Origin of the sequence: Nocardia sp. CC213A (assembly GCF_030766805.1) — a bacterium.
Classification (GTDB): Bacteria; Actinomycetota; Actinomycetes; order Mycobacteriales; family Mycobacteriaceae; genus Nocardia; species Nocardia otitidiscaviarum.
This window is the reverse complement of the sequence record NZ_JASFXA010000029.1, coordinates 1-57,540: the sequence shown is the minus strand read 5'-3', so window position 1 is coordinate 57,540 and position 57,540 is coordinate 1. Positions and strand designations below refer to the sequence as shown.

50 protein-coding genes and 2 pseudogenes (1 of these 52 only partly in view) are annotated in these 57,540 nt (G+C 70.2%); 20 read left to right on the top strand and 32 right to left on the bottom strand.

Features of this window, described 5'->3' with window-relative positions:
- On the bottom strand, window positions 1–178 hold the 5' portion of the coding sequence (locus QJS31_RS34790) for a putative quinol monooxygenase (RefSeq protein ID WP_282785200.1). 110 nt of this gene lie to the left of the window's left edge; only the first 178 of its 288 coding nucleotides appear in the window; its start codon is at window positions 176–178; its stop codon lies off the left edge, out of view.
- A 19-nt stretch (window positions 179–197) separates the two neighbouring features.
- Entirely contained in the window at window positions 198–1,232 is a 1,035-nt protein-coding gene (locus QJS31_RS34785; protein WP_282785201.1) for an aldo/keto reductase, read from the bottom strand.
- A 139-nt stretch (window positions 1,233–1,371) separates the two neighbouring features.
- Here QJS31_RS34785 and QJS31_RS34780 point away from each other — a divergent pair, with 139 nt between their 5' ends.
- Window positions 1,372–2,226 (top strand): helix-turn-helix transcriptional regulator, encoded by an 855-nt coding sequence (locus QJS31_RS34780; RefSeq protein ID WP_282785202.1) that lies wholly within the window; start codon window positions 1,372–1,374, stop codon window positions 2,224–2,226.
- Between the two features lie 282 nt (window positions 2,227–2,508).
- Here the strand turns inward: QJS31_RS34780 and QJS31_RS34775 are convergent, their stop codons facing one another.
- Window positions 2,509–4,074 (bottom strand): serine/threonine-protein kinase, encoded by a 1,566-nt coding sequence (locus QJS31_RS34775; protein WP_306358797.1) that lies wholly within the window; start codon window positions 4,072–4,074, stop codon window positions 2,509–2,511.
- Window positions 4,075–4,293: 219 nt separating this feature from the next.
- A complete protein-coding gene (locus QJS31_RS34770) occupies window positions 4,294–5,157 on the bottom strand; it encodes an arylamine N-acetyltransferase (RefSeq protein ID WP_282785117.1) in 864 nt (287 codons plus the stop codon).
- Window positions 5,158–5,400: 243 nt separating this feature from the next.
- Here QJS31_RS34770 and QJS31_RS34765 point away from each other — a divergent pair, with 243 nt between their 5' ends.
- From QJS31_RS34765 to QJS31_RS34755, 3 genes are all read left to right on the top strand, one after another.
- Window positions 5,401–7,890 carry an ABC transporter permease gene (locus QJS31_RS34765; RefSeq protein WP_282785118.1) on the top strand — a complete coding sequence of 830 codons (2,490 nt, stop codon included), beginning with the start codon at window positions 5,401–5,403 and terminating at the stop codon, window positions 7,888–7,890.
- Between the two features lie 59 nt (window positions 7,891–7,949).
- Window positions 7,950–9,179 carry a winged helix DNA-binding domain-containing protein gene (locus tag QJS31_RS34760; protein ID WP_282785119.1) on the top strand — a complete coding sequence of 410 codons (1,230 nt, stop codon included), beginning with the start codon at window positions 7,950–7,952 and terminating at the stop codon, window positions 9,177–9,179.
- Between the two features lie 210 nt (window positions 9,180–9,389).
- Window positions 9,390–9,881: a tellurite resistance TerB family protein gene (locus tag QJS31_RS34755; protein WP_282785120.1), complete on the top strand. Its 492-nt coding sequence runs from the start codon at window positions 9,390–9,392 to the stop codon at window positions 9,879–9,881.
- 10 nt (window positions 9,882–9,891) lie between these two features.
- Here QJS31_RS34755 and nadC read toward each other — a convergent pair whose 3' ends face one another.
- From nadC to nadA, 4 genes and pseudogenes are all read right to left on the bottom strand, one after another.
- Window positions 9,892–10,752 (bottom strand): carboxylating nicotinate-nucleotide diphosphorylase, encoded by an 861-nt coding sequence (nadC, locus tag QJS31_RS34750; RefSeq protein WP_282785121.1) that lies wholly within the window; start codon window positions 10,750–10,752, stop codon window positions 9,892–9,894.
- A 244-nt stretch (window positions 10,753–10,996) separates the two neighbouring features.
- The gene (locus QJS31_RS37475) at window positions 10,997–11,314 is read right to left on the bottom strand and encodes a hypothetical protein (protein ID WP_372341648.1); all 318 of its coding nucleotides are present in this window, start codon (window positions 11,312–11,314) and stop codon (window positions 10,997–10,999) included.
- A 411-nt stretch (window positions 11,315–11,725) separates the two neighbouring features.
- Window positions 11,726–13,024 (bottom strand): annotated as a pseudogene (locus QJS31_RS37470) (L-aspartate oxidase); the annotation flags it as partial.
- A 448-nt stretch (window positions 13,025–13,472) separates the two neighbouring features.
- Window positions 13,473–14,543, bottom strand: a complete 1,071-nt coding sequence (gene nadA / locus QJS31_RS34740; RefSeq protein ID WP_282785734.1) for a quinolinate synthase NadA — start codon at window positions 14,541–14,543, stop codon at window positions 13,473–13,475.
- Window positions 14,544–14,621: 78 nt separating this feature from the next.
- Here nadA and QJS31_RS34735 point away from each other — a divergent pair, with 78 nt between their 5' ends.
- Window positions 14,622–15,398, top strand: a complete 777-nt coding sequence (locus tag QJS31_RS34735) for an NUDIX domain-containing protein (protein WP_282785735.1) — start codon at window positions 14,622–14,624, stop codon at window positions 15,396–15,398.
- Here the strand turns inward: QJS31_RS34735 and QJS31_RS34730 are convergent.
- A complete protein-coding gene (locus QJS31_RS34730) occupies window positions 15,361–16,068 on the bottom strand; it encodes a response regulator transcription factor (RefSeq protein ID WP_143983953.1) in 708 nt (235 codons plus the stop codon). The genes QJS31_RS34735 and QJS31_RS34730 overlap by 38 nt on opposite strands.
- 148 nt (window positions 16,069–16,216) lie before the next feature.
- Here QJS31_RS34730 and QJS31_RS34725 point away from each other — a divergent pair, with 148 nt between their 5' ends.
- The gene (locus QJS31_RS34725) at window positions 16,217–17,191 is read left to right on the top strand and encodes a GlxA family transcriptional regulator (protein WP_282785736.1); all 975 of its coding nucleotides are present in this window, start codon (window positions 16,217–16,219) and stop codon (window positions 17,189–17,191) included.
- A 227-nt stretch (window positions 17,192–17,418) separates the two neighbouring features.
- Window positions 17,419–18,177 (top strand): hypothetical protein, encoded by a 759-nt coding sequence (locus tag QJS31_RS34720; RefSeq protein WP_282785737.1) that lies wholly within the window; start codon window positions 17,419–17,421, stop codon window positions 18,175–18,177.
- A gap of 6 nt (window positions 18,178–18,183) precedes the next feature.
- Here QJS31_RS34720 and QJS31_RS34715 read toward each other — a convergent pair whose 3' ends face one another.
- Window positions 18,184–18,807, bottom strand: coding sequence for a suppressor of fused domain protein (locus tag QJS31_RS34715; protein ID WP_282785738.1), 624 nt, complete (start codon window positions 18,805–18,807; stop codon window positions 18,184–18,186).
- Between the two features lie 92 nt (window positions 18,808–18,899).
- On the bottom strand, window positions 18,900–19,094 hold the full coding sequence (locus tag QJS31_RS34710) for a hypothetical protein (RefSeq protein WP_306358795.1): 195 nt from the start codon (window positions 19,092–19,094) through the stop codon (window positions 18,900–18,902).
- A 111-nt stretch (window positions 19,095–19,205) separates the two neighbouring features.
- Here QJS31_RS34710 and QJS31_RS34705 point away from each other — a divergent pair, with 111 nt between their 5' ends.
- Complete coding sequence (locus QJS31_RS34705) at window positions 19,206–19,556, top strand: hypothetical protein (protein ID WP_282785654.1); 351 nt, start codon at window positions 19,206–19,208, stop codon at window positions 19,554–19,556.
- Between the two features lie 129 nt (window positions 19,557–19,685).
- Here QJS31_RS34705 and QJS31_RS34700 read toward each other — a convergent pair whose 3' ends face one another.
- The 3 genes from QJS31_RS34700 to bioB form a co-directional block, all read right to left on the bottom strand.
- The gene (locus QJS31_RS34700; RefSeq protein WP_282785655.1) at window positions 19,686–20,399 is read right to left on the bottom strand and encodes a DUF2567 domain-containing protein; all 714 of its coding nucleotides are present in this window, start codon (window positions 20,397–20,399) and stop codon (window positions 19,686–19,688) included.
- The gene (locus tag QJS31_RS34695; RefSeq protein WP_051037126.1) at window positions 20,399–20,632 is read right to left on the bottom strand and encodes a hypothetical protein; all 234 of its coding nucleotides are present in this window, start codon (window positions 20,630–20,632) and stop codon (window positions 20,399–20,401) included. Before QJS31_RS34695 ends, QJS31_RS34700 begins: the two co-directional genes overlap by 1 nt.
- A gap of 68 nt (window positions 20,633–20,700) precedes the next feature.
- Entirely contained in the window at window positions 20,701–21,714 is a 1,014-nt protein-coding gene (gene bioB / locus QJS31_RS34690) for a biotin synthase BioB (RefSeq protein WP_029929181.1), read from the bottom strand.
- A gap of 108 nt (window positions 21,715–21,822) precedes the next feature.
- On the opposite strand from bioB, the gene QJS31_RS34685 reads away from it, so the two are divergent.
- Entirely contained in the window at window positions 21,823–22,407 is a 585-nt protein-coding gene (locus QJS31_RS34685; RefSeq protein WP_029929182.1) for a TetR/AcrR family transcriptional regulator C-terminal domain-containing protein, read from the top strand.
- 71 nt (window positions 22,408–22,478) lie between these two features.
- On the opposite strand, the gene QJS31_RS34680 is transcribed toward QJS31_RS34685, so the two are convergent.
- The 3 genes from QJS31_RS34680 to QJS31_RS34670 all read right to left on the bottom strand — a co-directional run bounded on the left by QJS31_RS34680 (window position 22,479) and on the right by QJS31_RS34670 (window position 25,901).
- Entirely contained in the window at window positions 22,479–23,606 is a 1,128-nt protein-coding gene (locus QJS31_RS34680) for an alpha/beta hydrolase (RefSeq protein WP_282785656.1), read from the bottom strand.
- Window positions 23,607–24,066: 460 nt separating this feature from the next.
- Window positions 24,067–24,750, bottom strand: a complete 684-nt coding sequence (gene bioD / locus QJS31_RS34675) for a dethiobiotin synthase (protein ID WP_282785657.1) — start codon at window positions 24,748–24,750, stop codon at window positions 24,067–24,069.
- Window positions 24,747–25,901, bottom strand: a complete 1,155-nt coding sequence (locus tag QJS31_RS34670) for an 8-amino-7-oxononanoate synthase (RefSeq protein WP_306358794.1) — start codon at window positions 25,899–25,901, stop codon at window positions 24,747–24,749. Before QJS31_RS34670 ends, bioD begins: the two co-directional genes overlap by 4 nt.
- Before the next feature lie 108 nt (window positions 25,902–26,009).
- Between QJS31_RS34670 and QJS31_RS34665 the strand changes: the two genes are divergently transcribed.
- On the top strand, window positions 26,010–26,321 hold the full coding sequence (locus QJS31_RS34665) for a hypothetical protein (protein ID WP_143980333.1): 312 nt from the start codon (window positions 26,010–26,012) through the stop codon (window positions 26,319–26,321).
- A 51-nt stretch (window positions 26,322–26,372) separates the two neighbouring features.
- On the opposite strand, the gene QJS31_RS34660 is transcribed toward QJS31_RS34665, so the two are convergent.
- Window positions 26,373–27,641, bottom strand: coding sequence for an adenosylmethionine--8-amino-7-oxononanoate transaminase (locus tag QJS31_RS34660; protein ID WP_282786389.1), 1,269 nt, complete (start codon window positions 27,639–27,641; stop codon window positions 26,373–26,375).
- 157 nt (window positions 27,642–27,798) lie between these two features.
- On the opposite strand from QJS31_RS34660, the gene QJS31_RS34655 reads away from it, so the two are divergent.
- The gene (locus QJS31_RS34655) at window positions 27,799–28,743 is read left to right on the top strand and encodes a bifunctional helix-turn-helix transcriptional regulator/GNAT family N-acetyltransferase (protein WP_306358793.1); all 945 of its coding nucleotides are present in this window, start codon (window positions 27,799–27,801) and stop codon (window positions 28,741–28,743) included.
- A 334-nt stretch (window positions 28,744–29,077) separates the two neighbouring features.
- On the opposite strand, the gene QJS31_RS34650 is transcribed toward QJS31_RS34655, so the two are convergent.
- On the bottom strand, window positions 29,078–29,524 hold the full coding sequence (locus tag QJS31_RS34650) for a MarR family winged helix-turn-helix transcriptional regulator (RefSeq protein ID WP_306358792.1): 447 nt from the start codon (window positions 29,522–29,524) through the stop codon (window positions 29,078–29,080).
- A 29-nt stretch (window positions 29,525–29,553) separates the two neighbouring features.
- Here QJS31_RS34650 and QJS31_RS34645 point away from each other — a divergent pair, with 29 nt between their 5' ends.
- The 3 genes from QJS31_RS34645 to treY all read left to right on the top strand — a co-directional run bounded on the left by QJS31_RS34645 (window position 29,554) and on the right by treY (window position 34,793).
- Window positions 29,554–30,105 carry a cupin domain-containing protein gene (locus tag QJS31_RS34645; protein WP_306358791.1) on the top strand — a complete coding sequence of 184 codons (552 nt, stop codon included), beginning with the start codon at window positions 29,554–29,556 and terminating at the stop codon, window positions 30,103–30,105.
- 147 nt (window positions 30,106–30,252) lie between these two features.
- Window positions 30,253–32,379, top strand: coding sequence for a glycogen debranching protein GlgX (glgX, locus tag QJS31_RS34640; protein ID WP_372341637.1), 2,127 nt, complete (start codon window positions 30,253–30,255; stop codon window positions 32,377–32,379).
- Between the two features lie 11 nt (window positions 32,380–32,390).
- Window positions 32,391–34,793, top strand: coding sequence for a malto-oligosyltrehalose synthase (gene treY / locus QJS31_RS34635; RefSeq protein ID WP_282782878.1), 2,403 nt, complete (start codon window positions 32,391–32,393; stop codon window positions 34,791–34,793).
- 97 nt (window positions 34,794–34,890) lie between these two features.
- Here the strand turns inward: treY and QJS31_RS34630 are convergent, their stop codons facing one another.
- The 3 genes from QJS31_RS34630 to QJS31_RS34620 all read right to left on the bottom strand — a co-directional run bounded on the left by QJS31_RS34630 (window position 34,891) and on the right by QJS31_RS34620 (window position 38,288).
- On the bottom strand, window positions 34,891–36,099 hold the full coding sequence (locus QJS31_RS34630) for a DUF2235 domain-containing protein (RefSeq protein WP_306358789.1): 1,209 nt from the start codon (window positions 36,097–36,099) through the stop codon (window positions 34,891–34,893).
- Window positions 36,100–36,330: 231 nt separating this feature from the next.
- Complete coding sequence (ilvA, locus tag QJS31_RS34625; protein ID WP_143980326.1) at window positions 36,331–37,695, bottom strand: threonine ammonia-lyase IlvA; 1,365 nt, start codon at window positions 37,693–37,695, stop codon at window positions 36,331–36,333.
- Window positions 37,696–37,853: 158 nt separating this feature from the next.
- Window positions 37,854–38,288 carry a nitroreductase family deazaflavin-dependent oxidoreductase gene (locus tag QJS31_RS34620; protein ID WP_282782873.1) on the bottom strand — a complete coding sequence of 145 codons (435 nt, stop codon included), beginning with the start codon at window positions 38,286–38,288 and terminating at the stop codon, window positions 37,854–37,856.
- Between the two features lie 85 nt (window positions 38,289–38,373).
- Between QJS31_RS34620 and QJS31_RS34615 the strand changes: the two genes are divergently transcribed.
- Window positions 38,374–38,589: a hypothetical protein gene (locus QJS31_RS34615; protein WP_039812548.1), complete on the top strand. Its 216-nt coding sequence runs from the start codon at window positions 38,374–38,376 to the stop codon at window positions 38,587–38,589.
- A 67-nt stretch (window positions 38,590–38,656) separates the two neighbouring features.
- The gene (locus QJS31_RS34610) at window positions 38,657–39,301 is read left to right on the top strand and encodes an MspA family porin (RefSeq protein ID WP_282782870.1); all 645 of its coding nucleotides are present in this window, start codon (window positions 38,657–38,659) and stop codon (window positions 39,299–39,301) included.
- 21 nt (window positions 39,302–39,322) lie between these two features.
- Here QJS31_RS34610 and dnaE read toward each other — a convergent pair whose 3' ends face one another.
- Both dnaE and QJS31_RS34600 read right to left on the bottom strand, forming a co-directional pair.
- Window positions 39,323–42,874: a DNA polymerase III subunit alpha gene (dnaE, locus tag QJS31_RS34605; RefSeq protein ID WP_306358788.1), complete on the bottom strand. Its 3,552-nt coding sequence runs from the start codon at window positions 42,872–42,874 to the stop codon at window positions 39,323–39,325.
- 255 nt (window positions 42,875–43,129) lie between these two features.
- Window positions 43,130–44,383, bottom strand: coding sequence for a serine hydrolase domain-containing protein (locus QJS31_RS34600; protein WP_306358787.1), 1,254 nt, complete (start codon window positions 44,381–44,383; stop codon window positions 43,130–43,132).
- Between the two features lie 148 nt (window positions 44,384–44,531).
- Here QJS31_RS34600 and QJS31_RS34595 point away from each other — a divergent pair, with 148 nt between their 5' ends.
- Both QJS31_RS34595 and QJS31_RS34590 read left to right on the top strand, forming a co-directional pair.
- Window positions 44,532–45,920 (top strand): S9 family peptidase, encoded by a 1,389-nt coding sequence (locus QJS31_RS34595; protein WP_282785549.1) that lies wholly within the window; start codon window positions 44,532–44,534, stop codon window positions 45,918–45,920.
- Between the two features lie 59 nt (window positions 45,921–45,979).
- Window positions 45,980–46,597 (top strand): class I SAM-dependent methyltransferase, encoded by a 618-nt coding sequence (locus tag QJS31_RS34590; RefSeq protein WP_282785550.1) that lies wholly within the window; start codon window positions 45,980–45,982, stop codon window positions 46,595–46,597.
- A gap of 90 nt (window positions 46,598–46,687) precedes the next feature.
- Here QJS31_RS34590 and QJS31_RS34585 read toward each other — a convergent pair whose 3' ends face one another.
- The 5 genes from QJS31_RS34585 to rarD form a co-directional block, all read right to left on the bottom strand.
- Entirely contained in the window at window positions 46,688–46,924 is a 237-nt protein-coding gene (locus QJS31_RS34585) for a hypothetical protein (RefSeq protein WP_282785551.1), read from the bottom strand.
- Window positions 46,925–47,097: 173 nt separating this feature from the next.
- The gene (locus tag QJS31_RS34580; RefSeq protein ID WP_143980320.1) at window positions 47,098–47,775 is read right to left on the bottom strand and encodes a response regulator; all 678 of its coding nucleotides are present in this window, start codon (window positions 47,773–47,775) and stop codon (window positions 47,098–47,100) included.
- Window positions 47,757–50,147 carry an ATP-binding protein gene (locus tag QJS31_RS34575; protein ID WP_306358802.1) on the bottom strand — a complete coding sequence of 797 codons (2,391 nt, stop codon included), beginning with the start codon at window positions 50,145–50,147 and terminating at the stop codon, window positions 47,757–47,759. Before QJS31_RS34575 ends, QJS31_RS34580 begins: the two co-directional genes overlap by 19 nt.
- Window positions 50,148–50,387: 240 nt before the next feature.
- On the bottom strand, window positions 50,388–50,792 hold the full coding sequence (locus tag QJS31_RS34570; protein ID WP_306358786.1) for a VOC family protein: 405 nt from the start codon (window positions 50,790–50,792) through the stop codon (window positions 50,388–50,390).
- Window positions 50,793–50,904: 112 nt separating this feature from the next.
- Window positions 50,905–51,789 carry an EamA family transporter RarD gene (gene rarD / locus QJS31_RS34565; protein WP_282785386.1) on the bottom strand — a complete coding sequence of 295 codons (885 nt, stop codon included), beginning with the start codon at window positions 51,787–51,789 and terminating at the stop codon, window positions 50,905–50,907.
- Window positions 51,790–52,270: 481 nt separating this feature from the next.
- Between rarD and QJS31_RS34560 the strand changes: the two genes are divergently transcribed.
- Window positions 52,271–54,751, top strand: coding sequence for an HAD-IC family P-type ATPase (locus QJS31_RS34560; RefSeq protein ID WP_282785382.1), 2,481 nt, complete (start codon window positions 52,271–52,273; stop codon window positions 54,749–54,751).
- A 110-nt stretch (window positions 54,752–54,861) separates the two neighbouring features.
- Window positions 54,862–55,692 (top strand): PhzF family phenazine biosynthesis protein, encoded by an 831-nt coding sequence (locus QJS31_RS34555; protein WP_282785383.1) that lies wholly within the window; start codon window positions 54,862–54,864, stop codon window positions 55,690–55,692.
- A 7-nt stretch (window positions 55,693–55,699) separates the two neighbouring features.
- On the opposite strand, the gene QJS31_RS34550 is transcribed toward QJS31_RS34555, so the two are convergent.
- The 3 genes and pseudogenes from QJS31_RS34550 to QJS31_RS34540 form a co-directional block, all read right to left on the bottom strand.
- Window positions 55,700–56,611 (bottom strand): ADP-ribosylglycohydrolase family protein, encoded by a 912-nt coding sequence (locus QJS31_RS34550; RefSeq protein ID WP_306358785.1) that lies wholly within the window; start codon window positions 56,609–56,611, stop codon window positions 55,700–55,702.
- A gap of 83 nt (window positions 56,612–56,694) precedes the next feature.
- The gene (locus QJS31_RS34545) at window positions 56,695–57,105 is read right to left on the bottom strand and encodes a hypothetical protein (RefSeq protein ID WP_306358784.1); all 411 of its coding nucleotides are present in this window, start codon (window positions 57,103–57,105) and stop codon (window positions 56,695–56,697) included.
- A gap of 209 nt (window positions 57,106–57,314) precedes the next feature.
- Window positions 57,315–57,540 (bottom strand): annotated as a pseudogene (locus tag QJS31_RS34540) (hypothetical protein); the annotation flags it as partial.

The window sequence follows — 57,540 nt, the reverse complement described above, 5'->3', positions numbered from 1 at the left end:
CCCCGGTCCACTCTTCCACCAGCACCATGTGGGCGGCGTCGTTGGGGTCCACGAACGGCCGGTAGGCCAGGCAGCCGGACTCCGCCAACGACGGCTCGATCATGCCCTCGAGCGCGGTGCGCAGCCGGTCCTCCCGACCGGTGTGGGCGCGAAATTCGGCGATGACGTGCAGGGTCATGATGTCGTCTCCTTGCGGGTCAGGGGCGGGCGGGGCCGGTGCCCGCGCCGGTGGTGGTGATGGCGGTGGCGATCTCGTCGAGGTCGGCCGCGGTCAGCGCCAGCTCGCGAGCGCCGATCCAGCCGTCGATCTGCGTCGGGGTGCGCGCACCGACGATGGCCCCGGTGACGCCCGGCCAGGCGGTGGCCCAGGCGAGGGCTACTTCGGCCACGCTCAGGTCGTAGCGGGCCGCGATGGGGCGCAGCGCGTCCACCAGGGCGAGGTTGGCGGGCAGGTCGGTGGTGAAATCCGGGCTGCCGCTGCGCCAGTCGTCGGGCGCGAGCACCCGGTCGGCGTGGAACGCACCGGTCAGCAGGCCGGACTGGAGCGGCGAGTAGACGATCACGCCGGTGTTGTGTGCTCGCGCCCAGGCGATCTCGGGTGCGGCCGTGCGATTGAGCGCCGAGAACGGCGGCTGGATCGCGTCCACGTGCGCGATGGATTCGGCGACGTCCAGCTGTGCCGCATCGTGATTCGACAGTCCGATGGCGCGGACCTTGCCCTCCTTCTTCAGATCGGCCATGACCTGCCAGTACTCCGCCAGCGGGGTGGCGGCGGCGGAAACCTCGGCCTCGCCCTGGTAGACGAACAACTCGCCGGTGTCGGGCCAGTGCACCTGGTAGAGGTCGATGTGGTCGACGCGCAGGCGGCGCAGTGACGCCTCGAGTTCGGCGCGCACGGTGTCGGGGCGCATGATGCGGCGCGGTGGTCCGGTGCGGTCGTCGCCGGATTCCCAGATGAGGCCGGTCTTGGTGAAGAGGTAGGGGCGGTCGGCCTCCGGCAGCTCGGTCAGGGCGCGACCGACCAGTTCCTCCGCATGGCCGAGCCCGTAGGCGGGCGCGGTATCGAGCCAGTTGATGCCGCTGCGCACCGCGTGGGTGATGGCGGCGATGGAGTCGGCGTCATCGGTGGCTCCCCACGAGTACTGCCAACCGGCTCCCGAGATGACCCAGGTGCCGAGGCCGAGCGGGGTGATGTCCATGCCGGTGTCGCCGAGCGGGCGGGTGGCGTGCATTCGACTCTCCTGTTCGAGGCCGGATCGGTTCCGGCCACGATGGCCACACTCGTCCGCCACGCCGCGCCGAAACAGCGCCGCACCAGCCTGGGCACCGCAGGACCAGGACGGTCCGGCGCGCGGCTCGGATACTGGACGCATGGTCTTGGATCGACGGGCGGAACTCGGTGAATTCCTGCGCTCCCGGCGCGCGCGGTTGCGACCGGACCAGGTGGGGTTGATCGACCACGGGGTGCGGCGGCGGGTGCCGGGTCTGCGGCGCGAGGAGTTGGCGCTGCTGGCCGGGGTCAGCGTGGATCACTATGTGCGGCTGGAACAGGGCCGCACCCTGCACTTCTCGGAATCGGTGCTGGACGCGGTCGCCCGCGCGCTGCGGCTGGATCCGGTGGAACACGAGCACCTGTATCGCCTGGCACGGCCCTGGGCGGGTGCGGAGACGCCGGGTGCGCAGCGGGTGCGGCCCGGGCTGCTGCGGCTGTTGGAGGCGGCTCCGGAGGTGCCCGCCTACATCGTCGGCCGCGGTACGGCGGTGCTGGCGTGGAATCGCGCGGCCGCCGTACTGCTCACCGACTTCGGCGCGCTGCCGCCGCACGAGCGCAATCTCACCCGGCTGGTGTTCCTGGACGAGGGCATGCGCGACCTCTACGAGGACTGGCCCGCCAAGGCCGCCGACGTGGTCGCCTATCTACGCCTGGACGCCGCCCGCAATCCCGGCGATCCGGCCGTCACCGCCCTGATCGACGACATGTGCCGGGACAGTGCGGAATTCGCCGAACTGTGGCGGCGTCACGACATCAAGGACAAGACCCACGGGCGCTACGTGTACCGCCACCCGATGGTGGGCCGCATCGATCTCGGCTACGAAACCCTGCGCCTGCCCGACGATCCCGATCAGGGGCTGGTCGCCCACACGGTGGAGCGGGGCTCCACCAGCGAGGTGGCGCTGCGGCTGCTCACCAGCATCGACGCACCCGCCGCCACCACGAGACGTTGATCGGCCACAGAACGCTGATCCCTCACAAAACCCTCACGGAAGCCGACCCGTCACGAAAAGCCGAGCGGGACAACGAGAATGTAGGAGTTCACGGTGGGGTTCGTGAATGCCAGCAGTGAGTGTGCGGTGCAGCACGTCGCCGATCTAGTGGCATGCCAGATCCGAGAATCGAGCGGTCGTGCGGGACCTGACACGACGCGGGACCGAACACGACACGGGGCCAACGAGAGCGGCGGGTGATCGCGTCGCCCGCCGCCGGTCTGTCGCCACCCGGTGTCGCCGCTATTTGGTGTTGCTGTCGATCTGTAGCGAACCGCTGCCGGGATCGACCACGCGCAGGTCGAACGGCTTGGACTTGCCGCCGTAGGTCAGGTTCGCCAGCCGCATATCGGCCGCGCCGGCACTGTCGTTCTGGCCGGAGATATCGCGATAACCGTTGATCGGGTTGGCTTCCCAGTACTCGCGGAAATCGCTCTGCCCGCCGTACACCGCCTGCGCGGCAGGGGTCAGCATGGCCCACGCCGAGCCGTAGTTCTTGGCGAGCAGCGCGTTGTAGAAGTCCTCGATGGCGCTGCCGGCCTGGCCGATGCCGACGGTGCCGACATTGCGCGCCGAGCCGAGCGCCACCGAATCCTCGGTGGCCTGCGGGGTGCCGGTCACCTTCGAGGTGGTGGGGCCGCCCGCGTCGGTGCCCGAACCGCCTTCGCCGCCACCGGAATTGAGCATGGCGGCGACCACGCCGCCGACCACGATGAGCACACCCACCACGGCGATCCAGACGAACTTGCGGCTACCCGGCTCGCCGGGGTGCGGTTCCATGGCGGTGTGCGTGGCGGGGCCGTGGGAGGCCGGGGGCCGGGGCGGCGGAGTGGACTCCAGCAGGGTCGCGGCGCTCACCGCGCCGGTGGGGATGTCGGCGCTGGCGGACGGGCGGCGGTCGATGGGCCGGGTGGGCTGGCGCGGCGGCGCGGGGCGGCGCGGCGCTTCGGGTCCCCGCTGCTGGGGGCGGCGGGCGGCCAGCACGCGGGTGGCGTCCGCATCCGGGCCGACCTCGGCGAAGTCCGCCATGCGGTCGCGCACCTCGTGCATGCTCGGCCGGTCCTCCGGCTCGAAGCTCAGCAGGCGACGCAACAGATCCTCCAGCGGACCGGCGTTGCGCGGCTCGCTCAGCTGACCGTTGGCGGCCGCGTACAGCAGCGCGAGCGGATTCGGGTTGGTGCCGTAGGGCGGTTCCCCCTCCAGCGCGTGGAACAGCGTCGCGCCCAGGGCGAAGACGTCGGCGGCGGGGGTCGGCTCGGCTCCGCGCGCCACCTCCGGGGCGAGGTAGGCGGCGGTACCGGAGATGAGTCCGGTGGCGGTCAGGGTCACATCGCCCTTGGCCTTGGAGATGCCGAAGTCGGTGATCTTCACCGCCCCGTTGTCACCGAGCAGGATGTTGCCGGGCTTGACGTCCCGGTGCACGATGCCCGCGCGATGGGCGGCGATCAGCGCCGAGGCCACCTGCTCGCCGATGCGCGCCACCTGCGGCAGCGGCAGCGTGCCCTGTGAGGACAGCACGACGGCGAGGCTCTGCGAGGGCAGATACTCTATGACCAGGCACGGGTCACCCTCATGCTCGGTGATGTCGAAGACGACGATGGCATTGGGGTGCTGGAAGCGGGCGGCGTTGCGGGCCTCTCGGGCCGCGCGCTGACGCACTACTTCCTTATCCGCTTCGGACAGGGTCGGCTGGGTGAGGATCTGCTTGATCGCCACCGACCGTTCCAGCCTCTCGTCGACGGCTCGCCAGACGACGCCTGTGCCGCCGCTACCAATCCGTTCGACCAGGCGGTAATGCCCTGCGATCACTTGGCCGGTTTCGATGACACTACTCCGAAGTTCTCCGCGATGAATGACTGTGCCGGGGCGGTTGCCCGCGTGTTCCCCGCACGAGTGTAGCGGGCCGCGCGCGCCGCGCCGACGTCAGCGCGAGATATGACTGAGATCTCGCTGAGATCCTCATCGCATTCGGGTGATTATCGCGTTACCAGCTGCGGAAACGCGCGTGTCGGTGTGCGGTGAGGATCACTATTCCCGACGCGCCGCCCACTGCCCGCGCGCCAGTTCCGCCGCGTCGGCGTCGGTCAGCTCGATATCGAAGACCTCGGCGAGGATCTTCGGCAGCTCGGTGAGCTCCAGTTCGCGCGTATCGCCGCTGCCGTCCGGATACTCCGTGGTCCAGACGGTGCCGTCGAGGACGTGGTGCACCTCCGGCAGGAAGCGCTGCACGAACGGGCGGGTGGTGAACGGGGAACGCGGCGAGGTCGAGACGAAGTGGTTTCCGACCGCGTAGTCGATGCGGTACTGCGGGCTCACGGCGACGGTGTGGCGGTCGACCCAGCCGTCGCGGCCGTACTGGTGCAGCGTCCACTGCTCCACGTCGAGGGGTCCGCTCGCGCGGTCGAGCCGGTAACGCCAGGCGCCGAGGGCGAATTCGCCCCGGTCGGCGGTGAGCTCGACGGGGGCCAGGGGGCCGAAGCCGAAGCCGACGTCGGTCAGCCAGGCGCGGTCGTCGACGACCACCCGCAGCAGGGCGTGGGTGGCGGGCCGCAGCGCGGTCGCCCCCATGGTGACCCGGCCGGACAGTCCGGTGAACTCGAATCCGAGCCGCTCCAGCGCGGCGGCGAACAGTCCGACATGCTCGTAGCAGTAGCCGCCGCGACGGCGGCGAATCAGCTTGTCCTGCACCGATTCGACGTCAAGGGGGATATCGCGGCCGAGGATGACCTCGAGGTTCTCGAACGGAATGCCGGTGGTGTGCGCGTAGGTCAGCCCGCGCAGGGTGTCCAGGGTCGGCGTGCGCTCCCCCGTGTACCCGATCCGCGCCAGATACGCGTCCAGATCCAGGTCGTCGCCGTTCCACCCGTATGACGGGTCCACCGGGCTGCTCATATCTCCTCCGTCCACTGCCGCAATCGATTCGATCAACACCGTGCGGACCGAAGATGTTCCGCGCCAGCCTGCCAGCCCACCGGCAGCACGGTCACGACGGTGATTTCGTGGGCACGGCGGGTACCGCACCGCCTCGGCACGATCGCGTGGACAGTGGTGACCGGGCGACTTAGCCTGGGACCGCGACGGCGCGCGGTGGGGAGGCGGCATCATGACGGATTCGATGCGGAACCGGGCGCGGTCGTGAGTGCGCCATGGGATCGACTACGGCTGTTCACGGTGCGGGAGTTCACCGTGCACTGGGGGCGGACGCTGGCGACGGTCGCGGTGGTGGCGGTGTCGGCGGCCTTCCTGGTGGCCGTGTTCGCCATCTCCGGTTCGGTGACCGGTTCGATGCAGCGGCTGACCGCCGGGCTGGCGGGCACCGCGGACCTGGAGGTCTCCGGAGTCACCGACGCCGGATTCGCGCAGTCGCTGCGCGATGAGGTGGCGGCTGCGCCCGGGGTGGCGGCGGCGGTGCCGCTGCTGCGGGCGAATCTGCCGGTCGACGGCGAGCGGGTGCTGCTGCTCGGCATGGACGGGTCGGGCGCGGCACTGGGCGGCGAACTGAGCGGAGCCGTGGCCGACGACGTGGTCGGGTCGCTGCTCGGCGTATCGAACGGCGTGCTGGTCGGTCCGGACCTCGGCTATGCGAAAAATGATGTGTTCGAGTTGGGTTCGGTGCGGGTCACGGTCGCCGCCGTGCTCGCGGACGCGGAGTCGGGGCGGTTCAACGGCGGCCACTATGTGGTCGCGCCGCTGCCGCTGGCGCAGCGGATCGCCGGACGCACCGGACAACTCGACTCCATCATGATCGTGGCGGCACCGGATGCCGACGCGGGAGCGCTGCGTGCGGCCGTGGCTGCGGTGGTGGCCGGGCGGGCGATCGTCGCCGAACCCATGGCGCGCGCCGCGGATACCGGCAACGGCGTGCTCATGCTGCGCTTCATGGCCGCCATGGGGGCCGGTATCGCCTTCGTGGTGTCGGCGTTCCTGGTCTACAACACGATGAGTATGGCGCTGGCGCAACGCCGTCCGGCGATCTCCATGCTGCGGGCCATCGGCGGCGGCAAGCGCACCATCGTGCGCGACACCCTCGCCGAGGCGGCCGTGGTGGGACTGGCCGGCGGGGCCGTGGGCGGGCTGCTGGGAATACTCGCTGGGCGCTGGGCCATCGGCCTGCTGCCGCCCGCCGTCACCCAACTGGTGGAGGTGCGGCTGGAGTACATCCTGCCGGGTTACGCGGTGCCGGTGGCGATCACGGCGGCGGTGCTGACCAGCGTCGGCGCCTCGGCGGTGGCGGCACGGCAGGTGTACCGGGTGGCCCCGGTGGAGGCGCTGGCACCCGTCGGGGTGTCGCGAGCCGATGCCGGATCCGGGTGGACGCGATTCGCCGCCGCGGTGGCGGTGGTGGCGCTGACGGCGGCGACACTGCTGGTGGTGCGTGCGCAGCTGGGCGTGTTCTCCGCTGTCGCACTGGGTTTCGCGTTCGGCGCGCAGATCGCGCTGGCCTTCCTGCTCACCGGGCCGATCGTGGCGGCGACCGCGGCGGTGGCGCGGCGCGGCGGCGGAGCCGGGGTGCTCGCGGCGGTGAATATCGAACGCGCGCCCCGGCGGGTGTGGGCCACCCTCATGACCGTCACCATCGCCGTGGGTATGACCGTGACCATCACCGGGGCCAATGACGACGCCGTGCGCGGGGCGCGCGACAGCCTGGCCAGTCTCGGCGACAGCGAGCTGTGGGTGAGTCCCACGCCGGAGGATCAGACGCCCACCGACCTGCTGCCGCCGGAGGTGGCCGAGCGGGTGGCGGCGGTGCCGGGGGTGGCGCGTATGACGGAGGGGCAGTTGGCATTCGCCGCCTTCGGTGGCACCAAGGCGCTGCTGTACGGCGTGGCCCCGGGCAGCAACTACCCCATGTTCCGGGCGCTGCGCGCCGAGGTGGGGCAGCGGCTGCTGGCCGGTGAGGGCCTGGTGCTGTCCCGCTCCCTGGCGGGCCGACTCGGGGTGACCGCCGGGGATGCGGTGACCCTGCGAACGCCCAGCGGAGAGAAACGCGCCGAGGTGCTCGACACCGTGTCCTATTTCTCGGCGCTGGCGGGCACCGTGGCCATGAGCCTGGACCTGATGCGGGACTGGTTCGACCGCCCCGGATCGACCACCCTGCAGATCGACGCGGCCCCGGGCGCCGATCTCGAACAGCTGCGCTCCGACCTGCGTACGGCCGCCGGACCCCGGGTCTTCGTCTACTCCGGGCGCGAGGCCCTCGACGGCATCAGCGCCTCGATGACCCAGGCCATGGCCCTGGCCCGCGCCATACTGGTGATCACCGCCCTCATCGCCGCCACCGCCCTGCTCAACACGCTCATGCTGGCGCTGCTGGAACGCCGCCGCGAACTCGGCATCCTGCGCGCCGTCGGCTCCACCCGCCGCTTCGCCCTGCGCATGATCCTCACCGAGGCCGCCGCCATCGGTGTGGTGGGCGCGGCCCTCGGCCTCGTCTTCGGGCTGATCGAACAGTTCCTCTACGCCGCCATCGCCACCGACCTGCTCGGCATCGAGATCACCGCCCGACCCGGCCCGCTGCTCCCGGTCTTCGTGGCGGCGGCATTGGCCCTGAGCCTGCTCGGCTCGATTCCGCCCGCCCTGCGCGCGGCCCGGCTGAATATCGTGGACGCGGTCGCCGCGGACTGACCGGTGACATCCCGGGCCGGAGGCGCGCGGATGTCGGAGCCAGCCGCTACCATTCGCCCATGCGTTCGATCGATACCGCGCAGCGGCGCGCTCGACTGGCGGTTCGGCATCTGCTCGCTCCCGAAGCGCGGGTGGACGATGCCGCCGAGATCGCGCGGGCGATGGTGGTGCTGCACGCCACCGATCCGGCGACGGTGTTCCTCTCGGTGGCCGCGCGCAGTCGGACGGTCGAACCCGGGCATGTGGAGAAGGCGCTGTACGAGGATCGGACGCTGCTGCGCATGCTGGCCATGCGGCGCACCATGTTCGTGGCGCCGATCGAAACGGTGCCGGTACTGCAGGCGTCGTGCGCCGACGCATTGGCCGAGAAGCAGCGAAAAACCTACGGGCGCTTCATCGAACAGGCCGGGGTCGTCGACGGGGATGTGTCGGCGTGGTGGGCCGATGTCGAGGCGGAGACGCATCGGGCGCTGCTGACGCGGGGGGCGGCGACCGGAGCGCAGTTGAGCAAGGATGTGCCGCGGCTGCGGACACAGGTCGACACCGCGCCGGGCAAGCCGTATTCGAAGCCGACGAATATCACCACCTGGGTGCTGGTGACCCTGGGCGCGGAGGGACGCATCGTGCGGGGGCGGCCCAATGGGTCGTGGTCCAGCAGCCAGTACACCTGGGCGCCGGTCGAATCCTGGCTTCCGGACGGGATTCCAGCCATGCTCGCGGACGAGGCGCGCGCGGAGTTGGTGCGGCAGTGGCTGCACCGGTTCGGCCCGGCCCCGGTGAGCGATATCAAGTGGTGGACCGGGTGGACGGTCGCCGAGGTGAAGAAGGCCCTCGCACGACTGGACACCGTCGCGGTCGACCTGGACGGCGGCACCGGACTGGTGCTCGCCGACGATCTGGAACCGGTTGCCGCGCCGGAGCCGTGGGCGGCGCTGCTGCCCGCCCTCGATCCGACGCCCATGGGGTGGCAGGCGCGCGATTGGTATCTGGGCGCGCACGGTCCGGCACTGTTCGACCGCAATGGCAATGTGGGGCCGACCGTGTGGTGGGACGGGCGCATCGTCGGCGGCTGGGCGCAGCGCGCGGACGGTGAGATCGTGTGGCGGCTGCTGGAAGACGTCGGCTCCGAGGCGCAGCGGCACATCGAAGTCGAGGCCGCCCGGCTCACCGACTGGTACGGCGAGGTCCGCCCTATTCCCCGCTTCCGCACCCCGCTGGAGCGGGAACTCACCGCTGAGCGGCCGCACACCGCGTTACCGGCCCACCGCCGCAGGTCGCGCCCGTCGTGAGGACGTAAGACCTGCGGCGAGCTATCCGAGGCGGCGCGGAGGTCACACCTGCTGGCGCACACGGGTTCCGTTCGGCCGCTACATCTTCCGTTTAATCCTTCAAAATCCGTCGGGTGTCGGGTGGGCGGTCCCGCTGTTAGGGTCTGCACGTACATCTGCATGTCCGGGGCGCGGGGGGCGCTGGCCCGGTCTTCCCATTCGGAGAGTGTCATGGCCTTCCTGAACCGCTTCCTCTACAACGCGCGCACGATCAGCCAGCTGGTCGATCAGGCGCCGAAGTGGCGGGAGCAGTTGCTGGCCAAGCGCACCGAGTTGCGCGGCGGCTCCTTTCGGGACGCCACCATGGGGATCTGCGCCCTGGTGGCGGCCGCGGACGGCAGTATCGATCCGGCCGAGCGGATGCGGGTGGCGCAGCTCATCGGCGCGGATCCGGTGCTGCGCCAGTTTCCGGTGGACGAGCTGCGAAATCTCTTCGAGGACAACTGCAATCGGATCGCCATGGATCCGGCGTTCGGCCGCGCCTACGTCATGCAGCAGGTCGCCAAGTGCACCGGCAAACCGGCCGAGGCGCGCGCCGTCGTGCAGTTGGGCATCATGATCGGCAATGCGGACGGCGGTTTCGACCAGCACGAGGCCGCCACCATCCGGGAGGCCTGCCAGGTGCTGCTGCTGGACCCCGAGGAGTTCGGGCTTTCCGACTGACGCGCCGCCCCTACATGTCCAGGCCGAGGTCCAGCACACGTACGGAGTGGGTGAGCGCGCCGACGGCCAGATAGTCCACGCCGGTGCGGGCGTAGTCGGCGGCGGCATCCAGGGTGAGACCGCCGGAGGATTCCAGCTCGGTGTGCGGTGAGCGGGCGTCGCGACGCTGCACGGCGGCTTGGGTGGCCCACAGCGGGAAGTTGTCCAGCAGCACGAGTTCCACGTCCTCGGCGAGCACGGCGTCGAGCTGCTCCAGGCTGTCCACCTCCACCTCACAGGCGATGGTGGGGTTCAGGGCGCGCACCGCCCGCAGCGCCGCCACCACCGAACCGGCGGCGACCACGTGATTGTCCTTGATGAGCGCGGCGTCGCCGAGCCCCATGCGGTGGTTCACCCCGCCGCCGACGCGGACCGCGTACTTCTGTAGCGACCGCAGACCCGGCAGTGTCTTGCGGCTGTCGCGGATGCGGCAGTGGGTGCCCGCCACGGCATCCACCCAGGCGGCGGTGGCGGTGGCGATTCCGGAGAGGTGGCAGACGATATTGAGCAGGGTGCGCTCGGCGGTCAGCAGACCCCGGGTGGGAGCGACGACGCCGAGCACGGCGTCACCCGGCCGCACCCGGGTACCGTCCGGCACCCGCTCGGTGACCTCGTAACCGCCCGCCCCGATCACCTCGTCCAGCACCATCAGGCCGATATCGAGCCCCGCCACGGTGCCCTCCTGCCGCGAGACCACCGCCGCCTTCACCACGGCATCCTCGGGCACCGTCGCGACGGTGGTGATATCGGGCCCGTAGCGCAGATCCTCGTCGAGGGCGGTGCGAATGAGCGCGACCACCTCGTCGCGGTCGAGTCCGGTATCGAGGGTCATCGCTGCACTCCTGGATCGATGGATCGAGCACCGCGCCGCGGACGAGCGGTGCCGGGAAGCGGAAACGGTGCCGACATCCGCGCGTGTCCGCCCGCGCGGGTACGAAGGTGCTCGGCCGCATCGGCACAACCGTGTGCGGCGGCGCGAGTGTGCTCGGCGCGGGTAGGCCCCTTCCCGGCCGAGCGATGCGATTCCGAATGCCGCTCGGCGGCAGCGGATTCGGCCGTCGCGGCCACGGGCGGTCTCATGACGCGGCGGTGGGTACGGCGGTGCGCGACCATATGGGCTCCTCCCAGCCGTCGGTGAGCAACTGCGGCCGACCGTCCTCGCCGAGCCGCACCCCGATACTGCGGCGCTGCTCCGCGCGGGGCTCCGGATGGTCCGAACGGGTGTGGCAGCCACGGCTTTCCGTGCGCGCCGCCGCCGCGACCAGCAGGACACGGGCGGTGAGGGTGAGTGCGGCATCCTCGATATCGGCGGCGGTCACCGTGGCGGAGGTATCGGTGCCGCACCGCGATTCGCCGACCGTGGCATCCGGACCACCGTGATACCCGCGCGTCATGGGGTGCGCCCCGGCCGGGTGCTCGTCGGCCGCACCGCCGTACGGACGGTGGTGCGCGGCTTCCGCGTCGACACGGTAGCCGCGAGCCGCGCTCCCCCGGCCGCCCCCGGGCAGTCCGCCCGGCGCGCTGCCGCCCTTGTCGCCGCCCGGCCCGCGCGATGCGAGGCCGCCCGCAGCACCACCCGGCCCGCGTGACGCAATACCGCTCTCGTGATCGCTCGGTCCGCGCGAGGTGATGCCGCCCACGTCGTCGCGTGGTGTGGCATGCGACTCGTGCCCCGATCCGTGCGGCGAGGCGAGTGGCGCACCGAATCCGCCGTCCGGCCCGGGGGCGGCGATATCGATTGCGCCGGAATCGGTTCCGGTGCCGCTGGCGGCGAGCAGTTCGAGCAGGCGCAGCACGCCCTCGCGCAGGCCGTCGCCGTCGCGGACGACGGCGGCGCGGTCGGTCATCAGCCGTTGCAGGGCGGTGCGGTCGACGCGGGGCAGGCGCAGGGGGCCGATTTCGGTGACGGGGTCGGCTGCGCCGAGGCGTTCGGTGGCCGCCGCGCCCGCGCGTTCGCCGACCACCAGGCCCTCGAGCAGGCTGTTGGAGGCGAGCCGGTTCGCGCCGTGCAGGCCCGTGCGCGCGACCTCGCCCGCGGCGTACAGGCCGGGGACGGTGGTGCGGCCGTGGGTGTCGGTGACCACGCCGCCGCACTGGTAGTGGGCGGCGGGGGCGACCGGGATCAGTCCGGTGCGCGGGTCGATGGCCGCGGCCAGGCAGGAGGCGGTGATGGTCGGGAACCGCTGGGCGAAACCGTCGATGGCGCGGGCATCGAGATAGACGTGCTCGGTGCCCAGTTCGCGCATGCGGGCCGCGATGGCCCGCGACACCACGTCGCGCGGTGCGAGGTCACCGCGCGGGTGCACGCCGGCGGTGACCGAATTGCCCTCGGTGTCCACCAGAATCGCGCCCTCACCGCGCACGGCCTCGCTGATGAGCGGTCGCCGCCCCAGCCCACCGCGCGCGTACAGCACGGTCGGATGGAACTGCACGAACTCCAGATCCGCCACCACCGCGCCCGCGCGCAAGGCCAGCGCCACGCCGTCGGCGGTCGCCCCGGCGGGATTGGTGCTGCACGCGTACAGCTGCCCGAGCCCGCCGGTGGCCAGCAGCACGGCGGGCGCGTGCACCACACCGAAACCCCGGTCGGATAGGGCGAGTACACCGCGCACGCCGCTCGGCCCGGTCAGGATCTCGACCACTGCCGCACCGAAGATCACCGGCAGGCCCGCCGCGTTCAGCGCCCGCTGCACCTCGGCCCCGGTGGCGTCGCCCCCGGCGTGGATGATGCGCCGCGTACTGTGTCCGCCCTCGCGGGTCCGCGAGACCTGCCCGTCACGTCCGAGATCGAAGACCGCGCCCAGATCGGTGAGCGCGGCGACGGCATCCCGCCCGCCCTCGACGATCGAGCGGACCGCCGCCTCATCACACAGTCCGGCCCCGGCCACCACGGTGTCCTCGACATGCGACTCCACCGAATCGCCGTGCGGGGCCACCACGGCGATCCCACCCTGTGCGTACTGCGTGGCGGTATCGGTCGGCCCGCCCTTGCTCAGCGTGAGCACCCGCAGCCCGCGCAGCGACGCGGTACGCGCGGCGGTCAGCCCGGCCACCCCGCCGCCCACGACGACGAGATCGGCCTCGGCCTCCCAGTTGATCGTGATACTCACCGGATCTCTCCCTTCCCGGTGGTCGTGCACAAGCCCGCCGTCATGCTATGGCGGACCGACCCGGTGTACGGCAGCATCCGTGGCACGGCGACACCGCATGTCCTCGCCCCGGTGACCGGCCTTTCCGGCCGGCCGACCGCGCACCGACCGGGCCGCGCTACCCGCGCACCCGGCACATCGACCGTCCAAGCTCCCGGCACCGCCACCCGCGCTCCCGGCCCGTCCGCCAGCCGCACTCCGCGCCCGGCAACCATTCGCCGCCCAGGCCCAGCACCCGCACTGCCCAACACAGCTACCCGCACTCCTGGCTCGACCGCCAGCCGCGCGGACTGCTCGGCGACCGCGCACATCCCCAGCCCGACGACGGGCCTACCCGGCCCGGCGACCGTGCGCGCCCCCGGCCCGGCGGCCGCGTGGGCCGTCGGGAGCTGGGGGCCGCCTGTCACTCGCCGCCGCCCGGATTGCCGATCTCGATCATGCGCTGCACCGAGTTGCGGGCCAGGGCGGCGGTTTCGGGGTCGACGTGGACCTCGTCGCGGTTCTCCACCAGGGAGCGGAGCAGGGCGGCGGGGGTGATCATCTTCATGTACTTGCAGGAGGCGCGGTCGTTGACGGCCTGGAAGTCCACGCCGGGGGCGGCCTTGCGCAGCTGGTGCAGCATGCCGACCTCGGTGGCGACCAGCACCTGGCTCGCTGTGCCCGACTCGCCGCTGCGCGAGCTCCGCGCCGCCGCTGCCTTGGCGGCGTCGATCATGCCGCCGGTGGACAGGATGTGCACCCGGTCGGCCGGGAACTCGCCCGCGCCCGCGAGGTAGAGCGCCGAGGTGGCGCAACCGCATTCGGGGTGCACGAACAGTTCCGCGTCCGGATGGGTACGGGCCTGCTCGTTCAGCTCGTCGCCGTTGATTCCGGCGTGCACGTGGCATTCGCCCATCCAGATGTGCATGTTCTCGCGTCCGGTCACCCGCTTGACGTGCGCGCCCAGGAACTGGTCCGGCAGGAACAGCACCTCGCGGTCGGGGTCGATGGAGGCGACCACGTCCACGGCGTTGGAGGACGTGCAGCAGATATCGGTGAGGGCCTTCACCGCGGCGGTGGTGTTGACGTAGGAGACCACCAGCGCCCCCGGATGTTCGGCCTTCCACGCGCGCAGTTCGTCGGCGGTGATGGAGTCGGCCAGTGAGCAGCCCGCGCGCTGATCGGGGATGAGCACCGTCTTCTCCGGGCTCAGGATCTTGGCGGTCTCGGCCATGAAGTGCACACCGCAGAACACGATGGTGTCCTCGGGTGCCTCGGCCGCGATCCGGGACAGTGCGAGGGAGTCACCCACGTGGTCGGCGACGTCCTGAATCTCGGGCAGCTGGTAGTTGTGCGCGAGGATGGTGGCATTGCGCTCGCGCGCCAGTCGCTTGATCTCCCGCGCCCACTCCGGAGTGGCCTCGACTCCCCCGAAACCCGACGGTCCATCGGTGATGCGCTCGGTCAGCGGCATCATCGCACCCAGTGCAGCCATGGTCCGGCTCCTAACTCTCATGCGCCCGGCAGCTTCGCCGATTCGCATACACCCGGTTTTCGACTTAGAATCGAAAACGTGGCCCATCGTAGCACCATCCACGAATCGCTCACCGCGGTGTTCCAGGTTCGCCGCTTCCCCGATGGCATCACCGCAGGTAGTGACGTTTCCGAGGGTTCGGGGGCCGAGGCACCGCGTCGATCGCTGGATCGCCGCTGCCCGCCCGGCCAACGCACCGAACTGGCCGTACTGCTGTGGGAGCGGGCCCTCGATCCGGCCAAGGGCACCTGGTCGCTGCCGGGCGGGCGGCTGCGCGACGACGAGGACCTCGACTTCTCCGCCGCCCGCCAGCTCGCCGAGAAGGTGGATGTGCGTGAGCTGACCCACCTGGAGCAGCTGTCGGTGTTCAGCGATCCACACCGGGTGCCCGGTGACCGTCGCATCGCCTCGGCCTATCTGGGTCTGGTGCCGCTGACCGCCGACCCGAAGCTGCCGCCGGACACCCGCTGGCATCCGGTGTCGGCACTGCCGGACATGTCCTTCGACCACGGCGTGGTGGTGGGGCACGCCCGCACCCGGCTGGCGGCGAAGCTCTCCTACACCAATATCGCCTTCGGTCTGGCCCCGGAGCACTTCACCATGTCCACCCTGCGCGAGATCTACTGCGCGGCACTCGGATACGAGGTGGACACCACGAATCTGCAACGGGTGCTGTCGCGCCGCGGGGTCATCACCCCCACCGGCGCGACCGCCTCACCCGGCCGGACGGGTGGCCGCCCGGCCGCGCTCTACCGCTTCACCGACACCGAGATCCGCGTCACCGACGAATTCGCCGCGCTGCGCCCGCCGAGCTGACCACCTCGGGCTGGGTAGCCCAGCGGTAGCCGAAGCCGCGCACCGTGGTGATCAGTCCGGGCCGGTCGAGTTTGGCCCGCAGGGTCGAGATGTGCACGTCCAGGCTGCGGGAGACGGCGAGAAAGGCGTCACCCCAGATACGATCCATCAGGATCTCCCGGCTCACCGCCTGCCCCGGCCGCTCCACCAATGCCTCCACCAGCTCGAATTCCTTGTGAGTGAGCAGGATCGGCGCGCCGGCCACGGTGACCTCCCGGGCCACCGGATCGACGCGCACGTCACCGGTGTCCACCACCGCGGACCGGGCCGCCGCCTCCGCCGCGGTGCGGCGCATGGCGTGTTCGATGCGTGCCACCAGTTCGCCGATCCGCGGCGGTTTGACCAGACAGTCGTCGGCCCCACCGCGCAGCCCCCGCACGATGGTCCGTTCGTCGTCGTCCTCGCTGAGCAGCACCACCGGTATCGAACTCACCTCGCGCAGCCGCCGCAGGGTGGTCAGGCCACAGCCGTCGGGCAGCTCCAGGTCCAGCAGCGCGGCATCGTAGTCACGGTGGCCGAGCAGCAGATCGGCTCCCCGGCGTTTGCGTTCGGCGTCGAAACCCCTTTCGGTCAACATATCCACCAGCGCATCGCCGGATATGTCGTCGTCCTCGATCAGCAGCAACCGCACCCGTCCCCCCGGACTTCGGTCGGTCACCACACTCTCCGTCATTGTCCTCATCCGATCTCCTCCCGAATCGGTCACGAGTCCAAGAGATTAGGACAGGCTTACCGGTAGGGGCAGTAGCGAATGCGACGGGTTCAGTAGCATGCGCGACATGAACGTCGCGGTATTCGTGGTCGACGGCGTCGCCGACTTCGGTTACGCGGCGCTGATCGAGACCTTCAGCATGGCGAACGGATTGCGGGAGCGACTCCCGCAGCCACCGCCCCCGTGGCGGGTGCACACCGTCTCCTTCGGCCACCGGGTCCGTTCCGGCAACGGACACTCCGTGACCACCACGCCCCTGGCCGAGCTGCGCGAGGAGGTCGATCTCGTCATCGTGCCGGCGGTGAACGTGCTCGACGCGCAGACGCTGATCGGTCTGGTCTCGGCACCGCACAGCAGGCCGGTGCTCGACCACATCCGGCGGACCCACCACGCCGGCGGGCGGCTGGCGGCCGCCTGCACCGGCACCTTCTTCCTCGCCGAGGCCGGGGTGCTCGACGGTGCGCCCGCGACGACGAGCTGGTGGCTCGGGCCGAGCTTCCGCCGCCGCTACCCCCGGGTGGCACTGGACGAGAGCCGCCTGCTGTGCCGGGGCGGCCGGATCACTACCGCCGGGGCGTCACTGTCCCATATGGACCTCGCCCTGTCGCTGGTGCACGGCCGGTCCCCGGCGCTGGCCGAGCTGACCGCCCGCTACCTGGCGCTCGGCAATCGGGACACCCAGGCCGCCTTCGCCATTCCCGAGGTGGTCGCCCGCGGCGACGCGCTGGTCGCCGCCTTCGAACGCTGGGTGCGCGCACATCTGTCCGAACCGCTGCACATCGCCACCGCCGCCCGCGAACTGGGCACCACCACGCGCACCCTGCAACGCGCCACCCGCGCCGAAATCGGCCTGACACCCCGCGAGTTCGCCAACGACATCCGTCTGGAGCGGGCCGCGCACCTGCTGCGCACCACCACGCTGACCGTCGACTCCATCGCGGCACACGTCGGCTACTCCAGCCCCGCCACCCTGCGCACCCTGGTGCGCCGCCGCCACGGCATGACCCTGGCGGAACTGCGCGCCGCGCGCGGGCCGTGGTAACGGCCGACCCGAAGAACTCACGGTGCCGAATTCTCGCAGCCCGGCAGCGAAATGGCGGGCTCGCGAATCTCAAACGGATGTAAAAACACCCGCGGGCATTACCGGCGCGGTGGACGGCGGTGATTGAATCGCGGCGGCGTCCGTTTCGACGCGTCGTGCGATCATCGGCCGCGCATCGGTGCGGCGGTCCGCGATTCTTTTCCGCTGAGGTGTACAGGATTTGACAGATGAGTGACCCACGCCAGCCGAACCCCTACCAGCAGCCGGGCGGATGGCCGCCGCATCCGGCGGGCGGGCAACCACCGCAGCGGTTCGGACCGGGACCCCAGCAGCCGATGTCCGGCGCGCCCCAGCAGTACGGCGCCCCGCAACAGTACGGCGCTCCGCAGCAGTACGGTGCACCCCAGCAGCACGGCGCTCCTCAGCAATACGGCGCTCCCCCACAGCAATTCGGCGCGCCCCGGCACCAGCAGCCCGGCATGCCGCAGCAGCCCCATCCGGGTGCACCGCAGCCGCAGTTCGGGCCCGGGCCCGGCGGCTACCCGCAGCAGCCTCCGAGCGGCGGCAAGAATCAGATGCCGCTGATCATCGGCGGGGTCGCGCTGGTGGCCGTGCTCGGCATCGGTGCGGTGTTCCTGCTCTCGGGTTCGGGCGGCGGCATTGTCGGCGGCTCGGACGACCCGCGCGATGTGGCCGAAGACTTCGTCAACGGCGGCGCGAAGAACAAGGACCTCATCTGCCAGTCGGACCTGTCGATGATCGAGAGCGTCGACACCGGCGGCATCACCGTCACCAATGTGCCCAAGGTCGACTCCAAGACGACCCTGAAGAGCGTCGACGTGCCCTCGGGCGCGGACGAGGGCACCTTCACCGTCGACGTCGAGGTGAACTTCGGCGGCCGCACCAACACCCAGTCACTCACCTACGACCTGGTCAAGGAGAACGGTGAGTGGAAGGTGTGCGGGATCGGCGACGCGCTGAAGTAGCCGCGCTCAGCCGCGCGCGAGCAGCGAGGGCCGATCGGCGTCGGTGACGTAGAGCGGCAGGTCGGCGGCGAGCCGGGCCAGCAGCGCGGGCGCGTTACCGCCCAGCGCAGTCTGGTACTCGTCCAGGGTCAGGCCCACCACCTGGAGGAAGCGCAGACTGCCGTGCGGGGTGCCGATCTCGCCGAGTTCCGGGTCGACCGTGAAGGCCATGGCGCGGATGGCGCTGTCGGGGCGGTCGCCGGCCAGCGGGCCGCCCGCCTTCATGGTGTGACCCGGCTCGAAACGGTTCTCGCTCTGGAATACGTAACGGCCCAGCGTCTGCAGCAGCTGCGCGGGCCACAGCGGCGGCTGCGACTCGGCCGTCGACCGGACCACGCGCATGGTGAACTCGAATCCCCAGCCCGAGGTATGCGGATCGGCGGACTCCTTCTCGTACAGTTCCGACATGCCGTAACCGACGTAATGCCAATGCGCGATCGGGTCCGTCCGACCGAAAACGCTGATGCCGTCGAGCGGATCCGGGCCGCCGAGCGCCCACGGCTGCTTCGTACCCAGGTGGAACGGCGTCGCCTCGCCGTACAGCCGACGCAGTGCACCGTCGATGGCATCCCAGCCCGTTGCGCTTTCCATGCCGAGTGACCCTACGGCCGGACGACCACCACCACGGTCGGACGACTCAAATCAATGTAAAACAAGTGCCGGAACGCCTTCAGTGGCAGCGATCACCACTGCTGTTCGCGCCCACGGTGTTTGGTCACGCGGCGGTAGCGCCGACCGCTGGGGATCGGCCGGGCCGCATTGGAGCGGCGCAGGGCGTGGCGCTGCCGCCACGCGGTCAGGTCGGGCCGCTCCGGCGCGGTGACCTCGGCCCGCTCCGGCGCGGCCGGGTCGTGGCCGCGCTGTGCTGCGGTTCCCATGGCGGTCTCCCGATCGGATGCGGTGTGTGTTCAACGGCCCACGGTAGGCGTGGGAGCGGGTCGGGGCCAGTGAATTTCGCGCCGGGTGTGCGGGCTGGATAGACTGGCCCGATGCCTTTGGTAGACGTCACCTACTCGCCGGATATTCCCGACAGCGTGCTGCGGGAGCTGGCGGAGGTGTTGCCGCACGCGGTGTCGGTGGCGGTGGAGTGCCCGGAGGAGCCGTACGACGGCGATCTACAGCCCGGTGACGTGGAGATCCGGTTCCGGCCGCTCGGCCCGTTCGACCGCAGCGGACTCGATGCGGTGATCGAAATCCGGTCCAAGTACTTCGCGAGCCGCGCGGAGAATCGGCAGGAGCGGGTGGACGGGCTGCACGCGGCCATCGCGAAGGCGGTCGACCTCGACGATTTCGGCGTCTACCTGTCGCTACCGGTCGCCGCGTGGGCGCAGACTGAATAGACCGCATGGGCGTGAACAGACCATGTGGACGTGAGCAGACCACGTGGGCGTGAACGGACCACGTGGGCGCGGAGTGAACAGACGGCGACGCTATCAGCGGCGTGAACGACCGGCGCCGCGAACGGGGGATCAGCGGTCGGGATTGCCCCGGCCCGCGCCCTCGTACGGCATCGGCCCGAAGCCCGGTGCCGAACCGCCGTTCGCTCCCGGACCGCCGTAGGGTCCGTAGCTGATGGCCGAGCCGTACGGTCCGGATGCGAGCAGGCCGCGGCGCGGCGCTTCGCCGCCGAAGGGCTGGAACTGTCCGCTGCCCAGATCGTCGGCCACGCTCAGGGCCGACCAGATGAGCACCAGCAGCGTCGCCACCAGCGGTTGCGCGATGAGGGCCTGCCAGGCGGGCACGGTGGGCGCGAGTTCGACGATCGACCCGACCGGTGGATTCTCCGGGCGCGGGTACAGCACCTCGGCGGCGGCCTCGCCGACCAGGCGCATGACGAACGCGCCCAGCAGCGAGCCGATCACCAATCCGGCCAGCAGTATCGGCCCGCGCACGCGCCGCCACCGCCACGTGCCGGTGGCGGTGAGCACCCCGGTCACCATGCCGACGAGAACGAAGACGGCCAGCGCGTCGAACTGGTGCGCGCTCTCCCCGGTCAGCACCGCACCACGGTCCGGCTCCACCACCACCAACCGTTCGGCGGGGGCGAGGAAGGCCCACACCATCGCCGCCATCGCACTGACCGCGGTGACGCCCGCGACGACCAGCGCGGCCGCCCGGCGTTCCCGCCGCAGCACCTCGGTCCGCGTCCCGGCGGCTCCGGGTGGAGCGAATCCCGGTGCCACTACCGGTGTTCCAGACTCTTCGAGTCCAGCACCCCGTGGCGCGAGCATTTCGCCCACCAACCGTCCGGACTCACCTGCACGATCATGCGGCGGCCGCACTGCTCGCAGTAGCGCGGCGGTTCCAGCCCGAGCGCGGCGGCGGCCGGGACCGGATCGTCCGCGCCGGGTTCGATCAGCTTGCCGGTGAACGGGTTGTACAGCGCCACGCGCGCGGTGACCTCGTCCGTTTCCATGTCCACGACATTACCCATGTGCGCGCCCACTTCCCGGTATGCGGTTCCCAATCGATATGCGATGCGCACTACAGGGTTTCGTTGAGCGCCTTGATCGGCATCTTCAGCTCGCCCAGCAGATCGAGGTCGGCCTCGGCGGGGCGGCCCAGGGTGGTCAGGTAGTTGCCGACGATGACGGCGTTGATGCCGCCCAGGATGCCCTGCTTGGCGCCCAGGTCGCCGAGGGTGATCTCGCGACCGCCCGCGAAGCGCAGGATGGTGCGCGGCAGGGCGAGCCGGAAGGCGGCCACGGCGCGCAGCGCGTCGGCGGCGGGCAGCACCTCGAGGTCACCGAACGGGGTGCCCGGGCGCGGGTTGAGGAAGTTCAGCGGCACCTCGTCGGGTTCCAGTTCGGCCAGCTGCGCGGCGAATTCGGCCCGCTGCTCCAGCGATTCGCCCATGCCGAGGATGCCGCCGCAGCACACCTCCATCCCGGCCTCGCGCACCATGCGCAGGGTGTCCCAGCGCTCCTCCCAGGTGTGCGTGGTGACCACCTGCGGGAAGTGCGACTTGGCGGTCTCGAGGTTGTGGTTGTAGCGGTGCACGCCCATGGCGGCGAGCTGGTCGACCTGCTCTTGGCTCAGCATGCCCAGCGAGCACGCGACCTGGATGTCGACCTCGTTGCGAATGGCCTCCACGCCCGCGGCGACCTGCGCCATGAGGCGCTCGTCGGGGCCGCGCACGGCGGCCACGATGCAGAATTCGGTGGCTCCGGTCTTGGCGGTCTGCTTGGCGGCCTCGACCAGGCTGGGGATGTCGAGCCAGGCGGCGCGCACCGGCGACTGGAACAGGCCGGACTGTGAGCAGAAGTGGCAGTCCTCCGGGCAGCCGCCGGTCTTGAGCGAGATGATGCCCTCGACCTCGACCTCGGGACCGCACCACTTCATGCGCACGTCGTGGGCGAGGGCGAGCAGTTCCTCGAGCCGGTCGTCGCCGAGGCGCAGCACCGCGAGGGTCTGCTCCTGGGTCAGGCCGATGCCCTGTTCGAGCACCTGCTCGCGGGCGATCGCCAGAATATCGGTGTTGACGGCTACCTGGGTCACAGCGCGAAATCCCTTCGTCCGGCCGATGTGGCCGAGCAACTTGAACGGTGTTCAGGGTAGGCTAGCAGTCACGAACGTGAGCCGAAACACGAAGGGTCGGGATTATCCGTGCAGCTGCACCGCACCGATGTGGTCGACGGGGCCATCGCCATTCTGGACCAGTACGGTCTGGCCGATCTGACCATGCGGCGCCTGGCCGGATCGCTGCATGTGCAGCCCGGGGCGCTGTACTGGCACTTCCCCAACAAGCAGGCGCTGCTGGGCGCGGTGGCCGACCGCATCCTCGCCCCCATGGACGAACCCGTGACCGCCGACGAATGGTCCGGGCAGCTCGGCGAACTGGCCCATCGGCTGCGCTCATGCCTGCTGGCCTACCGGGACGGGGCCGAATTGGTCTCCGCCACCTACGCTTCCCGCCTCACCACCTCGAAAGGCCGCGAGCGCATGGCGAGTGCGGCCATTCGGGCCGGAATGACCAGGGAGGAGGCCGATCTCGCGGCCTTCACCCTGCTCTACTACGTGCTCGGACAGACCGTGGACGAGCAGGCGCGCATGCAGATGGACTCGGTGGGCGCGCTGGCCGACGAGCATTCGCCGCTGTACGACACGCCCGACGCGACGGCCCGTTTCGACTTCGGGCTGCAACTGTTCGTGAGCGGGGTGCGGCATCTGCTGGGCACCCGCATCCGCTGATCCGGGAGATCGGGAGATGGTCCGCGGGCGCTCCCGCGCACCGCGATGATCAGGGGCGCTGGATCCGGACCTCAACCGGATGCCATCGGGGTGCGTTCGATCAATCGGACGAACGGCACGACCTGTTGGAGGATCACCGCGTTGTACTCGGCCGGGCGTTGCTTCGGATTGGCGTGACCGGTGGTGCGCGTGGTCACCACCAGCAGGGTGCCGTCCGGGCCACCCACCCGGTCGATGAGCGCCCGGTGGGTGTAGGCGACGTCGACTATGTAGTCGGCGTAGGGGTTTCGAGGGCGGATGAACACGATGGCCGGGCGGGGTTTGCCGTCGGCGGGTTCGGCCAGCGCGCGCAGATGGTTCACCGCGCCCCCGGCCACGATCGCCCTGAACTGGGATTCGATCAGACCGGTGCTGGCCACATCGGTGGTGAGGATCTTCTCGCGCAACGAATCCCGCACCGCCTCGCGGAAGTCGTCGGGTTCGATGCCGTAGCGGCCGCCCTGATATCGGTCACGGCGGGAGTAGGTTTCGGCGGTCAGCCGCAACAGCCTGCTCTCGCGCGCACCGGGGAACCAGCCCACCCAGCGCATGAGCTCCTCCCCCTGGTCGCGGCTCTCCCGGCGCACGGCGTGCAGGTCGATCGGGGTGCAGTCCAGCAGTACCGCCAGCACCTGCCGGGAACTGGCGGTGTGCAGGTGGTGGGCGATCTCCAGGGCGATGACGCCGCCCATACTGTGGCCGGCCAGCACGACCTTCGGTATGTGCGCGGCCTCGGTGACCCGCACGATGAGGTCGGCGATGACCTTGGTGTCGATACCGGTGTTGTCGTAGCGCACCGCCCACACCGAACCGAGCTGGCTCAACGTCGGTAGCGCGCGGGCGGTGTCGGTGGCGTCGAGCGAGCCCAGACCGACCAGATCGAAGACCGCCGTATCGGCCGCCGCCGCGCCGGAGGGGCCGGCGATGGGCAGGACGGCGGGTGCGGTGCGGGCCAGCCGCGCCCGCTCGGGGGCGACATCGAGTCGCCAATATTGTGCGAACAGCGCGAGGAACAGCAGCGGTATCAGCGCGAACCGGGCCGCGATCCGCAGCCCGCGCCGCTCTCGCCACCGGGTTCCGAATCGGGTTTCGCGCAGCCGCGCCCGCCGCCGCTCGTCGTCGTACTCGGCGGCGCCGGACGGATGTGGATAGTCCCACATACCGATCCACTGTAGGCAGGGATCGCCCGGTGATCACACCGCCGGAGCGCCGCCGCGGCTCCGAAGCGCGAACTACGCGACGGATTCACGCGCGGGCGACGGCGATCCCACGTGCGACGACACCACAGTCGACCGCGCACCAGCGATCCCCCACCACGGGCACGAGCCACAGTCAGCCCCGTGACGGCGGCCCCACGGCGCGCGCACGCCCGCGTCCCCGTGTCAGCGATACCGCCCACTGCGCGTGGGCTACCGCGATCCCCGTGGCGGCGGCCCCCACGGCGCACACTCGCGTCCGCGCCGCAGCGGCGATACCGCCCACTGCGCTCCGCGATCCGCGTGGCGACGACTCGATCGCCGGTGCGGTACCACTGCCCTCCGGGTCCCGCGTCGCGACCGAACACGGCAGCCGGACGCGGACCGGTCGGGAGCGAGGCCCTGGACCGCGCATGCCGACGGTTCAGCCGGGCAGGTAGCGGGCGCGCCAGTCGGCGTCGAACCAGCCGGGGGCGGCGGCGGCGAAGCGGGCGGCGGGCCAGGAGCCGACGCCGAAGGGGAGGGTGCCGACCAGGTCGACGCCGGTGACGGCGGGCAGGTCGGCGCGATTGCAGGTGGCGGCGAGGTCGGGGTCGTCCGGCCAAGCGCCGATGACCAGGCCCGCGCACGGGACACCCGCCGAAGCCAGTGTGCGCGTGGTCAATTCGCTGTGGTTCAGGGTGCCCAGTCCGGCGGCGGCCACCACCAGCACCGGTGCTCCGAGCTGCTGCGCCAGGTCGAGCAGGGTGAATTCGCCCATCCGCACCAGCAGTCCACCCGCCCCCTCCACCAGGGTGAGATCGGCGTCGGCCAGCGATTCCACCGCCGCCGCCGTATCGGCGAGGGTCAGCAGCGGCCGACCGCAGCGGCGCGCGGCGGTATCGGGGGCCAGTGGATCGGGATAGCGCGCCAGTTCCAGGGTGCGGGTGACCCCGCTGAGTCGTTCGACGACGGCCAGGTCACCGGGTTCGCCTGGCGCGACCCCGGTTTGGGCGGGCTTGCACACCGCCACCCGCGCCCCGGCCGCCCGTGCGGTCGCCGCCAGCGCGGCGGTGACCATGGTCTTTCCGACATCGGTGGACGTGCCGGTTACGAAGAGAACGCTCATGCCGGAACCGTCTGCTGCCCGCGCGCCCGCGCCAACACCTCGCCGAGAACCGTTGCGATGGTGTCGAGTTCGGCGGGGGTGAGGTCGGCGCGGGCGGTGAGGCGCAACCGTGAGGTGCCCTCGGGGACCGAGGGCGGGCGGAAGCAGCCGACGCTGAGGCCCCGTTCTCGGCAGGCGACGGCGGCGTCGTAGGCAACCCGCGCCTCGCCGAGCACCACCGACACCACGGCCGAATCGGGTTGTGTCACATCGGCGATCCGGGCCAGGTCGGCCGCCCGGTCGAGCACCCGACCGGCCAGGCCGGGGTCGCGGCGCAGGATGCCCAGGGCGGCGCGGGCGGCTCCGACGGCGGCGGGGGCGAGTCCGGTGTCGAAGATGAAGGTGCGGGCGGAGTCGATGAGGTGGGCGCGCACCCGCTCGCTGGCGAGGACCGCGCCGCCCTGGGCGCCCAGGGCCTTGGACAGGGTCGCCGTGATCACCAGATCCGGTTCGCCCGCCAGCCCGCATTCGTGCACCAGTCCGCGACCGCCCGTGCCGCGCACGCCGAGTCCGTGCGCCTCGTCCACCACCAGGACCGCGCCCCGGGCGCGGGTGACGCGGTGCAGCTCCCGCAGCGGCGCGAGATCGCCGTCGGCGCTGAAGACGGAATCGGTGAGCACCAGGGCGCGTTCCTCGCCGCGCCGGGCCAGCAGCCGGTCCACGGCGTCCACATCGCGGTGCGGGGCGATCTCGACCCGCGCCCGCGACAGGCGGCAGGCGTCCACCAGCGAGGCGTGGCTGCCCGCATCCGACACCACCAGCGCATCGCGCCCGGCCAGCGCGGTGACCACGCCCAGATTGGCGGCGTAGCCGGAGGCGAACACCAATCCCGCCTGCGCGCCGACGAATTCGGCGAGTTCGGTTTCCAGCAGTTCGTGTTCGGCGGTGGTGCCGGTGACCAGCCGCGAACCCGTGGCACCCGCACCCCAGCGCCGCACCGCCGCGACCGCGCCCTCGATCACCTCCGGATGCCGGGTGAGCCCGAGGTAGTCGTTGGAGGCCAGGTCGATGGCCTCGCCCTCGGACGCGCGCGGCCGCAGTTCGCGGCGCAGCCCGGCGCGCACCCGATCTGCGGCGCGTTCGTCCAACCATCGCAAGGGATCGACACTCACAGCTCCGCAGCATACTTGAACAGCGTTCAGGGTGGGGTGGAGCGGGTCGGATCGGCCCTCCCGGCGGCCCGACGTCGCTATCCTGGGAGACCGAGGTAGGAGAGATGTATGCCACGTTGGGCAATAGTGGTCGAACAGACAACCGGCTTCGGAGAGAACAGGATCTGGTCCCCCAAGGTGCTCGCCGAGGTGGTGGGAACCCGGGAACAGGCCGTGGCCAAGTTGTCGGAACTGGTCGGCAAATTCGTTCCGGACCACCCCAAGCTGGTCAGCCGTCGCACCGTGCTGCGCGACGGCGACAACTACATGCTCATCGCCCGCGGCTGGTCCGACGATTTCCACTGTCTGTTCCGGGTGTGGGAGGTGCTGTCGGACAGCGAGGAGCAGGAGCGGCTGCGGGAACGCCGCGCCAACCACTGACCGGCGCGAATCACCGACCGGCGCTGACCACCGGCAGGTGCCGACCACCGCTCAGGCGGCGGCCGCGGCCAGCATGGCGGCGGTGATCCGGCGCACGTCCTCGGTGGTGCTGATGAACGGCGGCATGCAGTAGATCAGATTGCGGAAGGGCCGCAACCACACTCCGGCGTCCACGGCGGCGTGGGTGGCCTTGCGCATGTCGACGGGGTGGTCGAGTTCGATCACGCCGATCGCGCCGAGCACCCGCGCCTCCACGACCCCGGGGAGGTCGCGGGCGGGCGCGAGCCCGGCCCGCAGTTCGGTCTCGATGCGGCCGACCTCGCCGCGCCAGTCCCGCGACAGCAGCAGTTCGATGGAGGCGACGGCGACCGCGCAGGCCAGGGGGTTGCCCATGAAGGTCGGCCCGTGCATGAGCCCACCGTGTGCGGCACTGAGGGTTTCGGCGATCTCGGCGGTGCACAGCGCCGCGGCCAGGGTCAGGTAGCCGCCGGTGAGCGCCTTGCCCACGCACAGCACGTCCGGGCGCACGCCCGCCTGGTCGGCGGCGAAAAGCGTTCCGGTGCGGCCGAATCCGGTGGCGATCTCGTCGAAGATCAGCAGGATGCCGTGCTCGTCGCAGAGGCGGCGCAGGTCGGTGAGGTAGCGGGGATCGTGGAAGCGCATGCCGCCCGCACCCTGGACGATGGGTTCCACGATGACGGCGGCCAGTTCGTCGGCGTGCGCGGCGAGGGCGCGCTCGAGTTCGGCGACGTAGTCGGGTTCGTACGTACGCGGCGGGGTCGGGACGAAGTGCTGCGGGGTGAGCACGTCGGTCCACAGCGCGTGCATGCCGCCCTCGGGATCGCACACGCTCATGGGAGTGAAGGTGTCACCGTGGTAGCCGCCGCGCCAGGTGAGCAGCCGGTGTTTGCCCGGGCGGCCGCGGGCGCGCCAGTACTGCAGGCACATCTTCACCGCGACCTCGACCGAGACGGATCCGGAATCGCAGAGGAACACCTTGTCCAGCCCCGCGGGTGTGTGCTCGACCAGCAGTTGGGTCAACCGCGCGGCGGGTTCGTGGGTGAGGCCGCCGAACATGACGTGGCTCATCCGGCGCGACTGGGCCAGCAGCGCCGCGTCGAGCACCGGATGCCGGTAGCCGTGCACCGCGGCCCACCACGAGCTCATGCCGTCCACCAGTTCCCGGCCGTCGGCGAGGGTGAGGCGGGTGCCCGCGGCGGATTCGACCACCAGGGGTTCGGTGGTGGCCGGGAAACCGCCGTAGGGATGCCAGACATGGGCGGCGTCGACGGCGGTGATCTCGTCGGAGGTCAGTGCCACGGGTGCGGTCCTTCGCCAGGTGTCGTACCCCGCCCCGGAATCCACCGGGCGCGAGCTTGAACGCCGTTCAAGTTACCACCGCACCTTTCGGAACGCGGCCACCCGGCGTAATCTGCTGGACAGAACTCTTTGACTGGGTCAAAGGATTGGAGCCGAGATGGGCACCTCGACCGACACCGCCCCGGATATGCGGCAGATCGCCGCCGTCCGCGCCTTCAACCGCCACTACACCCGGGTGATCGGCGTGCTGCGCGAGGGCCTCGTGGACACCCCCTTCTCGCTCACCGAGGCGCGAATCCTGTTCGAACTGGCCGATTCCGGCCCCCTGGAAGTGGTGGCGCTGCGCCGGTCCCTCGGCCTGGACCCCGGCTACCTCAGCCGTATCCTGGCCCGTTTCGAGGCCGACCGACTCGTCGAGCGCCGCCGCGCCGAACGGGACCGCCGCATCCAGGAGGTGCGACTCACCGACCACGGCTGGGACACCTTCGCCGATCTCGACAATCGCTCCAGCCGCGATACCGCCGCACTGCTCGCCGAGGTTCCGGCCGCCGACCGCGAACGGCTGATCGCGGCCATGCGCACCATCGAGCGCATCCTCGAACCCGCCTCGGACGCACCGGCGTTCACGCTGCGTGCCCCCGGCCCCGGCGACCACGGCTGGGTCATCCACCGCAATGCCGTGCTCTATGCCGCCGAATACGGCTGGAACGCCGACTACGAGGCTCTCGTCGCCCGCATCGTCGCCGACTACCTGAAAACCCATGACCCGCAGCGGGAACGGGCCTGGATCGCCGACCGCGACGGCGAACCGCTCGGCGCGGTGTACTGCATGCGCGACTCCGACACCACCGCCCGCCTGCGCCTGCTGCTGGTGGAACCCGGCGCCCGCGGCCTCGGTGTCGGCACCGCCCTGGTGGACGCCTGCCTCACCTTCGCCCGCGCGGCCGGCTATCGCGAGATCGTGCTGTGGACCAACGACGTCCTCACCGCCGCCCGCCGCATCTACGAACGCGCGGGATTCGAACCGGTGGAGTCGAATCCGCACCACAGCTTCGGCGTGGACCTGGTCGGCCAGACCTGGCGGCGCGCACTGGCGCACTGACGCCGGACACGCACCAGGCCTCACGCCGCATCCCCGCACGCCCTCCCACGCGCGTGACGCCCGCGTACACCACACGCTGCGAGCCGGTGGATTACGACCCGACCCAGAGCTGGGTCGGCCGGGGTTCGACACCCGCAGTACGCCACAACCACCGCATCGCTCGCCACGGTCGCGCGCTGCCCGAGCATCGACTCCGCACGCGCCCGGTGCACCGATCCGCCAGAGCGCCGGGGTGTCGGTCGACTCTCCGGTCGGAGTGCCGAAGCGTCGGCATTTCCGCCGGTCAGCGCACACCAACCCGCCTGCGCACCGAGCGGCCTGTGCGTCAGGGCGGTCACCCCGTCACAGCGGCGCGGGCGCGGTCGAGTTGGCGGCGGAGTTCGGCGAAACCGCTGTCGCCCAGGGCGTCGGCCAGGCGCGCTTCGATCTCGGCGAGTCGCCGGGCCGCGGTGGCGAGGGCGGCGTGGCCCGCGGCGGTGAGGACGACCAGGCGGGCGCGGCGGTCGGCGGGGTCGACGGTCCGGGTGACGTAGCCGCAGCGCTCCAGGTGAGTGATGAGTTCGCCCATGGACTGCTGGGTCATGCCGGCGGCGTCGGCGAGGGCCGTGACGCGCGATCCCCCGGAGTCGAGGTGGCGGAACACCGCGTAGTGGGCGGGACGCAGGTCGGGGTGGAGTTCGGCGCGCAGTGCGCGGTTGAGCTCGTCTTCGACGGCACGGGTGGTGCGGACCAGCAGTTTCAGGATGGACTCCGGCGATACGGACGGTTCGGGCATTGACATACTACGAAGGATACCTTTGTAATTGGGGAATGGATGAGTGCACACTCACATTCCGCAACGGCCACCGGGTCACCTTCGTCGCGGAGGGCACCGATGAGCACGGCCCCTATCTGCGGCTGCGCCATCTGCTGCCCACCCCCGGCCGCCAGGCGGGACCGCACTGGCATCCCACCCTCGCCGAACGGTGGACGGTGCGCCGAGGCGCGCTGCGCTTCCGCATCGACGGCACGGAAGTGATCGCACGGCAGGGCGATTCGGCCGTCGCACCCGCCGGGGTGGTGCACGAGTTCTGGAGCGAGGCCCCCGACACCGAGATCGACCACGAGATCCGCCCGCCACTGCACCACTGGGCCATGTTCGAACTCTGGCAGGCGCTCGACGCCGCCGGAAAGACCACCGTGGCCGGCCGCGTACCCCGCGACCCACTGGCCCTCGCGCTGCTGTGGGACTACCAGGACGGCTATCTCGGAGGCATCCCGCCGCGACTCCAGCGCATCGTCCTCGGCGGCCTGGCCCGCCTCGCCCGCGCCCTCGGCTACGAACGCCGCTGGCTGCGCACTTCGGCCGCCGCGACACAGTAGCCGGGCACCACCGAGCGAACACCCGGCGCACAGGGGCGGCCGGACAACCGCGCCCCGTCGTGCGCCGAACGCGCGGCGAGCCACGTCAATCCCCCGCGCGGCAGCGGAGCCCACCACACCAACGGCGAGGACACGGCCGATACTGTCATGGCTATGCCGTCGTCCTCCGCCACCCCGGACCGCACGCCACTGGGCGTCTGGCCGGGCACCGCGTACCCCCTGGGCGCGACCTACGACGGCGCGGGCACCAATTTCTCGCTGTTCTCCGAGGTGGCCGAGCGGGTCGAACTGTGCCTCATCGACGACCGCGACCGCGAGCAGCGGATTCCGCTCGACGAGGTGGACGGGTACGTGTGGCACTGCTACGTGCCCGCCATCGGCCCCGGCCAGCGCTACGGTTTCCGGGTGCACGGGCCGTTCGAACCCGAGCGCGGACTGCGCTGCGATCCGAGCAAACTGCTGCTCGACCCCTACGGCAAGGCGTTCGACGGGCAATTCGACAGCCATCCCGCCCCGTACACGCCGGGCCGGGACTCCCTCGGCCACACCATGACCGGCGTGGTGATCAACCCGTACTTCGACTGGGCCGACGACCGCTCGCCCAAACGCCCCTACCACGAGACGGTCATCTACGAGGCCCATGTCAAGGGCATGACCGTCACCCACCCCGAGGTGCCGCCGGAACTGCGCGGCACCTACGCCGGGATGGCGCATCCGGCCATCGTCGACCATCTGCGCGGCCTCGGCGTCACCGCCGTCGAACTCATGCCGGTGCACCAGTTCCTCCAGGACCGCGTGCTGCTGGATCGCGGCCTGCGGAACTACTGGGGCTACAACAGCTTCGGCTATCTGGCCCCGCATCACGAGTACGCCGCCAACCCGGCCCCGGGCGCGGCCGTCACCGAGTTCAAGGCCATGGTGCGCGCCCTGCACGCCGCCGGTATCGAGGTCATCCTGGACGTGGTCTACAACCACACCGCCGAAGGCAACGAATTCGGGCCCACCATCGGCTTTCGCGGCATCGACAACGCCGCCTACTACCGTCTCGTGGACGACAATCCGCAGCACTACATGGATTACACGGGCACCGGGAACAGCCTCAACGTCCGCCATCCGCACACCCTGCAACTGATCATGGATTCGCTGCGCTACTGGGTGCTCGACATGCACGTCGACGGGTTCCGCTTCGACCTGGCCGCCACCCTGGCGCGCGAACTGCACGATGTGGACCGGCTGTCCACCTTCTTCGACCTGGTGCACCAGGATCCGGTGGTCAGCCAGGTCAAACTCATCGCCGAACCCTGGGATGTGGGCGAGGGCGGCTATCAGGTCGGCAACTTCCCGGTGCTGTGGACCGAATGGAACGGCAAATACCGTGACACCGTGCGGGATTACTGGCGCGGACAACCGGCGACGCTGGGCGAGTTCGCCTCCCGGCTGACCGGCTCCTCGGACCTGTACGAGACCACCGGCCGCCGCCCCGGCGCGTCCATCAACTTCGTCACCGCGCACGACGGTTTCACCCTCGCGGACCTGGTGTCCTACAACGAGAAACACAACGAGGCCAACGGCGAGGGCAACCGCGACGGCGAAACCTACAACCGCTCCTGGAACTGCGGAGTGGAGGGCGAGACCGACGATCCCGCCGTGCTCGCACTGCGCGCCCGGCAGCAGCGCAATCTGCTCGCCACGCTGCTGCTGTCCCAGGGCACGCCGATGCTGCTGCACGGCGACGAATTCGGTCGCACCCAGCGCGGCAACAACAATGCCTACTGTCAGGATTCCGAGCTGTCCTGGATGGATTGGTCGCTCATGCGCACGAATGCCGATCTGCTCGCCTTCACCCGCCGCGCCGTCGCCCTGCGCACCGCGCATCCGGTGTTCCGGCGGCGGCGCTTCTTCGACGGCCGCCCCGCCCCCGAACACGCCCATCCCGGCGATATCGGCTGGTTCACCCCCGAGGGCACCGAGATGACCGCGGCCGACTGGGACAACGGCTTCGGACGGTCGCTGACCGTCTTCCTCAACGGCGACGCCATCGCCGAACCCGGGCCGCGCGGGGAACGCATCACCGACGATTCGTTCCTGCTGTGCTTCAACGCCCACGACGAACCCCTGCCCTGCACCCTGCCCGACCCGGACCACGGCGCCGAATGGACTGTGGCCCTGGACTGTTCGACCCCGACCGGAGCCCCACCCGACCGCGTATACCACGCCGGCACACCCGTGGAAGTCCCCGCGCGCTGCCTGCTCGTCCTCCGCCGTACTGCATGATCGATACAGCCATGACCAGCCTTGAACACAGCACCGACGCCATCGCCCGGCGCACCCCCGTGCGCAGCACCTACCGGCTGCAGCTGCGACCGGACGCGCTCACCTTCGCCGACGCCCGCGCCATCGCCGAATACCTGCAGCAGCTGGGGATCTCGCATCTGTACCTGTCCCCCGTCCTGACCGCCATGCCCGGCTCCACCCACGGCTACGACGTCACCGACCCCACCACGGTCTCGGCGGCGCTGGGCGGCCCGGCCGGTTTCAAGGCGCTCTCCGACGAGGTGCGCGGACGCGGCATGGGCCTGATCGTGGATCTGGTGCCCAACCACGTGGGCGTGGCCGACCCACGGCAGAACCCGTGGTGGTGGGATGTGCTGCGCAACGGCAAGCAGTCCCCGTACGCGCACTACTTCGATATCGACTGGAGTACCGGCAATGGTGCGGGCGGCCGGATCGCGCTGCCGGTACTGGCCGGGGAGACCGATGTGGCGGCGCTGAGCGTGGACCGCACCGGGCCCGAACCCATGCTGGCGCTGCGCGATCTGCGCTTCCCCATCGCGCCCGGCACCGACGGCGAGAACGCGCTGCGCACGCACGACAAGCAGCACTATCGACTGGTCACCTGGAAGTCCGGGCTGTGCGGATATCGGCGCTACTTCACCGTCGGCGGGTTGGCGGCGGTGCGGCAGGAGGAGACCGCCGTCTTCGACGCCACCCATCGGGAGCTGGCCGCCTGGTGCGAACACGATCTCATCGACGGCGTGCGGGTCGACCATCCGGACGGACTGGCCCGGCCCACGGAGTATCTGGCCCGGCTGCGGCGACTCATCGGACCGCAGCGGCTGCTGCTGGTGGAGAAGGTGCTGTCCAATCGCGAACCGCTGGACGCCACCCTGCCCATCGACGGCACCACCGGCTACGACGCGCTCGCCGACCTCGGCGGCGTGCTGCTCGATCCGGACGGCGAGCCGGCGCTGACCGAACTGTCCAGGCAGTTCACCGGGCACGGCAGCGACCGCGCCTGGTTCACCGAGCAGGAGCACCGCATCAAACGCGCGGTGGCCGAGACCATGCTGGTGCCGGAGATGCGGCGGCTGGTGGCGGCGATCAAGCGCGACGCCAAGGCCGAGACCTGCGACACCATGGCGCTGACCAACGCCACCATCGAGGTGCTGTCGTTCATGCCGGTGTACCGCACCGACTACGCGCCGCTGGCCGGGATGGTGGGCGCGGTGGTGGCCGAGGTGGCGCGGCGCAACAGCGAACTGACCACGCCGCTGCAGGTGCTGGTGACGGCGCTGGCGGTGGGCGGCGAGGCGGCCACGCGCTTCCATCAGGTGGGCGGGGCGATCACCGCGAAAGCGGTGGAGGACACCATGTTCTACCGGGCGGCCCGGCTGGTGTCGCTCCAGGAGATGGGCGCCGATCCGGTGCGCTTCGGCTGCTCGCCCATCGAATTCCACCTCGCCAACGCCGAGCGCGCGACGCGCTGGCCCGCCGGCATGACCGCGCTGTCCACCCACGACACCAAGCGCGGTGAGGATGTGCGCGCCCGCATCGGGGTGCTGTCGCAGGTGGCCGACACCTGGGCGCAGGCGGTGACCGCCTGGGACGAGATCGCGCCCGGCCCCGACGGCGCGACCACCCTGTTCCTGCTACAGAACATGTTCGGCGTCTGGCCCGCCGACGGCCGCCCGGCCGCCACCGTGCCCGGGTTGCGCGATCGGCTGCACCTGTTCGCGGAGAAGGCGATGCGCGAGGCCGGTACCCGAACCTCGTGGGAGGAACCGGATATCGAGTTCGAGCAGGCGGTGCACCAGTGGATCGACACCGTGATCGACGGCCCGGTCGGCGCCGAGCTCGGGGATCTGGTTGCCGATCTGGCCCCGCACGCGTGGTCGGACTCGCTGGCACAAAAGCTGCTGCAACTCGGCGGCCCGGGTATCCCGGACGTCTACCAGGGCTGCGAATTGTGGGAGGATTCCCTCGTCGATCCCGACAACCGCCGCCCCGTCGATTTCAACCACCGCATTCTGCTGCTGCAATCCCTCACCGGCACACCGGATCTCGACCCATCCGGAGCGGCCAAGATGTGGATCGTCGCCTACGCCCTGTGGTTGCGCCGCGAACGCCCCGAATGCTTCGTCGGCGGCACCTACACCCCGCTGTTCGCCACCGGCGACCACGCCCAGCGCCTCATCGCCTACGCCCGCGGCCGCCGCGGCGAACCTCCCGAGGTCATCGTCGCCGCCACCCGCCACAGTGTGGCGTTGGCCGAAACCGGTTGGACCGATACGGTTCTCGACCTCCCGCAGGGCGACTGGACCGACCGCCTCACCGGCCACACCTTCTCCGGCCGCGCCCGCCTGGAGAAACTGTTCGCCCGACTCCCGGTGGCCCTGCTGGTGCGCTGATGCACAGGACCGGACCGACGAGGGACTGGACGAGGGACTGTTCGAATACCGCACGGCGACCTCGGACGGCACGGTCAGGGTGCTTGCTATCGCTAAGTCAAGCCGGTGTAGGAAGTTTCTCCGCTCCGAGGTCGGCGGTGTCGCCGTTCGCGGTGTAGGTCGGCGCCGGGGCGGGCGGTAGGTCGATGGGTTCGACCAGATCCGCCGGAATCGTGTTCGCTGCGCCGCCGTGTTCGAGCAGCCAGCGGCGCAGATTGTCGGGGGTGTAGCCGTCGCGGAGGCGGACCGTGGAGGCGAAGTAGACACTCCGGTCGGTATGGTGCAGGAGTTTGCGCCAGGAGTCCCAGTAGAAGCGGGGTGTGCGCCATTTCCGGACCAGGCGGACATAGTTCAGGATGCGGAAGCCCAGGCCCAGGGAGTCGTGGCGTTTGTCGTGCTCGACGGGGACGCAGTGGCTCATGAGGGAGCGCAGCCGGTCGTGGTCGAATTCCAGGCCCTCGGCCTCGGCCTCGCGGATCATCCAGTGCAGGGTGGTGTCGGAGAGGCCGCATTCGGGGTAGCCGCCGCCGATATCGCTGTGCACGCCCTCGAACCAGACCTGTTTCACGCGGTCCGTGCGGCGATACTTCTCGCCGAGTTCGACCGGGATCTCCCAGAGGCACGGTTCGAAGGCGCGGCGGCGTTCGTCGATGGCGAGAGCCTGGCGGGCGCAGTGCACCACACTGGACAGCCGCACATCGTGGAAGCGGTGCCGCCAGGCGGTGACACCCGGAATGCCCATGGCCCCAACGGTATCGAACACGCCCAGGAAGTTGATCTTCGGCCGTTCCGGATACGCGTAGCGCCTCCGAAAGCGTTCCCACTCGGGCGGATCCGGATCGTCGATATGCTTTTTGCGCTGCTTGTAGATGCGCTGAGCATCGCGGTACCTGCCGCAGATCATGGCCTCATCGGTGAGAATGCCCAGCCGCGTGATCATTCCGGCGAGACTGCGCGCGGTGTACGCGCCGCGGCTGAACCCGAAGATGAATATCTCGTCGCCCGGTTTCCAGTTCAGCGCCACCTGCCAGTACGCCGACCACAGATTGGCCTCCAGACCGAGTCCGAACGCCCCGCCCAGCAACCGATCCGAGGTGAATCCCCCGGCACCGGGACCGGAGACGTAGAACACCCGCTGCCCCACGGGTCTCCCGCTGCGGTCGCTGCCGGTGATGCGCACCGTCTGTGCGATTTTCACGATATTGGAGACCGTGTCGTCGGACTCGGCCTTCCAGGTGCCGTCACAGCACACTACGAGCCGTTTCATGGAACGCATCCTCCCGCCCAGGACGTTCGGTTTCGTGCGTAGTCGACTACTCGAATCATCGCGACGCCCCCGAACCCCCGTTAACCCCGTGACAATCCCCCGGGAATGACGGCCTACATTCTGCGATACGCCGCCGCCCGCCGCGCGGCGAACCGGAAAAGAGCCGACCGGAAAGAGACGGCCCCGAGCCGTGATCGACTCGGGGCCTGGACGTTCGAATTCGGGTGGGGCTCAGGTGAGGTAGCGGTAGGCGGGTGAGCCCGGCTCCAGCCGCTCACCCTGAATGGGCGATGCCTCCATGCGCTTGAGCAGCGGCCCCAGCGCGTCGGGAGCGCCCAGTTCGATGCCGACCAGCGCCGCACCGGTCTCCCGGTTGTTGCGCTTGACGTATTCGAACAGGGTGATGTCGTCCTCCGGGCCGAGCACCTCGTCCAGGAAACGCCGCAGCGCCCCCGGCTCCTGCGGGAAGTCCACCAGGAAATAGTGCTTCAGCCCCTGGTGCACCAGCGATCGCTCGATCACCTCGCCGTAGCGCGACACGTCGTTGTTGCCGCCCGAGAGCAGGCACACCACCGTGGACCCGGGTTCGATGTCGACGACCGACAGCGCCGAGACCGACAGCGCCCCGGCCGGTTCGGCCACGATGCCCTCGTTCTGGTACAGCTCCAGCATGGTGGTGCAGATGGCGCCCTCGTCGACCTGCATCATGCGGAAATGTCCTGCGCCGGGCAGGGATTCGGTGGTGGTGAGCAGTGGCAGCGAGGCGTGCGAACGCACCCGGCCGCCGAACCGCGACACCGCCTGATACGGCACCGCGCCGATACGGCGCACCGCCGCCCCGTCCACGAAGGGGTCGATCTCGGGCAGGGTGACCGGGCCGCCCGCCACCATGGCGGCGGTCATGGAGGCGGCCCCGGACGGTTCCACCCCCAGGATCGCGGTGCTCGGCGACCGCTCCCGCAGATAGGTGCCGACACCGGCGAGGCAGCCGCCGCCGCCCACCGGCACGATCACCAGATCGGGGGCGCTGCCCAGTTGCTCCAGGAATTCGGCGGCGATGGTGCCCTGCCCGGCCGCGGTGCGCGGATCGTCGAAGGGGGGAACCATGGTCGCGCCGGTGCGCTCCACATCGGCGGCCGCGGCGGCCGCGGCGGCGTCGTAGGTGTCGCCGACGGCGATGAGATCGACGTATTCGCCACCGTGCACGCGGATGCGGTCGCGCTTCTGCTTCGGCGTGGTGGTCGGGACGTAGATGCGACCCGAGATACCCATGGCCCGGCACGCGAAGGCCACGCCCTGGGCGTGATTTCCGGCGCTGGCGGTGACCACGCCCGCCCGGCGTTCGGCGGCGGTCAACTGGACGATCAGGTTGTAGGCGCCGCGCAGTTTGTAGGAGCGCACCGCCGTGAGATCCTCGCGCTTGAGGTAGACCTCGGCGCCCGTCGCCGCCGACAGCCGCGCGATTCGCTGCAACGGCGTCGGCTCGATAATGTCGGAAATTCGCTTCGCGGCAGCATCGATCTCGTCCGCCGTCAATGCGGGCGGCGGCGTGGACACTTTCTCTGCGACTTCGAGCGGATTCGACACCCGACCCATGCTAGCGGGCAGGTCGCGACGAGATTTCGGCGACCGGTCCAAGCGCACGCGATCACCGCCGGGAAACCGCGCGCGATCACCGCTGGAAACGACGAACCGCCCGGGCGCGTGGTCCAGTCCACGTACCCGGGCGGCAATCGGGGGATGTGCGAGTTCGCTCAGCGCGGGGTCAGCACGAAGACCGGGATCACCCGGTCGGTCTTCTTGGTGTACTCGTTGTAGTCGGGCCACACCTCGGCGGCGCGCTGCCACCACTGTTCCCGCTCGTCACCGAAGACCTCACGGGCGTCGTAATCCTTCACCACCGCGCCGTCGCGCAATTCGACGTGCGGATCGGCCTTGATGTTCCAGTACCAGACGGGATGCTTCGGCGCGCCGCCGAGCGAGGCGACGACCGCGTACTCACCATTGTGTTCCACCCGCATGAGCGGGGTCTTGCGGAGTTTGCCGGACTTCGCGCCCCGCGTGGTCAGCAGGACGATGGGCTTGCCCTGCATGGTGTTGCCCTCGGCCCCGTTGGATGCCTCATACTTCTCGGCCTGTTCACGGGCCCAATCGGATGTGCTGGGTTCGTACTCTCCGGTTAGTGGCATGCACGAGCAAACAGCCGGTGGTCCTGTTATGTTCCCGACAAGAAGTTCGCTTGGCCGAACTTTCACCGCCGGGTACCCTGAGCACATGGCAGTGGTTCACCCGACGCGCATGGCGCGCTCCCACGGCGCGACCGTGGATATCGCGGGCTCGGCCTGGCCGGTGTACAAACTCGAGGCCCTCGCCGCCGCCCTGATGATCGGCCTGGTCCTCGCCCTCATCACCGGATCGCTCCAGCTCGCCGTCCTCACCGCCGCCACTGTCGCGAGCATTCGCTGGCTGGTCGGCCGCGCCCGCGGCTGATTACGATTCCGCCCCGGTCAGCGTGTCCTACCTGGCTTGATACCGTTCGGCTACTACCTTGCGTGGGGTGGTCGCACGCTCAGGGATCATCTGTTTCGCTCTGACCGTCAGCGCGGTCCTCGGCGCCCCCGTGGCGCGGGCCGATATCGAAGCCCTGCCCCCGCACGAGCGGGTGTTCGCCTCACCGATCGGCAGTTTCACCGTCGGACACAAGGACGAGTCGGTCCATCGGATTCCGCCGCTGAACCAGGTGGGCACCACCCGTGAGGCATTGGTCAGCAATACCTTCTACGGCCGCATCGACGGCGGCGCCACGGGCACGCTGGTCGCCGGATACCACGTCGGCTGCGCGGTGAATCTGAACAACGGTGCGCTGGGGCTCAATTCGAGCATCTACCCCGACGATGTCCTGCCCGATGTCGGCACCGGCGGCACCAACCCCATCCCCTACCTCAACGGCCAGACCGGCATTCAGACCTATGTGGCCCCGGTGCTCACCGCGACCCTCGCCCCCGGCGAGGTCAAGGAGGTGAAGCTCACCGAGAAGCAGGTCGTCCCGGGCGATACCGCGTGGGCCATCACCCGGGACTTCCACATCATCGTCAACAGCTGCACCGGTCCGGTCAGTATCCGCAGCTACTCGTACATGCAGGTGACCTCGACGCTGGTGGACGACTCCGGCGGGGTGTTCGGCGACCCCACCTGGCTGTGACCGGCCGTACCGATACGCCGATCAGCCGGTCAGGCAGCCCGGACCCAGCAGCGCCTTGAGATCGCCCATGAGTGCCGAGGACGGCGAAACCCGCAGATTGTCCGCCACTTTCAGCACCGTGGTGCGGTCGCGGGAGCCGACGTGGCGGATATGCACGTCGGCGGTGCCGGGATGGCTGGTCAGCACGCGCTTGAGCTTGCCGATCTTCTCCGGCGTGCACAGGCGGGTCGGAATGGTCACCGACAGCGGCTTCTCCACGCCGATGGCCGACAGATCCGGCACCACCAGGTCGTTGGCAATGAGCGAGACCCGGTCGTCGCGGGCGGAGACGCGCGCCTTCACCAGCACGATGGCGTCCTCGGTGACATCCATGCCGAAGACCGAGTAGGACTGCGGGAAGAACAGCACCTCGATACCACCGGTGAGATCCTCCAGTTGCGCCGACGCCCAGGGCAGGCCGTTCTTGTTCACGCGGCGGGTGACATTGGCGAAGATGCCGCCGATGGTGACCTGTGCGCCGTCCTTGACCTCACCCTCCAGAATGGCCGGGATCTGGGTGTCCGACTGCGCCGCGAGCACGTGTTCGACGCCGTTGAGCGGATGCCCGGACACGTACAGGCCCAGCATCTCCCGCTCCAGGGCGAGTTTGTGCTTGGTCTCCCACTCCTCGTCGGGCACCTTCACATTGAAGACGCTGGCCACCGAGTCGTCGCCGTCGTCGAGTCCGCCGAAGAGGTCGAACTGGCCCATGGCCTCGGCCTTCTTGGTGGACATCACCGCGTCGATGGCATCGGAGTGCACCACCAGCAGGCCCTTGCGCGGATGCCCCAGCGAATCGAAAGCGCCCGCCTTGATCAGAGATTCGGTGACCTTCTTGGTGCAGGCGATGGCGTCGATCTTGTTGAGGTAGTCGGAGAAGTCGGTGAACTTCGACTTCTCCTTGCGCGCGGCGATGATCGAGGCCACCACGTTCGCGCCGACATTGCGCACCGCGCCCAGGCCGAAGCGGATGTCGTTGCCCACCGAGGCGAATTCCATCTCGGACTCGTTGACGTCCGGTGGCAGCACCTGGATGCCCAGGCGGCGGCAGTCGGCGAGGTAGACGGCGGCCTTGTCCTTGTCGTCGCCCACGGAGGTGAGCAGACCCGCCATGTACTCGGCGGGATAGTTGGCCTTGAGGTAGGCGGTCCAGAAGGACACCAGACCGTAGCCCGCGGCGTGCGATTTGTTGAACGCGTACCCGGCGAACGGGAGAATCGTGTCCCACAGCGCCTTGATGGCGGGCTTGCTGAAGCCGTTCTCCAGCATGCCCTTCTCGAAGCCTTCGAACTCGGCCTCGAGCACCTCGGCCTTCTTCTTGCCCATGGCGCGGCGCAGAATATCGGCTCGACCGAGCGAGTACCCGGCCACCTTCTGCGCGATCTGCATGATCTGCTCCTGATACACGATCAGGCCGTAGGTGTCGCGCAGAATGTCCTTCAGGGGCTCCTCGAGCTCCGGATGGATGGGTTTGACCTCTTGCCGCCCGTTCTTGCGGTCGGCGTAGTCGTTGTGGGCGTTCATGCCCATGGGGCCGGGACGGTACAGCGCCAGCACGGCCACGATGTCCTCGAAGCCGGTGGGCTGCATGCGCCGCAGCAGATCGCGCATGGCCCCGCCGTCGAGCTGGAAGACGCCGAGGGTGTCGCCGCGGGCGAGGAGTTCGTAGGTGGCCGTGTCCTCCAGCGCCAGGGTGTCGAGGTCGATGTCGATCCCGCGGTTGGCCTTGATGTTCTCCAGGGCGTCACCGATGACGGTGAGGTTGCGCAGGCCCAGGAAGTCCATCTTCAGCAGGCCGATGGCCTCACAGCTGGGGTAGTCCCAGCCGGTGATGATGGCCCCGTCCTGGGGCCGCTTCCACACCGGGATGGCGTCGGTGAGCGGCTCGCTGGACATGATGACCGCGCAGGCGTGCACACCGGCGTTGCGGATCAGGCCCTCGAGGCCGCGCGCGGTCTCGTAGATCTTGTTGACGTCCGGGTTGGTGTTGATGAGCTCCCGGACCTCGGCGGCCTCCTTGTACCGCTCGTGCTCGGGATCCATGATGCCCGCGAGCGGAATGTCCTTGGCCATGATCGGCGGCGGCAGCGCCTTGGAGATCTGGTCGGCGATGGCGAAGCCGGGCTGGCCGAACTGGACGCGCGCGGAGTCCTTCAGCGCGGCCTTGGTCTTAATGGTGCCGAAGGTGATCACCTGGGCGACCTTGTCGCTGCCCCACTTCTCGGTGGCGTAGCGGACCATCTCACCGCGACGGCGATCGTCGAAGTCGATATCGATATCGGGCATGGACACGCGCTCGGGATTGAGGAAGCGCTCGAACAGCAGCCCGTGCGGGATGGGGTCGATATTGGTGATGCCCATGGCGAAGGCGACCAGCGAGCCCGCCGCCGAACCACGACCCGGGCCGACGTAGATGCCGACCGAGCGGGCGTACTTGATCAGGTCGCCGACCACCAGGAAGTAGGCCGGGAAGCCCATCTGGATGATGACGTCGAGCTCGAACTTCGCGCGGTCGACGTACTCCTGCGGCACCCCCTTCGGGAAGCGCCACTCCAGGCCGCGCATGACCTCCTTGTGCAGCCAGCTGGCCTGTGTCTCGCCCTCGGGCACCGGGAAGACCGGCATCCGGTCGCGGTGCGCCCAGACTTCCTCGTAGGACTGCACCCGCTCACCGATGAGCACCGTGTTGTCGCAGGCCCCGGGCACTTCGGCATCCCAGAGGGCACGCATCTCGTCGGCCGACTTGAGGTAGTAGCCGGAGCCGTCGAATTTGAAGCGGGTCGGATCCGAGAGCGTCTTGCCGGTCTGGATGCACAGCAGCGCCTCGTGGTTGGCCGAGTCGGACTCGTGCACGTAGTGGCAGTCGTTGGTGGCCAGCGGCGGAATGCCCAGTTTCTCGCCGACCATGAGCAGGCCCTCGCGCACCCGGCGCTCGATGGACAGGCCGTGGTCCATGATCTCGAGGAAGAAGTTCTCCGGGCCGAAGATCTCCTGCCATTTGGCCGCGGCCTCCAGCGCCTCGCGCTCCTGGCCGAGGCGCAGCCGGGTCTGCACCTCGCCGGAGGGGCACCCGGTCGTGGCGATGATGCCCGCGGCGTGCTCGGCGATGATCTCGGCGTCCATGCGCGCCCACTTGCCGAGCTGGCCCTCGATGGAGGCCAGCGACGACAGCTTGAACAGGTTGCGCAGACCGGTCGCGTTCTCCGCGACCATGGTCATATGGGTGTAGGCGCCCGAACCGGAGACGTCGTCGCTCTTCTGCGACGGATCGCCCCACTGCACGCGCTTGGTGTTGAAGCGGGATTCGGGCGCGATGTACGCCTCGATGCCGATGATCGGCTTGATGCCCTGTTTGACGGCGGTGTTGTAGAACTCCGACGCGCCGTACATATTGCCGTGGTCGGTCATGCCGACAGCGGACATGCCGAGGCGATGCGCTTCCTTGAACAGTGGCGTGATCTTCGCCGCGCCGTCGAGCATCGAGTACTCGGTGTGGTTGTGGAGATGCACGAAGGAACCCGACGAGGCTGACACGCAGACATACTAAGCGTCCCCTCCGACAGGTTTTGACTCCGCCACACGTCGCGACTGGTGATACGGCGTGCCGCGCGGCGTGTCGTGGTGGAGATCACGGAAACCGCCGCTACGCATGGATTTCCGCCGAGAATGTGCACCCCCCGCGGGTTCGGGCGCGGGGGGTGCGGGCTCCGGGACTCGTAGGCGCAGGGGGAATCGCGAGTCCCGGAACGGTCGCGGCGGGCGTCGCCGGTCCGGACCGGCGCGCCGCGATCAGGCGGCGCGGCGGGTGGTGCTCGGGATCGCGCGCCGGGCCGCGGCCCGCGCCCCGCGCACCGCCAGCGGCAGCACCCAGGCCGAGGCCAGCTGGTCGGCGCTGAGGGTGCCCACGCCGAGCCGGTTGTGCACGAAGCCGACCGAGAGGCCCGAGCGCGGGTCGGCCCAGCCGAAGGAGCCGCCCAGTCCGATATGCCCGAAGCCCGCGCGCGCACCCGGCATGGGCAGCGAGTGATAGCCCATCCGCCACAGCATCGGGATGTAGAACAGGGCGTGGTCGAGCCGGTAGCTCTCCACCTTGCACAGCGCCTTGACGGTCCGCTGGGAGAGATAGCGGCGGCCGTTCACCATGCCGCCGTCGGCCAGCGCGCCGTAGAGGGTGGCCAGCCCGGACGCGGTGCAGACGCCGTTGCCCGCGGCCAGTTCGGTCGCCAGGATCGGCGGATCGTCACCGTCGAGCAGCGCCTCCAGCCCCGGGAGGAACAGCGCGCGGGCGGCCGCGCCCGCCGCGCCCGGAATGCCGTAGGCCCGGCCGAGCGCCATGGCGGCATAGGGCGCGCCGACCAGTTCCAGGCGCGAGCCCGCCACCGCGGCGACCCGGGTGGCCGAGCCCGGGGCCGGGCGGCCCAGATGGATGCCGTCGGTGCCGAGCGGCTCGGCGACCTCGGTACGGAACAGCTCGGCCATGCCGCGACCGGTGACGGAGCGGGCCAGCCCGCCGCACAGCCAGCCGAAGGTGAGGGCGTGATAGGTCGGAACACCCAGCAGGTGGTCGGGTTTCGCCGCGGCCAGCCGCTCCTCCATGAGCCGGTGGTCGAGCACCTCGTCGAGCCCGCGCGCGATGGCGGGCAGCCCGGACAGTCCGGCGCGATGGGACAGCAGCTGCCGCACCGTGATCCGGTCCTTGCCGTTGGCCCCGAATTCGGGCCAGTACTCGGCGACCGGTGCGGCGTAGTCGATGAGTCCGCGGTCGGCGAGGCGATGGATCACCGTGGCCGCGATGCCCTTGGTCGCGGAGAACACGATGCTGCCGGTCTCCGGACCCCACGGACGGCCGGTTTCGCCGTCGCCGATCCAGATGTCGACCAGGGGCTCGCCGTGCCGGTGCACGGCCAGCCCACCTCCCGCACCCGGTCTGCCGCCCATGATCCTCGCGAAAGTACGTACCAGAGGGATGAATTCGGCGGCGGCATAACCGCCGACACCAGCGGGAAGGGATGCGGCACCGGGGAGGGAAGCGACATTGCTCACACCGTCCACGGTACGGACGCCCGACCGACGGCGGCAACGACGGAACCCGCCCTGTTATGTCGGACGTCCGAGTGGTTATCCACGGTGTCCGACCGGTTATCGGCGCGTAACCGAAGCGGCCGCGTTCCGGACATGCGTAGGGTGAGGTATGCGCACGCTGCGGTCACTCCTGCTGATCCTGTCCGCCGTGGTCGCCCTGGTGGCGGCCGGATGCGGAAAGGATGACGCCACACCGACACCCGAACAGGTGAGCGGTGACTGGCACGGCAGTATCGAACTCCCCGGCCGGCAGCTCGCCATCGGGGTGAACTTCGCCAACGACGGCGAGGCCACCGTCGACATTCCGGAGCAGGGCGTGGCCGCGGCACCGCTGACCGGGGTGAGCGCCGATCCGGACAAGGTCACCTTCAGCATTCCGGACGTCCCAGGCGACCCGAAGTTCGAGGGGACCTACAACCGCGACAGCGACACCATCGAGGGCAAGTTCAGCCAAGGCGGAGAACAGTTTCCGCTGAATCTGACCCGCGGCCGGGTCGAGGGGCCGCCGCGCCCGCAGGAACCGGAACCGCCGTTCCCGTACGCCACCGAAGAGGTGTCCTACCCCAGCGGTGAGATCACCATCGCCGGGACGCTCTCCCGGCCCGAGGGCACCGGACCGTTCCCGACCGTCGTGCTGATCACCGGCAGCGGACCGCAGGACCGCGACGAAACCCTGCTCGGGCACAAGCCGTTCCTGCTGCTCGCCGATACCCTCACCCGCGCCGGATACGCCGTGCTGCGCACCGACGACCGCGGCGTCGGCGGAACCGGCGGCAATCTGGAACACGCCACCTACCAGGAACTGACCGACGACATCATCGCCGGGCTGAACTACCTGCGCGGCCGCGACGATATCGACGCCGACCGCATCGGACTGCTCGGCCACAGCGAGGGCGGCTACCTCGCGCCCCTGGCCGCGGCACGCCCCGACAGCAGGGTGGCGTTCACGATCCTGCTGGCCGGTCCGGCGGTGCCGGGCTCGGAGGTGCTGCTGGAGCAGAACCGGCTCATCATGGCCGCCCAGGGGGCGACACCGGAGGAGATCAGCGAGCAGGTCGGCTTCGTGACGGGGCTGATCGCCATCGTCCGCACCGGCGACCTGGAAGCGGCCCGCCGGTACGTGATCGAACACAACAACAGCCTCCCGGAGGACGAGCGCTCACCGGAGGAGGCGGCGGCCCAGATGGCGAGCCCGTATATGGCGGCGCTGCTGAATTACGATCCCGCCCCGGCACTCTCGGCGCTGCGGGTGCCGACCCTGGCCGTGTACGGCGGCAAGGATCTCCAGGTGCCCGCCGCTCAGAACGAAGGGCCCATGCGAAATCTGCTGGCGGACAATCCGGATGCCACCGTCCACACCTTCGACGGGCTCAACCATCTGCTACAGCCGGCCGACAAGGGCACGCCCGACGAGTACGCGGCCATCGAGGCCACCATGGACCCGGCCGTACTCGACTATCTGTCGAACTGGCTCACCGAGCGAATGCCGCCGCGCTGAGTCGCGGTTCGGCGGTTTCGGCACTGGCGGCCGGGCCCCGACCTTGGGAGAGTGAGGACGTGGGTATCTACGAAGACCGCATCCTCCCCCGCCTCGTCGACCTCACCTGCGGTATGCGGGCGCTGGATCCGCTGCGCGAGCGGGCCTGCGCCGACCTGCGCGGGCGGGTGGTCGAGATCGGGTTCGGCTCCGGCCGCAATGTGCCGCTCTATCCGAGCGCGGTGGAGTCGGTGAGCGCCGTCGAACCCGCGGATCTGGGCTGGCGGATGGCGGCGGGGCGGGTGGCGGCCGCACCCGTCCCGGTGGAGCGCTCGGGACTCGACGGGCAGCGGCTTCCCTTCGCCGACAACACCTTCGACTCCGCGCTGTCCACGTGGACGCTGTGCACCATCCCGGATGTGCTGGCGGCGCTGGCCGAGGTGCGGCGGGTGCTGCTGCCCGGCGGCACGCTGCACTTCGTCGAACACGGACTGGCTCCCGATCCCGGCGTCCAGACCTGGCAGCATCGCCTCAACCCGATCCAGAAGACAGTGGCGGGCGGGTGCCATCTCAACCGCGATATCGCGGAACTGTTGACCACGGCCGGATTCGAACTCCGCGAGGTGGACCGCTTCTATCAGGAGGGAGCGCCCCGGCCCTACGGCGCGCTGTCGCTGGGCGTGGCTGTGTCGAACTGAGCGCGGCCGCGCCCGATGACGGCGCTGAGCCCGCGGACCGGGGGGTACGCGCGGGTGGGCAGGGCAGGAATGGTCGGGGCGACGAGCCCGTCACTGTGCGGACAGGCCCGCGGAGAGGGAGGCCAGTGCGCATTCGGGCGGGGTGGGGTAGATGAGGATGCAGGCGAAGCCGACCGGTTCGGCGGTGTGCGGGGCCACCGGGAGTGTCGGCTCGGCGGGGGTCAGGGGGACGGCTGTGGCCGGGGCGATGGTGGCGAAGGAGGCGGCGGCCAGGGCGAAGGTCAGGGCGGCGATGCGGAAGCGGTTGCGCATGAGCGTGATTCCCAACTATTGAAATACAAAAGTTTCGGAGCAGGGTACCCGTTGTCGCCGACTCCGGCGGGGCGATCGCGGCGGGCGGAGAGCACGCCCCGGAGCCCGAGCGACTCGCGGCGACGATCGCGAGGTCCAGCGCGGCGTGGTGATAGTCCGCGCGCGGCAGTGCGGTCTCCTCCGTCGTGCTACGCGGTGGCGCCCCGGATGGCGATGTACTCCTGTTCCGGGCGGCCGGTGCTGCCGTAGCGCAACTGCATGCGGACCTCACCGGAGGCGACGAGCAGGGCCAGGTACCGCTGGGCGGTGGCGCGCGAGACGCCGGTGACGGTGGAGACCTCGGCGGCCGAGAGCGGGGAGGCGGCGACCCGCACCGCGTCCAGGACCAGCTCCCGGGTGGTCGAGGAGGCCGCCGCGGCCGGAGCGGTCGGCGGCGTCGGACGCAGCGCCTCGAGGGCGGCGTCCACCTCGCGGGCGGTCACCTCGGTGGCGGAGAGGATGCGGCGGTACCGGGCATAACCGGCCAGGCGGGCGGCCAGGGCGGTGTGGTCGAACGGTTTCACCAGGTACCCGAGCGCACCCGCGCTGAGCGCGGCGCGCACGGTCTCGGCCTCGGTCGCCGCCGTGAGCACCATGGCGTCGAAGTGGATCTCGCGCACCAGGTCGATCCCCGAACCGTCCGGCAGGTACACGTCCACCAGGGCCAGATCGAAGCTGTGCGCGGCGATCGCCGCCCGCGCCGCGGCGAGCGTGGTGGCGGTCGCGCCCACCGTGAATCCCGGTAGCGCCGTGACGATCCCGGAATGCAGGTTCGCCACCCGGAAGTCGTCGTCCACGACGAGCACATTCACATCGTCTCGGCCCACGCCACATCTCCTCTCACCAGCACACCCGGCATCCGGGCGATGAACTCGGCCCCCCGCAACCTCCCCGCCGCGCTGACATCGGATACAGCGGCACCCGACTCGGCGGCACCGGCCACGGCACCAACCGGCCCGGCACCAACCGCTCCGGCATCGACGCACCGACTCCCGCGACGCGCTGATGCGCCTTGCTCCACGTCGCGGACCCGGGCATCGCCCGACACGGCATGGTGCGCCTTCGCCACCGCGGCGGGCGGCCCGAAGCGCGCGGACCCCGCTCCGGTCTCCGTCGACCGACTCGCGCCCGAACCGGATTCGGTGTCACCACGCTCGAACCCGCCGGACCGCCCCGCGCCGAGCGCAGTGCCGCGATCTCCCGGCTCATCGGCACCTGCCGCGCCCCCGCCGATCACCGCGCCACTGGCCCGGACCGGACCAGCCACCGCTTCGCCAGCCACCGCATGGTGCGCCTCCGCCGCCGCGGCGGGTGGCCCGAAGCGCACGGACCCCGCTCCGGTCTCCGCCAAGGGGCTTGCCCCCGAACTGGGTTCGATGTCGCCACGCTCGAACCCGCCGGACAGCCCCGCGCCGAGCGCAGTGCCGCGATCTCCCGGCTCATCGGCGCCGACGGGAGCAGCAGCACCGGGCACGTGCGCACCTGCCACACCATCGCCGGTGGTGCCGGCATGGGGCGGAGTGTCGCGGCGTGGGGAATCGCCGCGGGAGGGCTTGCCGTGTTCGGCGGGGTGGCTGGCGGGTGTGTCGGGGAGTGGTTCGGATTCCGCCCTCGGTGTCGCGGCAGCGCCGCCGGGGGAGGCGAGGCGGATGTCGCCGCCGTGGGCGCGGGCCAGTTGGCGGGCGAGGGCGAGGCCGATGCCGCGGCCGCCGGGGAGGCCGGAGTCGGGGCGGGTGGAGACGCCCTCGGTGAAGATGGCGTCGGCAAGGGCGGGCGGGACGCCGGAGCCGCTGTCGGCGACGGTGAGGTGCAGGGTCGAATCCTCTTGGACCAGTTCCACTTCCACCACGGCGGGCGGTTCGCCGGTGCGCGCCGCCTCGATGGCGTTGTCGAGCAGGTTGCCCAGGACGGTGGTGACGTCCACGGGCACGGCGAGATTGCCGTCTATCCAGGTATTGGGGCCCAGGCGCAGGGTGACCCCGCTTTCGCGGGCGTGCGCGGCCTTGGCGGCGAGGAAGGCCTGCAGATAGGGGTCGTGGACGGCGTCCATGCCGGGCAGCGCCGCGCCGAGCGGTCCGGACCCGAGCAGGTCGTCGATGTACTGCGCCGCCGCCGCGGGCCGATCGGTGTGCAGCAGCCCCGAGATCAGGTGCAGCCGGTTGGCGAATTCGTGGCGCTGGGCGCGCAGGACGGTGCTCATGGAGCGGACCGCGTCGAGTTGGCGGGTCAGCGATTCGATATCGGTGCGGTCGCGCGCGCTCAGCACCGCGCCGAGGCAGCGCCCGTCGCGGCGCACCACCCGCGCGGTCACCACCACGATGCGATCGCCCACCATGGCCTGCACCGGTACCCCGTCGGCGGCCCGGAAGACCTCGAGCACCCGTGGAGTGAGGCCGAGTTCATCGACGGCACAACCGGTTTCGCCGGTGATGCCGAGCAGTCGCCGCGCTTCCTCATTCACCACGGTGACCCGCCAGGCGGTATCGGCCGCCACCACGCCCTCCCCGATGCCGTGCAGCACCGCATCCTGTTCGCGCACCAGTTCGGCCAGCTCGCGCGGTTCCAGACCGAGCGTGAGTCCGTGCCAGCGGCGGGCCAGCAGCATCGAGCCGAGCACCCCGGCCAGCAGCGCGCCACCCGCCAGCAGTCCGGCCCGGCGCAGGTCGCCCAGAAGTTGATCGTGCACCGCCGCCGTGGAGATGCCGACGCTCACCTCCCCGACGACGTGGGCGCTCCCCGGTTGCAGCACCGGAACCTTCGCGCGCACCGACTCGCCCAGCGTGCCGTGCTCCTGAATCACCACCTCGCGGCCCGCGAGCGCGCCGGAGGGGTCGGTGCTGACCCGCTCCCCCAGCCGCGTCGAATCCGGATGCGCGAGCCGGATCCCGGCCTCGTCGGTCACCACCACGAACAGCGCGCCGGTGCGGGCGCGGGCGTCCCCGGCGATGCGCTGCACCGGCCCGGCCGCGAGTTCGGTCTCCATCTCATCACCCGGCAGTGAGGTTGCCAGCGAGTAGCGGTACACCTGATCGCGCAGCGCCGGCTCCGAGGCGACGGTGCGGGCGATCGCCAGCGCACGCTGCCCGTACTCGCCGGACAGTCGCTCGTTGCTGACGTAGGCGAACATGCCGAACGCAATACCCAAGGTCAGCGTGACAACCACTACCTGGAGCAATACGATCTGCGTCCGCAGCCGCACCTCACCCACGAAGGGTCGGGTACGACGGCCGAACACACTCACCGCGCCAGTGTAGGCAGACCGGCGGGTTCGTATCGGGTGGCGAGCACAATGCGCACAACGCACATTTCGCGGGTTTGCACGGAATGTGCGAGCCCCGTCCTTCGGCTGCCGTGGCGTCGGCGGCGTCGCCCAGGCCCCCGACGTGCGGCGGCCGCACCCGGGCGCGGGTGCGGCCGCCGGATCGACAGCGGTTGCGGACTAGTCCCGGTCGGGCCAACCGCCGTACGGCACGGTGATCAATTCCATATAGTGGCCGTTCGGATCCTGGAAGTAGATGCCGCGACCACCGTCGTTGTGATTGATCTCGCCTTCGTGCTGACCGCGCGGATCGGCCCAGTAGGTGATCCGGTACCGCTCGAGCTTCTCGTAAGCGGCGTCGAACTCCGCCTCCGAGACCAGAAAGGCGTAGTGCTGCGGTTGAATCCCGGTGGGGATATCGGGCGGGACGTCGGCGAAGTCGAAGGTGACCCCGTTCTCGGCCCGGATCGGAATGAAGTGCCCGACCGGGGCACCCACCTCCAGACCCAGAATGTCCGCCCAGAATTCCGCGGATACTCGTTTGTCGGTACAGCCGACGATGGTGTGATCGAATTGGATGGGCAAAGGATTACTCCTGTACTCGTGACGGTCCCGACCCCGGGCCGGTACAAGTCGACCAACGGGAGCACCGCCACGAGACCCAAGCTAACGCAACGGGATCGGCTCGTTCAAGTGATCACGCACCCCGGCGCGAACGCCGCACGGCATCGGCGGTGAAGATCGCCAGCGCCACCCAGATGAGCGCGAAACCGGCCCACCGCGACGGCGGCATGTCCTCGTGCACCACGAATACGCCCCAGGCCAACTGGAGGCCCGGCGTGATGTACTGCAGGATTCCCATCGTGGACAGTGGCACCCGCTGCGCCGCCAGGGCGAACAGCAGCAGCGGCACCAGGGTCACCGGACCGGTGGCCATGAGCAGCGCGGTATGCGGGACGCTCGATCCGATAGCGGCCTGACCGGTCACCCCGAGCACGATCACCGCGGTCACCGCGAAGGGCGCGGCGACCAGACCCTCGGCCGCCAGTCCCGGCAGCGGTTCCAGCCGAATCACCTTCTTGACCAGTCCGTAGGTGGCGAAGGAGCAGGCGAGCACCAGCGCGATCCAGGGCGGCCGCCCGTAGTCCACGGTCAGCACCACCACGGCCGCCGCGCCGAGCCCGAGCGCCACCCACTGCGCGGGCCGCAGCCGCTCCCGGAAGATCACCACCCCGAACGCGACCGTCACCAGCGGATTGATGAAGTAGCCGAGGGCGCATTCCACCACGTGCCCGGAGAGCACGCCGCCGACGTAGACGCCCCAGTTGAGGGAGATGGCGGCCGACGCGGCCGCGGCCATGCGCCAGGTGCGCGCACTGATCGCGCGCAGTTCACGCAGGCGCCCCGCGACCGCCAGCAGGGTGAGTGACACCACCAGGGTCCACAGAATCCGCTCGGCAAGCACCTCCACCGGTCCGGCGAAGGCGAGCAGTCCGAAGAAGGCCGGGAACAACCCCCAGCACAGATAGGCGCCACCGCCGAAGAAGACGCCGAGATCCCGGCCGCGTGCGGTGCGCGCCACGGCAGCCGTGTCGACCGACGTCACCTCGGGGTTCGCCCCGAGCGCGTCGGCGCCCGAACCCGGTTCCGATACCTGTCCGCTCGCCACTTGCTCAACGTTAGCCTCAGCAACGACCCCGAATCATCTGGATTACCCGGATCATCGGATGATCGAAACCGCCCGTCCGCGGCGACCGGTCGCGGCCCGCGCGGCGCGACCACCCGCAGCGAGGACCACGCGGTGGTGCGACGTGCCGGAGCGACCGCACACTCGTAGGTCGATCACCCGCCCCGAGACGATCACGCGAGCGGATTCGCCGCGGCAGCAGCGCGTGGTGTGGACCAGGACGGCCGGGGTCACACGGCGGCCGGATGTGCGGGGGCGCCCGCCACACTCGTCGTCGGTGAGCGAGCGCGGGAAGACGATCACCGATTCCCGCGTGCACGCGCTGGCGGACCCGTGCGCACGGGCAAATTCGCCCGGGCGTTCTAGGCTTGTCGGCATGTCGATCACCGCGCAGGCTCCCGAGAGCCCGCCCGCGCTGGGTCTCACCTCCGCAGAGGTCGAGCAGCGCCGCCGGGACGGTTTGACCAATGACGTGCCCGAGCGCGCCAGCCGTTCGGTGCGCGATATCGTGCGGGCAAACGTCTTCACCCGCATCAACGCCATCCTGGGTGTGCTGTTCATCCTGGTGATGGCGACCGGCTCGATCATCGACGGCATGTTCGGCCTGCTCATCGTGGCCAACAGCGCGGTCGGCATCATCCAGGAGGTCCGGGCCAAGAAGACCCTGGACAATCTGGCCATCGTCGGCCAGGCCAAACCGGTGGTACGCCGCGACGGCGCCGCCGCCGAGATCGCGCCGCAGGAGGTGGTGCTCGACGACATCATCGAACTCGGGCCCGGCGACCAGATCGTGGTGGACGGCGAGGTGGTCGAATCCGAACTGCTCGAGGTCGACGAGTCACTGCTCACCGGTGAGGCCGACCCGATCGACAAGGCGATCGGCGCACCGGTCATGTCCGGAAGCTTCGTGGTGTCCGGCAGCGGGGCGTACCGGGCCACCAAGGTCGGCAAGGACGCCTACGCCGCCAAACTGGCCGAGGAGGCCAGCAAGTTCACGCTGGTGAACTCCGAACTGCGCAACGGCATCAACACCATCCTGAAAGTCATTACCTACCTGCTGATCCCGGCGGGTCTGCTGTCCATCTACAACCAGCTGGTCTCCAGCGGGGAGTCGTGGCGGCCCGCGGTCAACGGCATGGTGGCGGCCCTGGTGCCCATGGTGCCCGAGGGCCTGGTGCTGATGACCTCCATCGCCTTCGCGGTGGGCGTGGTGCGGTTGGGACGGCGCAAATGCCTGGTGCAGGAGCTACCCGCCATCGAAGGCCTGGCCCGCGTGGACGTGGTGTGCGCGGACAAGACCGGCACCCTCACCGAGAACGGTATGCGCCTGGCCGAGATCCGGCCGGTCGGTGCGGACACCGGCACGGGGAGCAACGGCGCTGGTGCCAACGGAACAGGGGCCAACGGCGATGACGAGCTGAAGCGGGTGCTGGCCGCCATGGCCGCCGACGATCCGCGGCCCAATGCCAGCGTGCTGGCCATCAAAGAGGCGCTGCCGGACACCCCCGGCTGGCGGCCCACCGGGGTCGCCCCGTTCTCTTCGGCCAAGAAATGGAGCGGCTTCTCCTACGGCGAGCACGGCAACTGGCTGCTCGGCGCGCCCGACGTACTGCTCGACCCGGAATCCGAAACCGCCGCCACCGCACAGGAAATCGGCGCGCAGGGCCTGCGCGTGCTGCTGCTGGCGCGCAGCGACCGGCCGGTGGACGCCGCCGACGCGCCCGGTGCGGTGACCGCGGCGGCGCTGGTGGTGCTGGAGCAGAAGGTGCGCCCCGACGCCCGGGACACCCTGGACTACTTCGCCTCCCAGCACGTCGACATCAAGGTGATCTCCGGCGACAACGCCGTCTCGGTGGGCGCGGTGGCGTCCTCGCTGGGGCTGACCGGCGGCGAGCACGCCGTGGACGCCCGCAAGCTGCCCGAGGATCGCGACCAGCTCGCCGACGTGCTCGAGCAGCAGACCACCTTCGGCCGGGTGCGTCCGGATCAGAAGCGCGCCATGGTTTCCGCGCTGCAATCGCGCGGCCATACCGTCGCCATGACCGGTGACGGCGTGAACGACGTACTGGCGCTGAAGGATTCCGATATCGGCGTGGCCATGGGCGCGGGCAGCCCGGCCACCCGCGCGGTGGCCCAGATCGTGCTGCTGGACAACAAGTTCGCCACCCTGCCGTACGTGGTGGGTGAGGGCCGCCGGGTGATCGGCAATATCGAGCGCGTCTCGAATCTGTTCCTCACCAAGACCGTGTACTCGGTGGTACTGGCCTTCCTCATCGGTATCGCGGGGGTGGGCTCGCAGATCTTCGACTACGAGTCCATCGGCTATCCCTTCCTGCCGCGACATGTCACGATCGCGGCCTGGTTCACCATCGGCATCCCGGCGTTCATCCTGTCGCTCGCGCCGAACAACGAGCGGGCCCGCACCGGATTCGTGGGACGCGTGATGCGCCTGGCGATTCCGTCCGGCGTGGTGATCGGTGTCATGACCTTCATCGCCTATCTGCTCGCCTACGAGGGACCGGACGCGAGCGAGACGGCGAAGGTGCAGGCCGGGACGACCGCGCTCATCACCCTGCTGATCATCGCGGTCTGGGTGCTGGCCATCGTGGCCCGCCCGTGGGTGTGGTGGAAGGTGCTGCTCATCGGCGGCTCCGTCACCGGCTACCTCATCCTGTTCTCGGTGCCCTTCACTCGAGAGTTCTTCAAGCTGGACCCCTCCAACGTCACGCTGACCACGACGGCCTTCGTCCTCGGCGGGATCGGCATCGTGCTGGTGGAGCTGGCCTGGTGGGTCAGCGCGCGGCTGCGCGGTGAGGCGCATCCGCTGCTGCCGGCCGCGCCGGGTGAGAAGGTCTGAGCCGGACGGTATTCGCGGCGGCCGCACCGACGAACTGGTCGCATGGTTCGGCTCGCCGTGAACGCCCTTGTGCCAGGTCGTCATTGAATCGGCGGGGTACTTTGGGCGGCATGGAGGTTCTCCTGCATCAGATCGACGCGTTCGTCGACGCCCCCTTCTCCGGCAATCCGGCCGCGGTCATGCCGCTGCTGTCGTGGCTGCCGGACGACCTGCTGCAGCGGCTCGCCGAGGAGAACAACCTCGCCGAAACCGCCTTCTACACCTCGGCGCTACCACCGGAGGCCGGGGGCGCGCCGGATAACGCGCCCGCGTTCCACCTGCGCTGGTTCACCCCGGCCGTGGAGGTGGACCTGTGCGGACACGCCACGCTCGCGACGGCCGCGCAGATCCTGGAGGATATGCATCCCGGCTCCGACCGCGTGCACTTCTACACCCGCAGCGGGTGGCTGCGGGTGGACCGCGCCGCCGACGGCGGTCTCGTCATGGACCTGCCCGCCGTCGCGTCCCGGGAACTCGATCTGACCGCGGAGATCCCGCGCGCACTGGCCAAGGCCATCGGGGTGCGGCCCATCCGTGCCCTGGACGGCACCGATATCGTGCTCATGGTCACCTCGGAACTCGAAGTGCGCGAAGCACATCCGAACTTCGCGGCCTTCCCCAGCCTGCACCGCGGGGTGATCGTCACCGCCGCGGGCGAATCGGTCGACTTCGTCTCCCGCTTCTTCGCCCCCGGAGTCGGCGTACCCGAGGATCCGGTCACCGGGTCGGCGCACGCCCAGCTCACCCCGATCTGGAGTGCCGATCTGGGCCGCACCGCCCTCACCGCGCGACAGCTCTCGCCCCGGGGCGGCACCCTGGGCTGCACGCTCACCGGCGACCGGGTGCAGCTGACCGGTCGGTGCCGCCGCTATCTGGACGGGGTCGTGCGCCTGCCGGATTGACGTCGGTTCAGCGCGTGACGACGCGTTCGGTCAGGGTCAGCAGATCGGCGGCGGTATAGCCCGGATAGCCGTGCAGGACGGTGCGCCAGTGCTCCGGAATGGCGGCGGCGCCGTGGCGGGCGCCCAGCAGACCGCCCGCGATGGCGGCGGTGGTATCGGTGTCACCACCCGCGCGCACCGCCAATTCCAATGCGCCCGGCAGCGTTTCGTCGTGGGTAATGGCCCACCAGGCGGTTTGCAGGGCGTGCACCACCCAGCCGTTCTCGGCGAAGTCCGCCGGGGTGCCGTGTTCGGCCTTGTCCAGCAGCGGCCCCCAGAAGTCGGCGTCCACGACCGACAGCGCCTCGCGCACACCGTCGTAGGTGCCGTGCAGCACCGCGTGCCGGATGGCCAGCGTCCACAGCGCGCACGCGTCCATGGCGTGCGGGTCGTAGTGGGTGAGCGAGGACACCATCCGCGCCGCCAGCACGCAGTTCTCGGCATCGTCGAGGTAGGCCAGCGCCACCGGCGCGGTCCGCATGAGCGAGCCGTTGCCCGCCTTCAACCCTTCCAGGGTGTGGGCGCGGACGCGCATGTCGCGGGCGGTGCCGCCGCGCCATTCGAGCACCGCCCGCGTCTGATTCCCGATGTCCTTGGGCCGCGCGTCCCACCACGCCACGAATTCGGCCGCCACCGCGTCGAGCCCGGCCTCCTCGTGCAGATTCCCCGCCTCGGCCGCCGCCCGGGCCACCGCGACCGCCATGGCGGTGTCGTCGGTCCACTCCCCCGGCTCCCAGCGAAAGGTCCCGCCGCCCTTCATGTGCACGACCACATCCGGCCCCGGATGGGTGAACTCGTATCCGGCCCCCAACGCGTCCCCCGCCGCCGTCCCCAGCAACACCCCCGCCGCCCGATCGGCCTGCCGCGCGGTCAAATCCATAACCCCAACCTCCACTGGCGAATCCGAGTTCCACCCCACTGTGTCACAGCACTCCGACACCGCCCCGTCCCGGTGCCCGCCGGTCAGCGCTGCAACACCGCGACCAGGACGATGGTGAGCGGAATCAGCACGGCGGCGGCGATAATCGCCGCGTACATGCCCGCGCCCGGTCGCTCGCACTCCCGGAAGTCGGCGGCCCCGTCGCTGTAGATCGTGCGCGGGGCGGCGTAGTAGAGCCACACCGGACCACGCGTGGTGTCGATATCGAGCACCGCCCGGCCGACCGACCACAACGCGTATCGCGACCACAGCCGCGCGCGAAACCGCCCGACGGGCAACATGATCCGATTCTCCCCGGGCCGCAGATCGAACCGCAGACCGGGCGCGAACTCGACCAGCATCGGCGCGCTCCCGTGCCGCAGGCGAATCGGTTCGGACGCCACCACCGTGACCGGAACCCACGGCGGTGGATGCGGGTTGCCCTGAGCTCTCATGCGCTACCTCCCGCGCCGATGCTAGCCCGCCACCCCTGAGGCCTCGAGGCGCGTACGCCCCTGAGACCTCGGGGCGCGCACCGCCCTTGGCCAGCGCCCGAACGGCGGAGGCGCGCCGAGCCCACATGGTCGGACGGATCGGCGAGGCTGCGCGCGCAACGGTCACCACCGCGCGATGCCGGTGACGGCGCGGTCTCGTGGCCGACCGGTCAGTTCTCGGGGACCGGACCGTCATCGGGGCCGGGGACGACGTGGTCCCGGTGTCGCGGGAGCAGCGGGACGAGGGCGTAGGTGCCGCCGCCCGCATCGGCGGGGAGGGCCTCGATCGCGCGGATATCGCTGTGGGCGGCCAGCTTTCGCAGTTGGTCGAGGGTGCCGCGGATATTCAGGCCCACCACGCAGGCGCATCCGGCATCCAGGCGGGTGGCGGCGAGG

Coding starts and splice junctions, on each gene's coding strand:
- QJS31_RS34720 (WP_282785737.1), top strand. CDS start 17,419: ATGAGTGACCCACGCCAGCCGAACCCCTACCAGCAGCCGGGCGGATGG.
- QJS31_RS34680 (WP_282785656.1), bottom strand. CDS start 23,606: ATGTGGGACTATCCACATCCGTCCGGCGCCGCCGAGTACGACGACGAG.
- QJS31_RS34760 (WP_282785119.1), top strand. CDS start 7,950: ATGCGTTCGATCGATACCGCGCAGCGGCGCGCTCGACTGGCGGTTCGG.
- QJS31_RS34620 (WP_282782873.1), bottom strand. CDS start 38,288: ATGCCACTAACCGGAGAGTACGAACCCAGCACATCCGATTGGGCCCGT.
- QJS31_RS34595 (WP_282785549.1), top strand. CDS start 44,532: ATGCGCACGCTGCGGTCACTCCTGCTGATCCTGTCCGCCGTGGTCGCC.
- QJS31_RS34705 (WP_282785654.1), top strand. CDS start 19,206: ATGCCTTTGGTAGACGTCACCTACTCGCCGGATATTCCCGACAGCGTG.
- QJS31_RS34715 (WP_282785738.1), bottom strand. CDS start 18,807: ATGGAAAGCGCAACGGGCTGGGATGCCATCGACGGTGCACTGCGTCGG.
- QJS31_RS37475 (WP_372341648.1), bottom strand. CDS start 11,314: ATGACGCGCGGGTATCACGGTGGTCCGGATGCCACGGTCGGCGAATCG.
- QJS31_RS34630 (WP_306358789.1), bottom strand. CDS start 36,099: ATGAAACGGCTCGTAGTGTGCTGTGACGGCACCTGGAAGGCCGAGTCC.
- QJS31_RS34645 (WP_306358791.1), top strand. CDS start 29,554: ATGGATGAGTGCACACTCACATTCCGCAACGGCCACCGGGTCACCTTC.
- QJS31_RS34755 (WP_282785120.1), top strand. CDS start 9,390: ATGGCCTTCCTGAACCGCTTCCTCTACAACGCGCGCACGATCAGCCAG.
- QJS31_RS34665 (WP_143980333.1), top strand. CDS start 26,010: ATGCCACGTTGGGCAATAGTGGTCGAACAGACAACCGGCTTCGGAGAG.
- nadA (WP_282785734.1), bottom strand. CDS start 14,543: ATGGCTGCACTGGGTGCGATGATGCCGCTGACCGAGCGCATCACCGAT.
- QJS31_RS34785 (WP_282785201.1), bottom strand. CDS start 1,232: ATGCACGCCACCCGCCCGCTCGGCGACACCGGCATGGACATCACCCCG.
- QJS31_RS34650 (WP_306358792.1), bottom strand. CDS start 29,524: ATGTCAATGCCCGAACCGTCCGTATCGCCGGAGTCCATCCTGAAACTG.
- QJS31_RS34560 (WP_282785382.1), top strand. CDS start 52,271: ATGTCGATCACCGCGCAGGCTCCCGAGAGCCCGCCCGCGCTGGGTCTC.
- ilvA (WP_143980326.1), bottom strand. CDS start 37,695: ATGGGTCGGGTGTCGAATCCGCTCGAAGTCGCAGAGAAAGTGTCCACG.
- QJS31_RS34710 (WP_306358795.1), bottom strand. CDS start 19,094: ATGGGAACCGCAGCACAGCGCGGCCACGACCCGGCCGCGCCGGAGCGG.
- glgX (WP_372341637.1), top strand. CDS start 30,253: ATGGCTATGCCGTCGTCCTCCGCCACCCCGGACCGCACGCCACTGGGC.
- QJS31_RS34550 (WP_306358785.1), bottom strand. CDS start 56,611: ATGGATTTGACCGCGCGGCAGGCCGATCGGGCGGCGGGGGTGTTGCTG.
- nadC (WP_282785121.1), bottom strand. CDS start 10,752: ATGACCCTCGATACCGGACTCGACCGCGACGAGGTGGTCGCGCTCATT.
- treY (WP_282782878.1), top strand. CDS start 32,391: ATGACCAGCCTTGAACACAGCACCGACGCCATCGCCCGGCGCACCCCC.
- QJS31_RS34770 (WP_282785117.1), bottom strand. CDS start 5,157: ATGAGCAGCCCGGTGGACCCGTCATACGGGTGGAACGGCGACGACCTG.
- QJS31_RS34695 (WP_051037126.1), bottom strand. CDS start 20,632: ATGGAAACGGACGAGGTCACCGCGCGCGTGGCGCTGTACAACCCGTTC.
- QJS31_RS34555 (WP_282785383.1), top strand. CDS start 54,862: ATGGAGGTTCTCCTGCATCAGATCGACGCGTTCGTCGACGCCCCCTTC.
- QJS31_RS34615 (WP_039812548.1), top strand. CDS start 38,374: ATGGCAGTGGTTCACCCGACGCGCATGGCGCGCTCCCACGGCGCGACC.
- bioD (WP_282785657.1), bottom strand. CDS start 24,750: ATGAGCGTTCTCTTCGTAACCGGCACGTCCACCGATGTCGGAAAGACC.
- QJS31_RS34545 (WP_306358784.1), bottom strand. CDS start 57,105: ATGAGAGCTCAGGGCAACCCGCATCCACCGCCGTGGGTTCCGGTCACG.
- QJS31_RS34725 (WP_282785736.1), top strand. CDS start 16,217: ATGAACGTCGCGGTATTCGTGGTCGACGGCGTCGCCGACTTCGGTTAC.
- QJS31_RS34780 (WP_282785202.1), top strand. CDS start 1,372: ATGGTCTTGGATCGACGGGCGGAACTCGGTGAATTCCTGCGCTCCCGG.
- QJS31_RS34655 (WP_306358793.1), top strand. CDS start 27,799: ATGGGCACCTCGACCGACACCGCCCCGGATATGCGGCAGATCGCCGCC.